General features: G+C 57.7%; 49 protein-coding genes and 4 pseudogenes. 33 read left to right on the top strand and 20 right to left on the bottom strand.

Annotation, left to right across the window (positions count from 1 at the left end; all coding sequences use genetic code 11):
* Positions 1-161: 161 nt before the first annotated feature.
* The 13 genes from FHT86_RS30680 (at position 162) to FHT86_RS30620 (ending at position 15,924) form a co-directional block, all read left to right on the top strand.
* The gene (locus FHT86_RS30680) at positions 162-551 is read left to right on the top strand and encodes a hypothetical protein (RefSeq protein WP_133710947.1); all 390 of its coding nucleotides are present in this window, start codon (positions 162-164) and stop codon (positions 549-551) included.
* A gap of 28 nt (positions 552-579) precedes the next feature.
* Positions 580-1,428 (top strand): alpha/beta fold hydrolase, encoded by an 849-nt coding sequence (locus tag FHT86_RS30675; RefSeq protein ID WP_183868970.1) that lies wholly within the window; start codon positions 580-582, stop codon positions 1,426-1,428.
* Positions 1,429-1,623: 195 nt separating this feature from the next.
* Positions 1,624-2,394, top strand: coding sequence for an N-acyl homoserine lactonase AttM (gene attM / locus FHT86_RS30670; protein WP_133710949.1), 771 nt, complete (start codon positions 1,624-1,626; stop codon positions 2,392-2,394).
* Between the two features lie 42 nt (positions 2,395-2,436).
* Positions 2,437-3,603, top strand: a complete 1,167-nt coding sequence (locus FHT86_RS30665; RefSeq protein ID WP_133710950.1) for an ABC transporter substrate-binding protein — start codon at positions 2,437-2,439, stop codon at positions 3,601-3,603.
* 82 nt (positions 3,604-3,685) lie between these two features.
* Positions 3,686-5,503, top strand: a complete 1,818-nt coding sequence (locus FHT86_RS30660; RefSeq protein ID WP_210298098.1) for a sugar ABC transporter ATP-binding protein — start codon at positions 3,686-3,688, stop codon at positions 5,501-5,503.
* A complete protein-coding gene (locus tag FHT86_RS30655; RefSeq protein WP_133710951.1) occupies positions 5,500-6,894 on the top strand; it encodes an ABC transporter permease in 1,395 nt (464 codons plus the stop codon). The genes FHT86_RS30660 and FHT86_RS30655 overlap by 4 nt, the downstream gene beginning before the upstream one ends.
* Entirely contained in the window at positions 6,894-8,258 is a 1,365-nt protein-coding gene (locus FHT86_RS30650; protein ID WP_133710952.1) for an ABC transporter permease, read from the top strand. The genes FHT86_RS30655 and FHT86_RS30650 overlap by 1 nt, the downstream gene beginning before the upstream one ends.
* 46 nt (positions 8,259-8,304) lie before the next feature.
* On the top strand, positions 8,305-9,006 hold the full coding sequence (locus FHT86_RS30645; RefSeq protein ID WP_133710953.1) for a bacteriorhodopsin: 702 nt from the start codon (positions 8,305-8,307) through the stop codon (positions 9,004-9,006).
* Between the two features lie 48 nt (positions 9,007-9,054).
* On the top strand, positions 9,055-10,728 hold the full coding sequence (locus FHT86_RS30640) for a flotillin family protein (protein WP_133710954.1): 1,674 nt from the start codon (positions 9,055-9,057) through the stop codon (positions 10,726-10,728).
* A 60-nt stretch (positions 10,729-10,788) separates the two neighbouring features.
* Positions 10,789-11,208 (top strand): hypothetical protein, encoded by a 420-nt coding sequence (locus tag FHT86_RS30635; protein WP_133710955.1) that lies wholly within the window; start codon positions 10,789-10,791, stop codon positions 11,206-11,208.
* 4 nt (positions 11,209-11,212) lie between these two features.
* Positions 11,213-13,126: a sodium:solute symporter family transporter gene (locus tag FHT86_RS30630; RefSeq protein WP_133710956.1), complete on the top strand. Its 1,914-nt coding sequence runs from the start codon at positions 11,213-11,215 to the stop codon at positions 13,124-13,126.
* An 81-nt stretch (positions 13,127-13,207) separates the two neighbouring features.
* A complete protein-coding gene (locus FHT86_RS30625; RefSeq protein ID WP_133710957.1) occupies positions 13,208-14,368 on the top strand; it encodes an iron-containing alcohol dehydrogenase in 1,161 nt (386 codons plus the stop codon).
* A gap of 98 nt (positions 14,369-14,466) precedes the next feature.
* Positions 14,467-15,924, top strand: coding sequence for an NAD-dependent succinate-semialdehyde dehydrogenase (locus FHT86_RS30620; protein WP_133710958.1), 1,458 nt, complete (start codon positions 14,467-14,469; stop codon positions 15,922-15,924).
* Between the two features lie 314 nt (positions 15,925-16,238).
* On the opposite strand, the pseudogene FHT86_RS38255 reads toward FHT86_RS30620, so the two are convergent.
* Both FHT86_RS38255 and FHT86_RS30610 read right to left on the bottom strand, forming a co-directional pair.
* A pseudogene (locus tag FHT86_RS38255) lies at positions 16,239-17,019 on the bottom strand (transposase); the annotation flags it as partial.
* A 151-nt stretch (positions 17,020-17,170) separates the two neighbouring features.
* Entirely contained in the window at positions 17,171-17,788 is a 618-nt protein-coding gene (locus FHT86_RS30610; RefSeq protein ID WP_133710960.1) for a TetR/AcrR family transcriptional regulator, read from the bottom strand.
* A 110-nt stretch (positions 17,789-17,898) separates the two neighbouring features.
* Between FHT86_RS30610 and FHT86_RS30605 the strand changes: the two genes are divergently transcribed.
* The 3 genes from FHT86_RS30605 (at position 17,899) to FHT86_RS30595 (ending at position 22,392) form a co-directional block, all read left to right on the top strand.
* A complete protein-coding gene (locus FHT86_RS30605) occupies positions 17,899-18,585 on the top strand; it encodes a PspA/IM30 family protein (RefSeq protein WP_133710961.1) in 687 nt (228 codons plus the stop codon).
* A 32-nt stretch (positions 18,586-18,617) separates the two neighbouring features.
* Positions 18,618-18,899 carry a YiaA/YiaB family inner membrane protein gene (locus FHT86_RS30600; RefSeq protein WP_133710962.1) on the top strand — a complete coding sequence of 94 codons (282 nt, stop codon included), beginning with the start codon at positions 18,618-18,620 and terminating at the stop codon, positions 18,897-18,899.
* 97 nt (positions 18,900-18,996) lie between these two features.
* Positions 18,997-22,392: an acyl-[ACP]--phospholipid O-acyltransferase gene (locus FHT86_RS30595; RefSeq protein WP_133710963.1), complete on the top strand. Its 3,396-nt coding sequence runs from the start codon at positions 18,997-18,999 to the stop codon at positions 22,390-22,392.
* A 232-nt stretch (positions 22,393-22,624) separates the two neighbouring features.
* On the opposite strand, the gene FHT86_RS30590 is transcribed toward FHT86_RS30595, so the two are convergent.
* The 8 genes from FHT86_RS30590 to FHT86_RS30555 all read right to left on the bottom strand — a co-directional run bounded on the left by FHT86_RS30590 (position 22,625) and on the right by FHT86_RS30555 (position 31,088).
* Entirely contained in the window at positions 22,625-23,848 is a 1,224-nt protein-coding gene (locus FHT86_RS30590) for an MFS transporter (RefSeq protein ID WP_133710964.1), read from the bottom strand.
* 97 nt (positions 23,849-23,945) lie between these two features.
* On the bottom strand, positions 23,946-24,668 hold the full coding sequence (locus FHT86_RS30585) for a cysteine hydrolase family protein (RefSeq protein ID WP_133710965.1): 723 nt from the start codon (positions 24,666-24,668) through the stop codon (positions 23,946-23,948).
* A 367-nt stretch (positions 24,669-25,035) separates the two neighbouring features.
* Positions 25,036-25,992 carry a LysR family transcriptional regulator gene (locus FHT86_RS30580; RefSeq protein ID WP_133710966.1) on the bottom strand — a complete coding sequence of 319 codons (957 nt, stop codon included), beginning with the start codon at positions 25,990-25,992 and terminating at the stop codon, positions 25,036-25,038.
* Between the two features lie 80 nt (positions 25,993-26,072).
* Entirely contained in the window at positions 26,073-27,323 is a 1,251-nt protein-coding gene (locus FHT86_RS30575) for an amidase (protein WP_166656987.1), read from the bottom strand.
* A 190-nt stretch (positions 27,324-27,513) separates the two neighbouring features.
* Positions 27,514-28,284 carry a cysteine hydrolase family protein gene (locus FHT86_RS30570; protein WP_133710968.1) on the bottom strand — a complete coding sequence of 257 codons (771 nt, stop codon included), beginning with the start codon at positions 28,282-28,284 and terminating at the stop codon, positions 27,514-27,516.
* A 105-nt stretch (positions 28,285-28,389) separates the two neighbouring features.
* Positions 28,390-29,382: an ABC transporter substrate-binding protein gene (locus FHT86_RS30565; protein ID WP_133710969.1), complete on the bottom strand. Its 993-nt coding sequence runs from the start codon at positions 29,380-29,382 to the stop codon at positions 28,390-28,392.
* A gap of 42 nt (positions 29,383-29,424) precedes the next feature.
* Positions 29,425-30,276 carry an ABC transporter permease gene (locus tag FHT86_RS30560; RefSeq protein ID WP_166656988.1) on the bottom strand — a complete coding sequence of 284 codons (852 nt, stop codon included), beginning with the start codon at positions 30,274-30,276 and terminating at the stop codon, positions 29,425-29,427.
* A gap of 17 nt (positions 30,277-30,293) precedes the next feature.
* Positions 30,294-31,088 (bottom strand): ABC transporter ATP-binding protein, encoded by a 795-nt coding sequence (locus FHT86_RS30555; RefSeq protein WP_133710971.1) that lies wholly within the window; start codon positions 31,086-31,088, stop codon positions 30,294-30,296.
* An 849-nt stretch (positions 31,089-31,937) separates the two neighbouring features.
* On the opposite strand from FHT86_RS30555, the gene FHT86_RS30550 reads away from it, so the two are divergent.
* The gene (locus FHT86_RS30550) at positions 31,938-32,249 is read left to right on the top strand and encodes an SRPBCC family protein (RefSeq protein ID WP_133710972.1); all 312 of its coding nucleotides are present in this window, start codon (positions 31,938-31,940) and stop codon (positions 32,247-32,249) included.
* Positions 32,250-32,630: 381 nt separating this feature from the next.
* Here FHT86_RS30550 and FHT86_RS30545 read toward each other — a convergent pair whose 3' ends face one another.
* The 3 genes from FHT86_RS30545 to FHT86_RS30535 all read right to left on the bottom strand — a co-directional run bounded on the left by FHT86_RS30545 (position 32,631) and on the right by FHT86_RS30535 (position 35,597).
* Complete coding sequence (locus tag FHT86_RS30545; protein WP_166656989.1) at positions 32,631-33,653, bottom strand: Gfo/Idh/MocA family protein; 1,023 nt, start codon at positions 33,651-33,653, stop codon at positions 32,631-32,633.
* A gap of 192 nt (positions 33,654-33,845) precedes the next feature.
* Positions 33,846-34,643: a FadR/GntR family transcriptional regulator gene (locus tag FHT86_RS30540; protein WP_133710974.1), complete on the bottom strand. Its 798-nt coding sequence runs from the start codon at positions 34,641-34,643 to the stop codon at positions 33,846-33,848.
* 78 nt (positions 34,644-34,721) lie between these two features.
* Positions 34,722-35,597 (bottom strand): aldo/keto reductase, encoded by an 876-nt coding sequence (locus FHT86_RS30535; RefSeq protein ID WP_166656990.1) that lies wholly within the window; start codon positions 35,595-35,597, stop codon positions 34,722-34,724.
* Between the two features lie 199 nt (positions 35,598-35,796).
* On the opposite strand from FHT86_RS30535, the gene FHT86_RS30530 reads away from it, so the two are divergent.
* From FHT86_RS30530 to FHT86_RS30505, 6 genes are all read left to right on the top strand, one after another.
* Positions 35,797-37,155, top strand: coding sequence for an ABC transporter substrate-binding protein (locus FHT86_RS30530; protein ID WP_133710976.1), 1,359 nt, complete (start codon positions 35,797-35,799; stop codon positions 37,153-37,155).
* A gap of 92 nt (positions 37,156-37,247) precedes the next feature.
* A complete protein-coding gene (locus tag FHT86_RS30525; RefSeq protein ID WP_133710977.1) occupies positions 37,248-38,207 on the top strand; it encodes a carbohydrate ABC transporter permease in 960 nt (319 codons plus the stop codon).
* Positions 38,204-39,046 carry a carbohydrate ABC transporter permease gene (locus tag FHT86_RS30520; RefSeq protein ID WP_133710978.1) on the top strand — a complete coding sequence of 281 codons (843 nt, stop codon included), beginning with the start codon at positions 38,204-38,206 and terminating at the stop codon, positions 39,044-39,046. Before FHT86_RS30525 ends, FHT86_RS30520 begins: the two co-directional genes overlap by 4 nt.
* A 13-nt stretch (positions 39,047-39,059) precedes the next feature.
* Positions 39,060-40,025 carry an amidohydrolase family protein gene (locus FHT86_RS30515; RefSeq protein WP_133710979.1) on the top strand — a complete coding sequence of 322 codons (966 nt, stop codon included), beginning with the start codon at positions 39,060-39,062 and terminating at the stop codon, positions 40,023-40,025.
* A 3-nt stretch (positions 40,026-40,028) separates the two neighbouring features.
* The gene (locus FHT86_RS30510) at positions 40,029-41,225 is read left to right on the top strand and encodes a mandelate racemase/muconate lactonizing enzyme family protein (protein WP_133710980.1); all 1,197 of its coding nucleotides are present in this window, start codon (positions 40,029-40,031) and stop codon (positions 41,223-41,225) included.
* A gap of 31 nt (positions 41,226-41,256) precedes the next feature.
* On the top strand, positions 41,257-42,324 hold the full coding sequence (locus FHT86_RS30505; RefSeq protein ID WP_133710981.1) for an ABC transporter ATP-binding protein: 1,068 nt from the start codon (positions 41,257-41,259) through the stop codon (positions 42,322-42,324).
* A gap of 436 nt (positions 42,325-42,760) precedes the next feature.
* On the opposite strand, the gene FHT86_RS38970 is transcribed toward FHT86_RS30505, so the two are convergent.
* Complete coding sequence (locus tag FHT86_RS38970; RefSeq protein ID WP_409527634.1) at positions 42,761-42,949, bottom strand: hypothetical protein; 189 nt, start codon at positions 42,947-42,949, stop codon at positions 42,761-42,763.
* A gap of 294 nt (positions 42,950-43,243) precedes the next feature.
* Complete coding sequence (locus tag FHT86_RS38250; RefSeq protein ID WP_246779736.1) at positions 43,244-43,795, bottom strand: hypothetical protein; 552 nt, start codon at positions 43,793-43,795, stop codon at positions 43,244-43,246.
* A gap of 1,234 nt (positions 43,796-45,029) precedes the next feature.
* Between FHT86_RS38250 and FHT86_RS30490 the strand changes: the two genes are divergently transcribed.
* The 3 genes from FHT86_RS30490 (at position 45,030) to FHT86_RS30480 (ending at position 47,451) form a co-directional block, all read left to right on the top strand.
* A complete protein-coding gene (locus tag FHT86_RS30490; RefSeq protein ID WP_133710983.1) occupies positions 45,030-45,299 on the top strand; it encodes a type II toxin-antitoxin system ParD family antitoxin in 270 nt (89 codons plus the stop codon).
* Positions 45,289-45,672: a type II toxin-antitoxin system RelE/ParE family toxin gene (locus tag FHT86_RS30485; RefSeq protein WP_133710984.1), complete on the top strand. Its 384-nt coding sequence runs from the start codon at positions 45,289-45,291 to the stop codon at positions 45,670-45,672. The genes FHT86_RS30490 and FHT86_RS30485 overlap by 11 nt, the downstream gene beginning before the upstream one ends.
* Before the next feature lie 276 nt (positions 45,673-45,948).
* Complete coding sequence (locus FHT86_RS30480) at positions 45,949-47,451, top strand: mechanosensitive ion channel family protein (protein WP_133710985.1); 1,503 nt, start codon at positions 45,949-45,951, stop codon at positions 47,449-47,451.
* Here the strand turns inward: FHT86_RS30480 and FHT86_RS38245 are convergent.
* Together FHT86_RS38245 and FHT86_RS30475 are read right to left on the bottom strand one after the other, a co-directional pair.
* Positions 47,448-47,567 (bottom strand): annotated as a pseudogene (locus FHT86_RS38245) (MBL fold metallo-hydrolase); the annotation flags it as partial. The gene FHT86_RS30480 and the pseudogene FHT86_RS38245 sit on opposite strands and share 4 nt — an antisense overlap.
* Before the next feature lie 53 nt (positions 47,568-47,620).
* A complete protein-coding gene (locus FHT86_RS30475; RefSeq protein WP_133710986.1) occupies positions 47,621-48,214 on the bottom strand; it encodes an NADPH-dependent FMN reductase in 594 nt (197 codons plus the stop codon).
* A gap of 78 nt (positions 48,215-48,292) precedes the next feature.
* On the opposite strand from FHT86_RS30475, the gene FHT86_RS30470 reads away from it, so the two are divergent.
* Entirely contained in the window at positions 48,293-48,667 is a 375-nt protein-coding gene (locus FHT86_RS30470) for a winged helix-turn-helix transcriptional regulator (RefSeq protein WP_133710987.1), read from the top strand.
* A 100-nt stretch (positions 48,668-48,767) separates the two neighbouring features.
* Positions 48,768-49,028: pseudogene (locus FHT86_RS38240) on the top strand (IS6 family transposase); the annotation flags it as partial.
* Between the two features lie 396 nt (positions 49,029-49,424).
* On the opposite strand, the gene FHT86_RS30465 reads toward FHT86_RS38240, so the two are convergent.
* Positions 49,425-50,453: a M12 family metallopeptidase gene (locus FHT86_RS30465; RefSeq protein WP_133710988.1), complete on the bottom strand. Its 1,029-nt coding sequence runs from the start codon at positions 50,451-50,453 to the stop codon at positions 49,425-49,427.
* A gap of 552 nt (positions 50,454-51,005) precedes the next feature.
* A complete protein-coding gene (locus FHT86_RS30460; protein WP_166656991.1) occupies positions 51,006-51,236 on the bottom strand; it encodes a hypothetical protein in 231 nt (76 codons plus the stop codon).
* Positions 51,237-51,356: 120 nt separating this feature from the next.
* On the opposite strand from FHT86_RS30460, the pseudogene FHT86_RS30455 reads away from it, so the two are divergent.
* Positions 51,357-51,533, top strand: a pseudogene (locus FHT86_RS30455) (nucleotidyltransferase domain-containing protein); the annotation flags it as partial.
* Here the strand turns inward: FHT86_RS30455 and FHT86_RS30450 are convergent.
* Positions 51,533-52,552: a LacI family DNA-binding transcriptional regulator gene (locus FHT86_RS30450; RefSeq protein ID WP_133710989.1), complete on the bottom strand. Its 1,020-nt coding sequence runs from the start codon at positions 52,550-52,552 to the stop codon at positions 51,533-51,535. The pseudogene FHT86_RS30455 and the gene FHT86_RS30450 overlap by 1 nt on opposite strands.
* A gap of 176 nt (positions 52,553-52,728) precedes the next feature.
* On the opposite strand from FHT86_RS30450, the gene FHT86_RS30445 reads away from it, so the two are divergent.
* From FHT86_RS30445 to FHT86_RS30430, 4 genes are read left to right on the top strand one after another with little or no spacing between them, the layout of a single operon-like run.
* Complete coding sequence (locus tag FHT86_RS30445; RefSeq protein ID WP_133710990.1) at positions 52,729-53,670, top strand: sugar ABC transporter substrate-binding protein; 942 nt, start codon at positions 52,729-52,731, stop codon at positions 53,668-53,670.
* Between the two features lie 32 nt (positions 53,671-53,702).
* The gene (locus tag FHT86_RS30440; RefSeq protein ID WP_133710991.1) at positions 53,703-55,250 is read left to right on the top strand and encodes a sugar ABC transporter ATP-binding protein; all 1,548 of its coding nucleotides are present in this window, start codon (positions 53,703-53,705) and stop codon (positions 55,248-55,250) included.
* 1 nt (position 55,251) lies between these two features.
* Positions 55,252-56,247 (top strand): ABC transporter permease, encoded by a 996-nt coding sequence (locus FHT86_RS30435; RefSeq protein WP_133710992.1) that lies wholly within the window; start codon positions 55,252-55,254, stop codon positions 56,245-56,247.
* A gap of 9 nt (positions 56,248-56,256) precedes the next feature.
* A complete protein-coding gene (locus FHT86_RS30430) occupies positions 56,257-57,087 on the top strand; it encodes an N-acyl homoserine lactonase family protein (RefSeq protein ID WP_133710993.1) in 831 nt (276 codons plus the stop codon).
* Positions 57,088-57,671 lie beyond the last annotated feature (584 nt).

The raw sequence follows: 57,671 nt of genomic DNA, 5'->3' as shown, positions 1-57,671 counted from the left end.
CCCCTTTCGATGCCGGCGCTGTTTTTCCCTTGACATTTATATAGCCCAGTGATTAGCGTCCTGTCTATTGAAATGTGTTCAGTATAATGAACACAGGGCAGCTATCGGAACAAGGCCGATTGCGGGCTCGCGATTGGATCGTGCTTCACTGGGAGGTTTGCATGGCATTGAACGTCCGCGACTGGGCCGTCAAGTTCGGGGAAGTGACCGATCGTGACCCGACCATAGGGGCGATGGCGCGCTACTATACCTGCACATTCCTGTGGGACATGGGCACCCAGAAAATCATCGTAGAAATGGTCGACGGCAAAACCTACAGGATCAATACCGACCCCCAACCTCTCGATGCCTACGATTTCGCGCTGCGCGCAAGTCCGGCGACCTGGAGAGAATTCGCCAAGCCGATTCCTGACCCGATGTATCACGGAATCTGGTCAGCCAGTTTCCGACGCGATCTCAAGATTGAGGGCAACATCCTCGTGATGATGCAGAACCTGCGCAACTTCACCGTCCAGTTTGAACTCCTGCGCAAGGTCGGCGTGCCCGTCTGACACAGCATCGTTCTGAAGGAATATTGGAATGGCAAAGCATTCTCCTGTCATTGGCCGCTACGTGACGATCAACGTGGATGGCTACGAATATAAGGTCTTTTATCTGCGCAACGGCAACGGCGTCCCGGTGATGTGTCAGCACACCGCAGGCTGCCACAACCACCAATGGCGTGGGCTTCTCGAAGACGATTCGATCACCAGAAACTACGACATCATCGCCTACGATCTTGCGCGGCACGGAAAGTCCGACCCGCCGCTCAATCGCGAATGGTGGAAAGAAGAGTATACGCTGACTGCCAGCCACTACATGAATTTCATCATTGCCCTGTCCGAGGCACTGGAATTGGATCGACCAATCTTCATGGGTTCCAGTTTCGGGGGCAACGTCGCGCTGCAACTGGCCCTGCATCACCCTGAGAAATTCCGCGCCGTTATTCCAGTCGAGGCGGCCGAACACGCACCAGGCTTTTACCTGGATTGGTGGCGACATCCCCACGCCAATGCGGCTCAGGTCTGCGCCAGCGGCGTCTGGGATTTGATGGCGCCGCAAAGCCCGGACATGGATCGCTGGTTGACGTGGCACTATTACAGCCAGGGTTCCGAGGCCTTCAAGGGCGACCTCTACTTTTATTCGATCGACCACGACCTTCGGGGCAAACTTGAGAACATCGATACGAAACGCTGCCCGGTGATCATGATGACTGGCACGTACGACTATCTTACGCCACCCGAGGCAACGGAAAACACAGCGCGGCAGATTCCCGGCGGCATCTACATCGAGATGGAAGACATCGGGCATTTCCCGATGTCGGAAAACTATCCCCTATTCGCAGTCTACCTGAAAGAAGCGCTTCGCATCATCGATGAGCGCACCTGATCGACGAACAAGGAAACCCGAGGCTGACATATGAAGATCATCGAGTTTGATGAACACGGGCGCCGCGTCGAGACAGATGGAAAATCGGCCTCGTCTTTGAGGAGCAGCTCTGCGCTGGCGCCGCGTCCAACCTTCTCCCCGGCCCCGAAGGAAGCGCCACGTTCTCGGCGAAAGTCTTCGGGGATCGAATTGCATATGTTCCAGACCGGAGTTCTCCGAACGAAGGTCAAGTACATCAAAATGAATCAGGGCGAAGGGGACATGGAAATTCCTGTTCCCTGGTTCCTGATAAAGCACCCGCAAGGAAACGTCGTGATCGACGGCGGAAACGCAATCGAGGCCGCAATCGACAAACACAGCCATTGGGGAAAGGTCGTTGAGACATATGATCCGATCATGGCGGTGTCCGAAAATTGCGTCGATCAGCTCAAAATGGTCGACGTTGCACCGCACGACATTCGCTACGTCCTGCAGTCCCATCTTCACCTGGACCACACCGGCGCAATTGGCCGCTTCCCCCGAGCCCAGCACATCGTTCAAAGAAGCGAATATGACTACGCTCTGAAGCCACACTGGTTTTCGGCCGGAGCCTATATCCGTTCCGACTTCGATCGCCCGGGCTTGAACTGGAAATTCCTTGGCGGCGAGGTCACGGACAATTTCGACCTGTTCGGCGACGGAACGATCCGGACGATCTTCACGCCAGGCCATTCGCCCGGACACCAGTCATTTCTGATCAATCTGCCGAAAAGTGGACCGATCCTGCTGACCATCGATGCCGCCTATACGATGGACCACTGGGAGAACCGCGCGCTGCCCGGACTGGTGGTTTCATCGGCGCAGGCAGCCGACTCCGTTTCCAAGCTTCATCGGATCGCGGCCGCAACGGGTGCGACCGTCTTGACCGGCCACGACCCGCAGGCCTGGGCAGGCATGCGAAAGGCGCCGCACGACTTCTACGACTGACGCATAACCCGCTACCGCAGCTAATCAACTGGAGGAGGTAATATGCTTAGGATAATCGCGTACGCAGCTGCAATTTTAGGTGTGCTCGTCACGAGCACGATGGCGCAGGGACTGGACGAACTCAATCCCGATGTTGTCAAACGCCTCTACAACAAGGAGATGCTCGACCCCGCGCAGCCGATCGGGGTCAGCAAGTGGAGGGATTTCAAGCCGAAGAAGGGGCCCCCCTGGAAGATCGGCTATGCCTCATCCTATGCTGGCAACACGTGGCGCGCCGCGGCAATGAACGAGCTGCAGAACCAAATCGTTCCTGAGTGGAAGAAGCTTGGTCTGATTTCCGATCTGGTTGTCACCCAATCCAATCTCAATGATTCAACCCAGATCCAGCAGATCCGCCAGCTCGTCGATCAGGGCGCGGATGCAATCATATTGTGCTGCTCGAACCCCACAGCGCTCAATGCATCGGTGAAATATGCGGCGGCCAAGGGCGTCCCTGTCTTTTCGATGACCGGCTACCTGACATCCGAGTACGCCATCAATTCCTCGGTCAACTACCAGGTCGGGGGCTACGAGATTGGCAAGGCGATGGTCGACCAGCTCGGCGGAAAGGGCAATGTCCTTGTCGTTGAGGGCATTCCCGGCACGTCGGGTTCGGACAGCCAGAACCGCGGCGTGCTTGCAGGTCTTGCTACCTCGAAGGACATCAAGGTGGTCGGTTCGGTCGCTGGCATGTGGACAGACCAGGTTGCGCAGGGGGAAGTTCAGAAATGGCTTGCCACCAATCCGGGGAAGCTCGACGGTATCGTCGTACAATCCGCAGCTGAAATGGGGGTCTTGCGCGCCGTGCAGCAGGCCGGCCGCGGCGAGATTCCTGTCGCCATCGGCGGCGAACTCGGCGCCCTCTGCTATTGGCGGAAGAACCCCAACTACATCAATACTTCGTATCAGCTGTGGCCGCCGGCGGACGACATGGAATTGATGTGGCATGTGATGATGCGCACGCTGGAGGGGCAGGGGCCGAAGGTCCAGTCGATCCTGGTTGATCCCGTGAAGCTTAGCTTCGACGATCTGAAAAAGGTCATGAACGAAGATTGCTCCGTCGACAGCGCGGAATGGTTGAAGGTCGGTGCGAAAGGTTGGGGCTACGATCCCTCCTACTTGGACCAGTTCTTCCTTCGTCCGGCCGACCCTAGAGCCTACAAGCGGTGAGTTAGCTTGGGCCGCGCAAGCGGCCCAATTCCCCAGACAACATTCGAATTTTGGTCGTCGCTTTACGCGGACGGGATGAGCCATGACGTCTTCCGCCATACAAACCACCGAAATCGCAGCGCGAGACACCATCGTCGTGCGTGGTGTCAAGAAGTACTTCGGACCGACGCGGGCGCTTGACGGTGCGTCCTTCTCCGCGCGGGCCGGAGAAATCCATGCGATCGTCGGCGGAAACGGCTGCGGCAAGAGCACGATGGCAAAGGTAGTATCGGGCGTTCTTCCGATCGACAGCGGAACGGTCTCCATTCTGGGTGAGACCCCTTCGACGCCGGCCGAGAGCCGCGCGCTCGGTATCTCGACGGTCTACCAGGAAGTCCTGGTCGCCGACGAAAGCTCAGTCGTCGACAATATCTTCATGGGCGCCGATCATCTGTTTACGAAAACGCTCTCACAGGAACGCAAGGTCGCGCGCGCCGCCGAGCTGATGGAGGAGCTCGCCGGGGAGCCAATCGATCCACACGCGCTCGTCGGAACCCTTCCCCTTGGGCTGAAGCAGTGGATCACGATCGCCCGAGCCCTGCTGTCGGAACCGAAGATCCTGATCCTGGACGAGAGTTCGGCGGCGCTCGACTTCGATTCGACCGAACGGCTCTTTGCCAAGATGCGAGCGCTCCGGGACCGGGGAACGACGGTCCTGATCGTTACACACCGTATTGCCGAGCTTGTCCGGATATCGGATCGTGCCACCGTCTTTCGTGATGGGCGCGACGTCGGCATTCTTGAAAAGACCGAGATCACGGAGAAGAACCTTCTCGCGTTGATGACCGGGGAAGACCGCAGCGGCCATAGCGCAACGACGGCTCCCGTACCGAAAACAAATGAACGGGCGCTGAAGGCGAGAAGACTCGCCGTCTGGCCGAACGGCACGACGTTCGACTTCGATTTGCGACGGGGCGAAATCGTTGGCGTTGCGGGCCTCGACGGCCAGGGCCAGGATGCCTTCGTCCGCGTTCTTGCAGGTGTGATGGCCGCCTCGAATGGATTGGTCCAGGTGGCCTCCCGCCATGGATCATGGTCTCCCGTCAGGAATCTGCCCGAGGCGGTCAAGGGCAGGATTGCCTACGTCTCCGGCGACCGAAAGCGCGAAGGCATCTTCGCGTCTCTCTCCATCTTCGAAAACATGGTCATGCCGCTCTATCGGGAAAAGAAGCGGGGTGGAATTCTTGGTTTCGTCGACCGCGTCATACTCGGCACAATCTTCAAGCGGGAGGCTGAAAATCTCCTCATCAAGTTTGGCGTCAAAGAAGACAGGATCACCTCGCTGTCGGGCGGCAACCAGCAAAAGGTGCTGATCGGTCGTGGCTTTGCGATGCGACCCGACGTGATCGTTCTGAATGATCCGGCGCGAGGAATCGACGCCGGTGCGAAGACCGAACTTTACAAGCACCTGCGCACCTTTGCCGACGAGGGACGTGCCGTCATCTACCTCTCGTCCGAAATTGAAGAATTCCTTGGATTTGCAACACGGGTCGTCGTGTTCCGGGACGGAGCTCCGTTCGACGCTTTCGACGGTAGAAATCTCGATCCTAAACGAGTTCTCGAGGCTATGTTCGGCCAAACGAACGGTGTGGGGCTTACCGGCCCGTTTGGCCTTTCGCCCCATCGCGCACCAGGGCAGAAACAGACCGTGGCAGCCGGTGACAATGTTCGCGTCACGGTCGAGGTTCCGCCGGAGATCAAGGCGGCGCTGAGGATCGGCGACACGCTTCCGCAACGCGGCGGGACACCAACGGAGCGCCTCGTTCCGTTCCCTGTCTCCGAAAACAAAGTCGCCTCGAAGTCAATCCGGATCGTCGAATTCGACGATCGGGGCGCCCAACGTCAAGGCAGCCGGACATGAGCGTTTCGCCCATCAATACCCCTTCCACGGCAAAGCAAGTGGTGGCCGAGGCACAGGGCGGGCGCTCCAATCCGTTCCTGTTGATGCCGATCACTCTTTTCTTCGCGCTTCTGTCGATTGCGGTGCTCAGGGCGCCGAGCCTGATGAGCGTCTCGGGCATCGGCGCAGCAATTATTGTCGTGACGCCCCTGATCCTTGCGACCTATACCTTGATGGCATCAACGATCGCGGGACGCGGCACCATCGATCTCTCCGTCGGTCCGCTGATCGGCTTTATCAACGTCACGATGATTCAGCTGCACGCGGCGGGGCTCCTGGAAAATCCCATCCCAGTATTCCTCTATTGCATGGGGGTGGGAGCGGCTTACCAGCTGATTTTCTCGCTGATCGTCATCTACGTCCGGGTTCAGCCGATCATCGTTTCGCTGTCCGGCTATCTTGCCTTGTCCGGTATCAACCTGGTCATTCTCCCGCGGCCCGGGGGAACATCCCCTGCTTTCATGGAGGAATGGGGGTTCGGAATCACGATATTTTCGCCCGTCCTCGTCATTCTGCTGCTCGCCACCGCCGCCTGGCTTCTCTTCACCGCCACGGCTTTTTACACCCATCTTCGTCTCATGGGATCTGACGAGCGCGCCGCCTACACGTCAGGCGTGCCGATCACCATCGTTCGGATCGGCGCGCATTTGATTTCGGGGTGCTTTGCCGGCCTCGCGTCGATCTGCTTCACCGCGCTCATTTCGTCTGGCGATCCCTCCCAAGGCACGACCTATACCCTGATCGCGGTCACGGCCCTCGTGCTTGGCGGCGCATCGCTCGGCGGCGGCAGAGGCGGTGTTTTCGGCTCGGCTCTGGGGGCGTTGAACCTCTACCTGATCACCTATGTACTTTCGTCGTTCAACTTTGGTTCGGTCCAGAGTTTCGTGACAAACCTCGCTTACGGCGTCATCCTGGTGGTCTCGTTGCTGCTGACGCTGCTCATACCCGTGATCCAGCGCTACATCCGCAACTTTTCGCCGCTTCTTTATTTTGTAGCGCTCTCTGTTGTCGTTCTCGGCATCATTCTTCACGCGACGTTCGACTATGGTTCTCTCGGCGCGACAGGTGCCTATGTCGGCGGTCCCTTCTCCGTGCAGGCCGCACTGACCGCACCGCTTGAGACTGCTTCGCTTTCCGCTGAAACCGAAGCGTTGCGCGTCGCCGCTGCTCCGCTCGTCTTCGCATCGATCATTCTGATCATCGTCGCCGCCTTCCTTCGCCTTGCGATTGGCCAGGCAAGCCGGCGGACGGTCGGGCCCGCCGTGGCGGTCGTCGTCGCCGCCCTCGCACTAGCCGGAGCCTACGTTATCACCCAAGGCGCTAGCGCGACCCAGACTGAGGTGACAAAATAATGGAACATTTGCCGCAACTCAGCCTGCCTGCCCGTATTCTCGGCCTCGTCGTTGGCATCATTCTGACGATCATCGGCATCGGCTTCGGCTTCGCCCAGGCGATATCCGTCCAGATCATCATCCTCTCGGCGATCGCCACGCTCGTGCTCTTCTATTGGGCATGGCGCTATCTTATCGGCCAATTCCTCGATGGCGCGACCGTGCCATCGACGGATGGGCCAGGGCCGCTTCGCCAGGCCTGGATAAAGTACCGTTGGCCGCTTTTCGGCCTGGGTGTCATCCTGCTCGCGTTCTTATTGCTGTCTCTGACGGTTCAAGCATTCTTCAACATCTGGAACGTGATCTCTCTGATCATCCTACTGGTGATCCTCGTTCTCACCAGGACGTTAGGGCGTCAGTTCCAGCAGAACCGCTCGGCTTTCATTGGCATCATGGTGCTGGCAGGCCTGTTTTCGGTCGGCTCGATGAACATCGATGGCTTCTCGTCAGGCAACAACATCAAGTCGATGCTGCTCTTTGCCTCGTTTCTGGGCATCGCCTCGGTGGGACAGACGCTCGTTGCGCTTCTGGGTGGCCTCGATCTGTCGATCCCGTTTATCATCGGCGCAGCCAATGTCGGTCTTCTCTATTTGATCGGCCTTGGCGTTCCGCCCTGGCTTGCCGTCATCATTGTCCTGACGACCGGGACTTTGCTCGGCGTGATCAACGGCCTTTTGAGCTATCGGCTTCAGGGGCAGGCGCTCATCGTCACTCTTGGAACCGGCTTTGCCATCTCGGGTGGCGTCCAGATCATCACCTCCATCGGGTCGGCATATTCGGGCAACGTGTTCGGCACCGTTCCGGCCTGGTTATCGAACTTTTCCGCCATGAATGGATCAACCTTCGGCCTCCCGTTCCCACCGGTCATTGCGATCTGGGCACTTATTGCACTCCTTATGATCATCGGTCTGCGGACCACGGTCCATGGCCGCTATCTATATGCGCTCGGTGTCAATCGTACCTCCGCCAGTCGCATCATGATCTCCGAGATGCGATTTTGGATCATCGTCTACGCCCTGTCCGGCTTCTTCGCCGCGCTCACCGGCGGACTTCTCCTCGGCTGGTCGGGCGGAGGCTTCATCGGCGTCGGCGACCAGTATCTGTTCCTCACTCTGGCTGCGGTGGTCGTCGGGGGGACCTCGCTGCTTGGCGGCGCAGGCGGCTACGGCTTTACGGTCATCGGCGTGCTCGTCCTGCAGGTGCTTTCAAGTTTCCTTGTCGGCATCGGCCTCGATTTCAAATGGCAACAGTTCATCTTCGGCCTGCTCATTCTGCCGATGGTAGCGCTCTACGCCCGTTCCCCACACATCCGCACGCAGATTTGAGGAGGTTTGAATGAATCACACGTATTTCCGGGAAGGGAGACACTAAATGGCCGTCTACCAGACAACCGACCTGACTGCGGCCAGCTATTCTGTTGCCCTGTTCGGTCTGGCCGCGACCACGGTCCTGCTCCTGCTGGGGACTAGCTGGGTGGGTCGCAATTGGCGCCTTCCGGTATCGCTCTGCGCAATCGCCGCGCTCGTCGGCATTCCGGCGGCATTCGAAGCGAGAAACGCCTGGCTTGCCGGCGGCGGCGTCCCGGTCGTCTACCACTATGTCGGATGGGCCGTCTCGATGCCGGTTCAGGTCATGGCGCTCTTTTTCCTGGCCAAGACGGCAGGCAAGCTCGGTGCCGGCCTCTTCTGGCGACTGATCGTCGTTGCTGAACTGATGGTTTTCGTCAGATATCTGGGCGAGGCGCAGTTCATGCATCCAACCCTTGCTTTCCTGATCGGGCTTGTCTTCTGGCTCTACATTCTTGGCGAGCTCTATTTCGGACGCATGGACGATGTGGTTCGTGCGTCCACGGGTGACTATCTGCGCCGCGGTTACTTCTGGCTGCGGTTAATCGTCACCATCGGCTGGGCGATCTATCCGCTTGGCAATTTCCTCACGGCCTTCGCGGGAATGACCGACGATGGCAGCCTGTCGGTGGCCTACAACGTCGCTGACATTCTCAATCGCATGGCCTTCGGCATTGCCATTCTCGCGACCGGCGTCCTCGCTTCAGAGGAGACCAACAATGCCTGAAGTCTATCGCTCGCCCGCAACCCCTGCTCATTCTGAAGGAAAACGTCCATGAAGGGTGCAGATGTCATTGCCATCATTATCCTGGCTGCGATCGTCATCGCAGTCGCCGCCTATCTTCTGCACTGGCTGTATCGCCGTTCCACCAAGGACGTGAGCTTTGTGCGAACCGGCTTCGGCGGTGAGAAGGTCGTCATGGGAGGAGGGGCTCTCGTGCTGCCGATCCTCCATGACTTGACGGAAGTTAATATGAATACGCTGCGGCTCGAGGTTACTCGCGCCCGTGAGAAGTCGCTGATCACCAAGGACCGCATGCGCGTCGAGCTGACCGTCGAATTCTACGTTCGCGTTTCGCCTGCGATCGACGCGGTGGCGACGGCTGCCCGCAGCCTGGGGAACCGCACGATGAATGCGGAACAGCTCAAGGATCTGATCCAGGGCCGCTTCGTCGACGCAATGGGTGGCGCTGCCGCAAAAATGACCTTGGAGCAGATCCACGAAAACCGTCAGGCCTTTGTCAGGGAAGTGAAGCAGGAGGTGACGGAGAGCCTGGCACTCGACGGTCTTGAGCTGGAAAGCGTCTCGCTCACCTCCCTCGACCAGACAGACATCAAGCTTTTCAATGCTTCGAATACGTTCGATGCGGAAGGTCTGACCTGGCTTACCGAGCAGATTGAATCCCGCAAGAAGAAGCGCAACGACATCGAAAAGGACACCGAAGTGGCCATTCGCGCCAAAAACCTCGAGGCCGAGAAGAAGAGCCTCGAGATCCAGCGCGATAGCGAATATGCGCGCCTTGCCCATGAGGCAGAGGTTTCGATCGAGCGCGCCACGAAGAAATCCGTGATTGCGGCGGAGAACGCCACGAGAGAAAGAGAGATTGAAGCGGTTAAGCTGCGCGAGCGTGAAGCTGTCGAACGTGCCCGCATCGACATGGAGCGCCAGGTGGAAATGCTCGAAATCAAGCGTCGCGAAGTGACGCAGATCGAAGAGCAGGCACGCGAGATCGCTGTGTCGATCAAGTCCAAGGAACGCTCCGAGGCCCAGGCCCAGGCCGAGGCTGCTCGCGCCACCGTGGTGGAGGCCCAGGAGCGCGTTCAGACGATCCGCGATACCGAAATCGCTAATCGCCAAAAGGCCATCGAGCTCATCGACGCGCAACGCGCGGCGGAGTCGGAGGCGGCGAAGGTACGTATCCTGGCCGAAGCCGAAAAGGCAGCCGCCCAGGACCGTGCCGACGCCGATCGTATCGCAGTAGCAGCCCTTGAAGAGCGCCTGCGTGTCGAAGCAGACGGCAAGGAGAAGCTCAATGCGGCCGAGAACCTTCGTTCCGATGCGGCTCGCCGCTCTGCGCTGCATAGGTCGCTTGTCGAGAACCTGCCGGCGATCATCCGCGAAAGCGTCAAGCCGATGGAGAAGATCGAAGGCATCAAGATCATCCATGTCGAGGGGCTTCCTGGTCTGTCGGGCGCCACTGGCACAAACGGCGTCGCCATGGCTGCCGATGGCCTTCCTCCACGCGAGGGCAATCTCGCCGAGCAAGTGGTGAGTTCCGCTCTGCGTTACCGGACGCAGGCTCCGTTCGTCGATACGCTGCTCGGAGAGATCGGTTTGAGCGGAGATACGGTCCATCGTGCGCACACGCTCAACGATCTCTCGAAGATCGTCTACACCGAGCCTTCCGCACCGGAACCGCGAGCGGCCGGCAAAGGCCGGACGAACTAAGCGAAAGGGACCGGGTCTGCCCGGTCCTTCCTTCCCCCGTCGTAACACAGGAAGTGAAAAATGATGTCGCCGGTTCCCATCGTTGAACGTTCCATCCTGGTCTTTGCGATTTGGGCGGTGCTAGGATTTCTTGGTCTAGGCATCTTCCTGGAAGGCCTGAAGCAGGCATCGTGGCTCCTCTCTTCTGTGGGAGTCCTGGTCATCGTGCTGGCGTTCATTGCCCATATCATCGTCAATGGGGTCTTCAATACCGGCTTCTCTCCGGGAGAAACCGTGCTTGGTATCGGAGCTTATGGGCTGTTGGGCCTGGTCTTCGTTGCTAGTGCGGCCGGCGGTTTCCTGACGATGACAGATTATTATTCGGGCCTTACCCTATTCGGGGTTCTGGCCGCGGGCTTCCTGGCCTATCTGCTCACACGACACGGGCTGCGGGGTGCTTTTTCGCGCTTCCACATCAAGCCAATGACCGAAAGGAGCTGAGCTGATGATGTGGTTGCCGCTTTATCTGCTGTTTTATGCCGCTGCCACACTGTACTGGGCACGCATAGCCGCGCGCGCCAACGGAGACTATCAGACATACTTCTCCGCCAGCCATTCCTTGCCCTCCTGGATATCGGCGCTTGTGCTTGCCGGCGCCAGCATTTCAGGCTGGGCCCTTCTGGTTGGTGCTGAAGAGATCGGTCGGAACGGCTTCGGGCTTGCTGCCATCTTGCAGGCCGGGATCGCGCTTGCGCTGCCGGGTGTCTTCTTTTTCAAGCGGCTGTGGCTGCTCGGCCAACGGCTTCGATTGTCATCGATGAGCGAGCTGTTGCGCGCTTATTGGGGTTCGGAATTTCTCGTCGCCTTTTCTGTTGTTGTGTCGGTTTTGTTCGCTGTCGCCTTTGCCGGCCTGCAAATGGCCGCGCTTGCCCGGTTCGTCGTCTTCTTGAGTGACCAGACCGTATCGATGCCGGCGGCAACCGCCGTTCTCTGCTTCATCCTCTTCGGCTACGTTGCTATCGGGGGAATGCGGGCGGTCGGTTATCTTGGAGCCGTCCAGACCGTTCTGGCAGGTGCCGCGATCGTCGGCTTCGCCGGCTTCGCCATCCTGCAGTTGGGTGGCTTCGGTGCCCTGAACGCCGGTCTCTTGAAGCTCGCGGCCGACCCGGCTGCAGCAGGCAAGTTCCTTGTCTCCGGAGTGGTTCAGTTCACGGCGGGAGCGGGGCGGGAGGCTGCCGCGATGCATGAAGGAACGGCCCTTGCGAGTTTAGGAGTGGCATTCGCGCTCATGGGCCTGCAAGCGAGTCCGATGGCGATCAAGGTCGTTCTCTCGACCAGCACCCCCAGGGCGATAGCAACAGGCCAGACCTGGGTCATGGCTGGGGCGTTCGGGGCGATGATCGCGCTCTGTATCGGTTGCCTGGGTGCCGCGGCGCTGATCGATCCCTCCAAAAATCTCGCCGGCCTGCTCGGTGAACTCTCCCCGTGGTTCTCCGCCTGGCTTTTCATCGGACTGCTTGCCGGGGTTCAACTCATGGCCGGTCTCGCGCTTCTTTCGGCAGGAGAGGCACTGGTTCGCACTCTCTACAAGCCATGGTTCCACAGCAGCTTGTCGAGGCGTGACACGGTAACCGTCACGCGGGTAATCATCGGGTTGCTGGTGCTTTCCTCGGGCCTGATGCAGATCCTGACGCCTGTCACGCTATCGATGTTGGCTTCACTGGCGCTGCCGCTCGCGTTTCAGATGTGGACGCCGCTTCTCGGGATGACCTGGCTGCGATGGATCACGCGTCCGGCCGTTGTTACGGGCGTCGGCTTCGGTATTGCCGGCGTCTTGATGACCGAGCCGTTCGGTATCGCGCTCCTGTCTGGATTCGGCCTCGACTTGCCATGGGGACGAGCTCCGTGGACGATCAATTCTGCAGCTTGGGGAATGGCTGCCAACCTGACCGTGACGATGTTAATTTCGGCATTCACCCAGCGGCGGGCCTTTGGAGAAGAAGCGCAGGAGGCACGTCGGTTCCTATATGGGATACTGCGTTCGACGTCGCGTGTCCGCTCCTTGCGCTCAACCGCGTGGTCGGTCTCCTTGGCCTGGCTGTTTTTCGCCATCGGACCGGGCCTCATCTTCGGCAACTATGCCTTCATCAAACCTGACGGCGGGTGGGCGCTTGGCATGCCTTCCCTCTGGGGCTGGGAGCTCATCTCCTGGGTCGCGGGTCTCGGCCTCGTCTGGTTCCTCTCCTACAAGATGGAAATGGCAAGCCCGCATGGTGAGACGATACCTCCCTATCAGCCGCCGCCGAGGCTTCGACCGGACCGGCGGCCACTCGAGCGCGAGCGTCTTCGCGCGCTGTTCGTCACCATAGCGATCAGTTTTGCCGTCGTGGTGCTGATAGTCCTGAGTTTCGGTCACTAGGCAGGCACGCTTCCGCCTGTGAATTCCGCGCGACGAGGATCGCCAATGGGCATTTGACATGACGCATTGAAGGAGAACGCCATGGATCCCTTTATCTTCAACACCACCGCCCAGATCATCTTCCGACCCGGAGCGGCTGCCGATCTTGGCCCGCTGGTCGGCGGCAGGGTCGGCGCCAACGTCGTTCTGGTGACCGATCCGGGGCTACGCAAATTAGCGCTCTGCGATCCGGCCCTCGCTTCGTTGAGATCGTCGGGCATCTCGGTCGCGATCTTCGACGAGGTTGAACCCGATCCATCGCTTGCGACGGTGATGTCGGCCGTCAAGGTCGGGCGGCAAAAGGCCATCACGGGCGTTATCGGATTTGGTGGTGGCTCGTCGCTCGATGTCGCGAAACTTGTCGCGCTGCTTTGCGGATCCGGCGAGGACATCGGGAACGCATGGGGCGTCGGGAATGCAAAAGGCCCGAGATTGCCCCTTGTGCTTGTCCCGACGACTGCTGGGACCGGTTCCGAAGTGACTCCGGTCTCGATCGTCACCGTCGACGGCGAGGAAAAGCGCGGTGTCTCCTCTTCCATCCTGCTCCCGGATATCGCGGTCCTCGACGCAGAGCTGACCTTGGGCCTGCCTCCGCACATCACTGCGGCGACGGGCATCGATGCGATGGTGCATGCCATAGAGGCTTATGCGTCGAAAAACGCAAACAACAACCCTCTGTCAAAAGTGCTTGCGAAGAGTGCCTTGCGGCTTCTCGGAGCGAACATCCGGCGCGCAGTTGAAGCGGGGCACGACCGCGATGCCCGGGGGGCTATGCTGCTCGGCTCGATGCTTGCCGGGCAGGCCTTTGCGAACTCGCCGGTCGCAGCCGTTCATGCGCTCGCCTATCCGATCGGAGGAACCTTCCATGTTCCCCATGGCCTGTCCAACGCTCTGGTTCTGCCGCATGTGCTCCGCTTCAACGCGCCAGTCGCGGCCGGGACCTACGCCGATATCGCTGCGGACGCGTTTCCGGACCTTGCTTTCGTTGATGACGAAGAAGAGCGCTGCGCGGCCTTCATCGATCATCTGGAAACGCTGTCGGCAAGGCTCGGTCTCAAACAGCGCCTGCGCGAGGTCGGGGTCCGGCCGGAAGATGTCGCCGGGCTCGCACGCGATGCGATGAAACAGACACGCCTCCTGGTGAACAATCCGCGCGACATGAACGAAAGGGAGGCATTGGCGATCTATCAGGCGGCCTTTTGAAATTGATCCTATGTTAGGCCTGCTCTCCATGCCGGCCATTCATATCCGATCGACCGCCGCTCGCTGACCTTTGACTTATCACAACGAGGGAAATCAACATGGCAGTTCCTGCATTGAAGGATCAATCGCTCCTGCGCTCAGAGTGCTATATCGGTGGCGAGTGGCAACGTGCGGACGATCAGGGCGTCATCGACGTTCATAATCCGGCTGACGACTCGCTCATCACGTCGGTTCCCAACATGGGAAGGGCGGAGACCAATCGGGCGATCGATGCTGCGGAAAAGGCACTTTCCGGCTGGAGGGCTTTAGCTGGCAAGGAGCGCGCAGCCATCTTACGCCGATGGTTTGAGCTTCTAATGCAAAATCAGGAGGATCTCGCGATCATCATGACCGCCGAACAGGGCAAGCCCCTGAACGAGGCCATGGGCGAGATCGCGTATGCCGCCTCCTATATCGAGTGGTTCGGAGAAGAAGCCAAGCGTATCTACGGCGATACGATTCCCGCCCCGAGTTCTGACAAACGCATTGTGATCTTGAAACAGCCGATCGGCGTTTGTGCTGCGATTACCCCGTGGAATTTTCCCGCGGCAATGATCACGAGGAAGGCCGGGCCGGCACTGGCGGCAGGCTGCACCATGGTCATCAAGCCTGCGAGTGAGACACCGCTGTCGGCACTTGCCCTATGTGTTCTTGCGGAGCGAGCCGGCGTGCCGAAGGGTGTGATTTCATGCGTGACGGGTTCGGCCAGGGAGATCGGGCTCGAGCTGACCACAAATCCGATCGTCAGGAAGCTGAGCTTTACCGGATCGACCGCGGTCGGCAAAATCCTGATTGCCCAGTGTGCCACGACCGTGAAGCGAACTTCGATGGAGCTCGGAGGAAATGCGCCCTTCATCGTCTTCGACGACGCCGATATTGATGCGGCCATAAAGGGCGCGTTGGCGTCGAAATATCGCAACGCCGGCCAAACATGTGTCTGCGCCAACCGCCTACTCGTTCAATCCGGAATTCACGATGCATTTGCTGAGCGATTGGCGAAGGCTGTCTCAGGTTTTTCCGTTGGAAACGGCTTTTCTCCCGGCGTGCAAATCGGGCCACTTATTGACCACAAGGCGGTCAATAAAGTCGATGCCCTAGTGTCCGATGCGGTTGCGCGGGGAGCTCGGACGATCACTGGTGGACGCCGACATGCGCTTGGCGGCACATTCTACGAGCCGACGGTGATCGTCGGCGTGCCACCGGAAGCGGACATCTTTGGCGAGGAAATTTTCGGGCCTGTCGCCCCGATTTTCCGATTCGACACCGAAGAGGAAGCCGTCCGTTTGGCGAACGATACCAGGTTTGGCTTGGCCGCCTATTTCTATGGACGTGATATTTCAAGGGTTTGGCGCGTCGCAGAGGCCCTCGAGTACGGCATTGTCGGTATCAATGAGGGGCTTATCTCGACCGAGGTCGCTCCTTTTGGCGGTCTGAAGGAAAGTGGAAACGGTCGAGAAGGGTCGAAGTACGGTATCGAAGACTATCTGGAGGTCAAGTACCTCTGCATGGGGATATGAACCGGCGTATTCACTCGAAACATGCGTTGAGTCGCCGGTCCGAAGTGGTCGGCGCGTGGATTCGTTATGTGCATGCGCTCCGCGTGTTGCGGCTATCACCCCGACGCTGCCACGGCGCGATCAATGATCGCGGCCACAGGTTCGGGTATTGCAAGGTGCAAGATACCCCCAGGCCGTCTTGGTCACGCAAGGCCGTCAATATCTTACCTCGACGACAGGCCCCTATCGCATACTGCGCCTGCGGCCCATCACCGTTTAGCTGGGGATCACTCCCCTTGCGGCTTCTGCGGCTTGGCACTTAAATGGGGTCTTCCTCAATTTGTGTGGAAATCGGCAATTTTGATGGGCATCATCCGCGCTCTGAGAAGCTCAGGGCCTGCCCTGCCATACATCGCGCGTTTAATCGTTTCCAGGCGATTGATCTGGCCCGCCGCCTGACCATTGCTCCAGGGCCGGTCGATGGCTTTGCAGATGGCGTCGATATCTCGGCGAAGAACGCGGGCAAAAACGGGCTAACGATGCGAGCCGGAATTAATGGCATCATCGATCCATTCTTCGAGTTTCCTGGAAGCTCGGCCACGGAATATACCGCGAAACATGGTAAAGCTACGCAAAACAGCTAACGCTTTTGATCCCTGCTTGAGGGCATCAACTTTACGCGCCTGATTTATGGTCAACTCACCGCGCGGCTTTATGCAACGGGCAGCGGCGATAACCGGTGAGATCAAATGGCCAGTTTGCGGATCACGCACACGCGCATTGTCATCGACCTGTTCAGCGAGAACGATCGGGGTGGGTACCGCATTATCCCTATCTTTTCTTGGCGTCTCGGCGCGGCGCCAGGCTACAAGCAGTCGCTGAAGATTCGAAAAACTACCGGTGTATCCGCGGTGCCTGATATCGTGGAGAAGATGCCGTCCGCAGCGATTGCCATCTTTCGAAAATGGGTAAGAAGCGCTTCGAAGTGTAGAGGAGATGTCGGCTGCAGCGTAGCCCTGCGTCGATCGGGTGACGCGTCGAAAGTCAGCCATTTCGCGATGCTGCGTCGGCTATCTCAGAGCACGACAGGCCTTCCTTGTTCAAGGCGTGGACCAAGGCGGACTAGATTAGCATTCTTTAGCGTGCAATTTCATCAAGACGCAATCTTTCCATGTGGGATAGCAAGATGAATTGTTGAAGGACTTGCCATGATGATGATCGGATCGACTGCATGGCACCCAAAACCGGGCTCGACGATCAACCCCGGCTATCGGCGATGTCCTTGTCTTGACGAAGCACCGGCCGCAATGGTCAGGACGAACTCGTCAAGTTCGCGCTCCAGGCGTTCCGCCGGCAAACCCACGAAGCGTGCCTCCAAGCTGATGCTGATCACACCGTGTACGGCACCGAACAAAGTGCGTGCACGAATAGCCCTGTCGCCGGCAGACAGATCAGGTTGTAGTTCAGCAAGAGGTTCGGCAATCACGCTCATCAGGAACAGGTGCTCTTCGAGATGCCACTCGGGCGTCAGACTGCCGTCTGGGGGATAATGCTCGAAGAGCGCCTTCCATAGATTCCGGTTGGCAACAGCGAATCTGAGATATCCTCGCGCCAGATTTCGCAGCCGCTCGGTTGGCGTGCGGTCCTTGACTTCGGAAAGAGCCAGCGATTCCTCCAGAGCTTTAAGCGTTGAAGAGTTCACATGAATGACGAGTTCGCTGAGGTCAGCAAAGATCGTGTAAAGCCCCCCGAGCGCACAGCCGGCATCCTGCGTGATGTCGCGCGCCCGCAAGTTTGCCAGCCCGTGGTCGGCTATCCGGTTGCGTGCCGCATCGATCAGTCGTGCCTTCAAGTCCTCGCGTTTTTCTTCTCTACGACCGGCCATTAACCATTCCATCTCGATTCATGAACAGCGTTCAAAAAAATTCTTGAACGACGTTCATTGTTGTGTCAGAAATCAGTTCGTGAACAACGTTCATAAACCGGAGACGCAAAATGTTCAACCTGATACTCACACTGCTGCGGGGCAGGGCGCACGAAGCCGAGCAGGCCTTCGCCGAACGCCACGCGATGCCATTGCTTAGTCAACAGATCCGCGATGCAGCTCATGCGATCCAATCCGCCCGCCAAGCGGTGGCAGTGGCAATTGCACAGAATGAGCAAGAGAAGAGGCAACACGCCGCGATCCTTTCCAGAATCGCTGATCTGGAGACACGCACGCTCGCCGCACTGGAAAATGGCAAGGAGGGCCTTGCTCGTGAGGCGGCGGACGCAATTGCTTATCTCGAAGCCGAGCGGGACGCGTCGGAACAGGCTCAAGCCCAATTCACGACGGCGATTGCCAAGCTGAGAGGAATCGTCCGCGCTGCCGAAGCGCGATTGCAGGCACTCCAGCGCGGCGAGCGGTTGGCCCGCGCTACGGAAGAAGCCCAAAAGCTCGACGTGGCCGCTCCCGGCTTCGGTTTTGCCACGCTTGACGACGCTGAGGAGACGCTTGCACGCCTCCGCGCTCGCCAAAGCCAGAATGAGACGATTGCTTCCGCGCTCAAGGAGATGGAGAGCACACCTCGCTCGGCCGGGATCATCGAGAAGCTCGCCAATGCTGGCTGCGGCGCACCGTTGCGCTCATCCGCCGATGATGTTCTCGCCCGCCTCCGCGCTCGCATGAATAACGCCGCCTGAACCGCATTTCATCCAACGAAGGAACCACGACAATGAACGACAGCTTCCTGAAGCACTCCTCCAGCTGGGTCAGCTTTTCCTACATCTCCTTCGGGACGGCCGCTTTCATGCTGACAGCCGGCCTTTACATGATGCCGCTCGACCTGTGGGGCAAAGGCTATCTCGCCATGGGCATATTGATGCTGGTGCAGACGACGGTGAACATCACCAAGACACTGCGCGACAACGCCGAGTCCGACAAATTGATCCGCAAGATCGAGGACGCAAAGACCGAAAAGCTCCTCGTTAATTTCAATCGCGGCAATGAAAGTTAAGACTTCTTAACCACACCACTGAGTTGTTCGCCTCTTTACAACTTTTGCGTAACAACTCTGTGGCTTTTCTCTTCTGATCTCAAAACGGGGAACCGCCATGCAAGGCAATCTGATGACATCGAGGAAGTTTGCGCCATTGTTTTGGACGCAGTTTCTCTCGGCCTTCAATGATAATTTCCTGAAGCAGACCCTCGTCTTCCTGATCCTCGCTGAGATGGCTGCAAAGGGGGCTTCGCTCGTCACGCTCGCCGGCGGAATTTTTATCGTTCCCTTCTTGTTGCTCTCCGCGGTTGGCGGCGAGCTTGCCGACAAATACGACAAAGCGCGCATGGCTGAGATCCTCAAGCGCGCTGAGATCGCGGTCGCAGCGATCTCCGTCATGGGCATCGCTTTATCTTCGATCTGGGTGCTGATGCTGGCGCTGCTGGGCTTCGGCATTATCTCGTCGCTCTTCGGCCCAATCAAATACGGCATTCTTCCCGACCATCTCGAACGCAAGGACTTACCGAAGGCCAACGCCTGGATCGAGGGTGGCACCTTCATCGCCATTCTCACCGGTACGATCGTTGCAGCGCTCGCCTTCACGAAGGGCGACAATGCGTGGGTATTCGGACCGATGATGATGGGGCTTTCGGTGCTTTGCTGGTTCTGCGCTCGTATGATCCCACCGACGGGTTCAAAAGCGTCCGATCTGGTCATTGACAGAAATGTCATTCGGTCGAGTGTAACCCTCGTCAATGAACTGCGGGAGGATAAGCGGATCTGGCGCTCAGCGCTGATGAATTGCTGGTTTTGGTTCGTTGGCGCCTTTGTGATGTCGATGCTTCCGATCATCGTTACGGAAATCCTCGGCGGTTCGGAAATCATTGTCCCTGCCTATCTTGCAACCTTCGCCATCTCGATTGCGGTCGGTTCGGCTATTGCCGGCTGGATGTCGGCGGGCCGTATCGTGCTGTTGCCGGCGCCTGTCGGTACGGTCATTGTTGCGCTCTTCGGCATTGACCTCGCCTGGAACCTCTGGGGCTTGCAGTCGACCTACCACGCGGAAACGCTCCTATCCTTTTTTGCCGGCGCAAAAACCATCCGTGTCGCGATCGATCTTGCAGGCATGGCAATCGGAGGAGCATTCTTGGCGGTTCCAACCTTTGCCGCGATGCAGACCTGGGCTGATGAAGCCCGGCGTGCTCGTGTGATTGGTGCGGCAAACGTTCTGTCGGCGCTGTTCATCGCGACCGGTCTTGCGCTTGTAGGAGGTCTCCAGGCCATTGGCGTCTCCGCTCCGGCGATCATTCTCGGCCTTTCCGTGATCAACATTGGCGTCGCTTGGCTAATGCTGAAGACGATGCCGACCAATCCATTCCGGGATTTCATCTCCATATTGTTCCGCGCTTTCATGCGTCTCGAGGTCGAAGGATTGGAGAACATCAAGAAGGCGGGCAGAGCACCGATCATCGCGCTTAATCATGTAAGCTTTCTGGATGGCGCTCTTGCGCTTGCGATCACCGAAGAAGAGCCGGTCTTTGCGGTCGACTACAAGATTGCCCAGGCCTGGTGGGTTCGCCCTTTCCTCAAGATGTGCAAATTCCTGCCGCTTGATCCGACAAAACCCATGGCGACACGCTCGCTGATCAAGATCGTCAATGAGGGCAATGCGATCGGCATCTTCCCGGAAGGCCGTTTGACGGTCACGGGTACGTTGATGAAGGTTTACGATGGCGCGGCCATGGTTGCCGACAAGACAGGATCGATGATTGTTCCCGTGCGCATCGGCGGACTCGAGAGGAGTTATTTCTCCCGTCTTTCCGGTGGCCAGGTGCGCCGGCGTCTATTTCCCAAAGTCAAAGTGACCATCCTCGAACCGGTCAAGCTCGCAGTCCCTACAGACCTCAAAGGCCGCAAACGCCGTATCGCAGCAGGTGCAGCACTTTATCAGGTAATGTCCATGCTGATGTTCCGCACGACAAACACCAGCCTCACAGTGCTTGAACGCATCATCGAGACGGCTTCCAAAAGCGGCGGTCGCAAACTTGCAGTCGAGGATCCAATAAGCGGGCAGTTGTCCTATGCGAAGCTGCTGACCGGCGCTGCCGTGCTTGGTGCCAAGTTCAAACACCTTTTTCCCAACGAAAAGACACTGGGCGTCATGCTGCCGAACGCCAATGGCACCGCCGCGACCCTTCTTGGCGTCATGTCGGCGGGCAAGGTCCCAGCCATGCTGAATTTTACCGCTGGCGCTGCCAATATTCTGTCAGCCTGCAAGGCGGCGCAGGTGAAGCATGTTCTCAGCTCACGCGCCTTCGTGGAACAGGGCAAGCTTGGCCCTATCATCGCTGAGCTCGAAACAACTGTTAACATCGTCTGGCTCGATGAACTACGCAAGACGGTCACGACCTTCGAGAAGGTTCGCGGTCTGCTCCACAAGTATCGGCCCGTGGTCAGGCGTTCGGCAGACGACACAGCGGTGATCCTGTTCACTTCGGGGTCAGAGGGGGCACCGAAGGGCGTCGTTTTGACCCACCGAAACATTCTCTCCAATGCCGCACAGGCAGCCTCGCGCATCGATTTTCATTCCGGCGACAAGGTGTTCAATATTCTGCCGGTCTTCCATTCCTTCGGTTTGACCGCGGGCACCGTCCTGCCGTTGGTCGCGGGCGTGCCGGTGTATTTCTATCCGTCGCCGTTGCACTATCGCATCGTCCCGGAGCTGATCTACACCTCCAACGCGACCATCATTTTCGGCACCGATACGTTCCTGAACGGCTATGCCCGGACGGCGCATCCCTATGACTTCCGATCGATCCGTTACATCTTCTCAGGCGCCGAGCCCGTGAAGCCCTCGACGCGTGAAACATACATGGAAAAGTTCGGCCTTCGAATCCTCGAGGGTTATGGCGTCACCGAGACTGCACCTGTCATCTCGCTTAATACGCCGATGTTCAATCGGTCTGGCACCGTCGGCAAGATCATGCCGGGTATGGAGTGGAGGCTCGAACCGGTGCCCGGTATCGACGAAGGTGGCCGTCTCTTTATCCGTGGCGCCAATGTGATGGCTGGCTATCTCCGTGCCGAGAATCCAGGCGTTGTCGAACCCCTCGTGGACGGCTGGCATGACACAGGCGACATCGTCACCATCGATGATGATGGGTTCGTTCGGATCCGCGGCCGCGCCAAGCGTTTCGCCAAGATCGGTGGCGAGATGGTTTCGCTTGCGGCCGTCGAGGCGCTGGCCGGCCAGATCTGGCCCGGCGCCCTGTCCGTGGTCTCCTCGCTACCCGATGCGAAGAAGGGCGAGCGGCTTATCCTTCTGACGGATGCACCGAATGCCACGCGAGCCGAATTCCTCGCCTTTGCGAAATCCAAGGGTGCAATGGATATGATGGTTCCTGCAGAGGTGAGGATCGGAGTCGTCCCGGTGCTCGGGTCTGGAAAAGTGGATTTCGTCGCGGCAATCAAGATTGCTCGAAATTCAGAACCTTCCCTGGATGCTGCTTGAAATCAACGCAGAGCACCGAGAAATCACGAACGGTGAGGCTGTGGCGCTCATCCTTCGTGCCAAGGTATGAAGCACCTGCTGGTCCAGTGGTAAGTCTGCTCCCGGTGGAGTCGCCTTAGGCGACGCCACCGGGAGCAGACTTAGAAGCTTACAGCAGTTCGTCGTGTCCGCCACCGATATCTGAACGCTCACTTATTTCGCCAGACGGGTCGGTTTTCTATTACACGTTATATTATGATGCGGGTTTGTAATCGATATCTTTGGGAAGCACTCTTGAAGCCCAAAGAAAATTGGCTGCAAAAAGCAGCGCCGTAATCACGAAAACCCACCGAATACCAATAAGCGCCGCCACGGAACCACCGGTAAATGGTCCCAGAAAACTTCCGAAAAATGCTGCGGATGCCGTAATGCCATAGGCAAGGCCGCGCTGTTCGTAAGGAACGAGCTGACCAACCAAAGCGTTTGCCGTTGGTAAAATTCCCCCGACGAATATCCCAACCAAAAAGCGCAGTGCAACAAATTGCCAATACTCGGATACTACGCTCTGCGGCAAGCTCGAGATTGCTGCCCCAAGTAGGCAAATCAGCAATACGCGCCGATAGCCAAGCTGATCGCTACGCTTTCCCAGAAAAGGGGACGCGATAACATCTGCAATTCCCGTGACTGAGAAGGCAAATCCCGCAAGCGTGGCGATTCCGGTTCTGGTTGAAATCAGTTCCTGAATGAATGGCGTGATGATGGGTTGCACGGACCGCACGCCAAATTGGGCAAGTAACAGCACGAGGAAGATCGGCAATAGACCCCGAATTTTGGCCAGACTGGATATAGCGCGGAAAATGGTCTGCTCCTTATCCTTTGGCGGTTGTTTAGGGCTGTCGCTAACTGCAAAATACGTCATCAGAACCGCCGTGGCGGCTATTGTCGAGGTCAAAAAAAAGGTCAGACGATAATCGCCTGTCAAATCCGCCAATGCACCGCCAAATAGAGGTCCGGTCAAGGTGCCTACGAGTTGCCCAGTTGACAGCCAACCGAGAGCATAACCCAATTTGCGTTCCGGGGTTTGTGTTGCGACAAGAGCGATCGCGGAAGCGGAAAACCCGCTAAATGCGCCCATTAATGTCCTTAGACCCACGAGCTGCCAAAGATGATGGCTCAAGCCCATCAATGCAGTAAAGATGCAGATGGCGAGGCTGGAACGCAACACCATCATTTTTCGCCCATATTTGTCGGCAATCAAACCCCATATTGGCGAAACCAGGGCTGCGATGAGGAAATTAAGCGAGTTCAAAACACCGGACCAAAAATTAATTGCGCCGGGACTTGTTACCCCTAGCTCAGGGAGAAAGAGCGGTAGAATTGGACTGACCACCGAAAGCGCGACGCTCATTGTAAACTGTATGCCAACCATGAGCCAAAGAGTTCGAATCCAGTTTTCCTGATAGGTATCAACCAACATTTTCAGCTCGATAAACTGCAATTTTGCTAAAGGAGATTGGAGACGCGATGAGAACTCACCGCATCCTCACTCTTTCGGTAAGAACCTAGGCTCACCTTTAGGCGGCTGACGTGCGGAGCAGCCCTGCCAGCCCGTCGAGATGAGCAATCACCTCGGCAACATGCATCACGTCGACATACTTGTGATGGAGATCGAACAGGTTGACTTTATGGCTGAGTTCCACTCGGTCAAAGCAGCATTCTTCGACGATCGACACATGAAAGCCATTTGAGTAAGCGTCGACGGCGCTCGCTCTGACGCAACCAGAAGTGCTTTCCCCACATATGATCAGGCTTTGAATGCCCAGAAGATTCAAGTGAGAGAGAAACGGTGTTCCTTGAAATATGCTGGCGCGCTGCTTGTAGATGACAACATCCTCGGGCAAGGGGGCAAATTCGCTGTAAATGCCATGATCGTCCGGATTTGCTGGCTTGAGCCGGCGACGTTTAGTCGAAACCGCGCCTTCTGGACGATTGTTCGGGCGTACATCTTGTGTGCAGTAGAAGACCGGCAAGCCAGCAGCACGAGCCGCAGAGAATAATTTCTTGGTCGGTTCGATAGCGTTGTGAGCATAGATGCCGCAGCTGTTCGGATATTCCTGATCAAGATCATAAGGTGCTTTGGGACCGCCACGATATACGACGTTGTAAAGATCGATGGCGACCAAGGCGGCCTTTTGACCGACAAAGGTTTGGCGGGCATATGGCCTGTACAGCTGCATGTCCGCTTCGGGTATGACATCTTTCCAGCAATGATCTTCAAATGCTTCCATCGACGCCATGGTAATCTCCTTTTGCTTAGCGAAATTTTTGGCCGAGAAAGCCAGCCATCAGTTTTACCGCTGCCTCAGCCGGCTCGATGAAATCACAAGCAAAGGGCATGCCATTTAGAAATAATAGTAAAATTTCAATGACTTAAGTAATATCGCGGAAGCAGACGAATTGTCGTCTACGGCATCTGCGCCGATGGAGGGTATGATCGCCGGATATAAAGTTTGATTACACGATCGGTTGCCTGCCATTCAAGCAATGCTTTCTCGACGGCCGACCTATTTAGTCGTTATAAAACAGGATATTAGCACCATCATTAGCGTGGCTAATATAACTTCCCACCCTGTTCTAAACGCGGTGGCATTGCAAATAGACAATTCAATCAGGAATTCGCGGCAGAATATCCGCAGGGAAGATGGGAGCCAGTCGCAGCGATACCTCACGGCGAAGTCGATGGCGGCAATTGAAAGCCAAACGCATTGGCAGGTCACCATATTTGCCCGGTAGTGCCACGAGGCGAATTTCCCGTCGCGGAACGGGAGGGGGCAGTGGCCTCAGTTCTATTTCGATAGCGTCGAAGTTGGGGTCAAAAAGCGTGAATGGCGAAGTAATTGCCCATCCGCCTGTACCTTTCACAGTATCGATCACAGATGTTGTCTGATCAATTTCAATCGTCCGATGACAGGTTAACCTATGTTTGTCGAGATATTGATCCGTCAGACGTCCGATCTTGCGCTGATGGGCAAAGCGGATCAGAGGTAAAGTGCTGGCGAGTTTTTCCAGATCGACGTTTTCACCTTCGGGGATCGTCCCTTTTGTGACAAGCAGGACAAGGGGCTCGTTGACGACCGAGTGAACCTCGAACTCATCCTCATCGAAGTTTTGGGCTGTAATGACGAGATCGAGTTTGCCACTCAAGAGATCTTCGCGGTGGCGATATGTGACCGAGGCGTTGACCTGAATCTGTTCAGCGAGCGGCTCCAGCGTTTCAACGACCGGCCCTACGAGAGTTCGACCCAGGGTATCAAGGATCCCGATCGACAAATTGTGAAACCGCAATCGATTGAAATTGCGCATTGCTCGTTCGCAATCACGTAACTCCTCGATGACGCGCCGCGCATGATAGCGCAGATTCAATCCGGCGGGTAAAAGCCGAAGCCGGCGATTCTCTCTAGCAATCAATTCGAGTTTCAGGAGCGCCTCAAGCCGGCTGATTTGTTGGGACACAGCGCCCTGTGTTATCCCGAGACGTCGGGCCGCGACGGTCATGCTCTCCGCATCCGCAACGGCCAGAAACACTTCCAGAAGACGTGAGTCCAGACCGCTAGCCGTCATTCTTTTTCAGATTGTCCGCAAATGACATTCATTTGCTTACCTTATCAATCTATTTTGCCATGTCATCAGCGGGTTGCAGATTATCGCGATGTTTCCCTCAAACCTTTGCTGAGGAACCAGTGCGCAAGCCCTATGAGCTCTGCGTCCCTATTGGCCTTTCCGATCAATTGCAGTCCCAAGGGCAATCCGCCGTCGGACAGGACGGGAAGCGAAATGGCAGGAACCCCCAACACGGAGGCCGGAATATTGAAATCGGCATCGCCTGTGCTTTCAAGGCCCAACGGCGCAGCTCCGGTTGCAGCCAAGGTGATCACCGCGTCGAACTCCTTGGTGAGTTCGGCGTAGGTCTCGCGGATTGCGTTGCGCCGCTCTAGGGCTGCGACATAATCCTTCTGTTTCAGATCCTTACCGTCGCAAAACCGCTGCCGGGCGGTGGCGCTCACTTTGGTCTCATCTGTCTTGATATAGCCGCCGAGCGGCCAGCGCCCTTCGAAGGACAAGATCGTGGAGGAGAGGGTGCGGATGCCAGTAATCATCTGCTCAAAATCTTCGAGCATCACCTCGTGATCGCGGCCTACAAATTCAACCTCGGCGACGCCCTTGAGGAACTGGTCGAAGGCGGCTGCCGCGCCGACCGTGCGTTTCGACCATCCGTCTGTCTCAAGAACGAGCACGCGCTTTGCCGCAATCGCAGATGGAAGAGTTTCAGGTCCGATGAGACCGACATAGCCCGGATCGCCGCCGACGCGATTTACGATGGCTTTGGCCGTCAGCCAAAGATCATCCAGGGATGCGCCGATGACGCCAACGCAACTATGGCTGAGATAATCATATGAGCCGCCGCGATTGATCGCACCGACACTCGGCTTAAAGCCAATACAGCCGCAATAGCTGGAAGGTCGTAAGGTCGAGCCGACAACCTGGCTGCCAAGAGCAACAGGTATGAAGCCCGCGCCTACCGCCGCCGTCGAGCCGCTGCTCGATCCACCGGGTGTCCGGCGCGGGTCATGCGGGTTCACCGTCTTGCCAAGCGGTGTCGATGCTGCAAATTCTGTCGTGACAGTCTTTCCAAGAATGATGGCGCCCGCCTCGCGTAATGCTTGGACGGTTGCGGAGTCGCGTTTGCTTTCATGCCCGTCCCAAAGTGGCGAACCTTGCCCCGTCGGCATGTCATAGGTTTCGATAATATCCTTGATGCCTATCGGCATGCCGTCTATCGGCGATAACTCTTGTCCCGATCGCCAACGTGTTTCCGATGCCTTCGCCTCGATCCTCGCCGTCTCGCAATCGTAAACCGTAAAAGCGCGAACTTTCGCCTCGTGCTTCTCCATTCGGGCCAAACCCATTTCAAGGAAATTAAGCGGGGAATCCTTTCCGCTTCTAAAATCGGGACCATGCGAGGCGTACGATTGATCCCGCGGGACGGTTTTCATTGGCGCACTCCAACATTTTCAGTTCGGTGATGATGGACCAGGAGAATTCTGCATCCGCAACGACCTCTGGCGGATGCAGTTGAATGACTCAGGCTGTTTCCAGAACAGGCGACAGCTTCGGAACCTCGATTCTTGATCCGCGTGGCAGATTGAAGCTGTCTTTTTCGATTGTCTCGAAGAATGCCAGAATTTCGTCCGTTTTAATGACGTCAGCATATTTGGCGTTCATATCGCAAAGATTGATCGCATGGCTTGCCTGGCTCCGGTCAAAGCAGGCTTCTTCAGCCACAGCCACCCGGTAATTCAAACTGAATGCATCCAGAACCGTTGCACGTACACATCCTGATGTTGTCGTGCCGGTGACGATGACGCTGTCGCACCCAAGCAGCGTCAAATAAGAGGCCATGTTGGTGCCAAAGAAGCCAGAGGGCTTTTGCTTGTAAATGACGAGATCCTGAGGCGCAGGGACGATGTCGGACACGATCTCATTGCCGTCGAGGTTCGATGGCCTGGTTCTATCCTCGCTCGATCGGTTATTTTTCCAACTCCAAGAGCCGGAGTCCCAATTGTCTTCGCGTCGGATACCTGTCGTATAAATTACCGGGATACCCCTCCCTCTGGCTTTGGAGATCAAGGCTTTGAGGTATGGCATGGCTTGCCAAGCATCTTCGCCGCAGGAATTACGCCATCTTGTGATTGTTTCAAGAATAGGTTCCGGCCCTTCGCTGCAGAAGGCCCAATTGACATCGATGATCAAAAGGGCCGGGCGTTTACCGAAGCCACCGCGAGCGCCGTATCCCGATGCGGCAAAAACCGCCTTGTCACGTTCGGTCAGAAATTTGTCCCAGATTCGTTCCATAATTTACTCCTTGGGTTCAACACAAATCCCGCTGGCAAACGGATCGTCTGCCAATTTTGGTGAGCACTTCGAGTGAGGGATGCCGTTTGATACGAGCTCGTTCGACTAAAGGGAGTCACGAATACTGTTGAAAAAGCTCATGTCGATGATGTCATCGTATGGAACGTCAGTTTTGAGGATGCCGGCATCCATCACAACGGCTTTTCCGGTATCCCAAGAGGCGCGTGTGATCGATCCGTCCTCGCTCCATATATTGTCGGCGAAAGCCCGGTCGAGCGTTGCCCTGACATCTTCGAGCTTCATCGTTGGAAACTCAGAGTGGGCGATCTCGGCAGCTTCCTCGTGATGATCATGGGTGTACTTCAGTCCCTTCGCCACAGCTTTGACGAAGCCACGCACAAGCTCCGGATCTTTCTTGATCGATTCCTCGCGAACATTCAGCGTACTATAGGCGTAGGGACCAAGTTCTTTCGGAACATTAAAAAAGGGTTCATTCCAAATACCCTCCTTGATGCCGCTCGTCAGTATCGGCTCGGTCAGGACGCCGATATCTGCTTGCCCGGTTTTCAATGCCGCCAGAATCGCCGCGTTCGACAACTCTTGCACCGTCACATCGGTCTTGAAGTCCAGTCCATTTTTCTTGAGGATGTAGCGCGTTATCGAATTCGGGGTGCCGCCATAGGAGCCTGATGCAATGGTCTTGCCCTTGAGATAGCTCTTCAAATCGCCTGTCGGTGCTGGAACACCCTTCCGGGTCACCAAGTAAACGTTTCCGCGATTGACGATGTTGACCACGGCTCGCAGCTCGCCGCCTTTTGCCTTGGCAAAGGCATCGTGTTCCGGGCCGCCTATAAAGGCGAAAGCCTGGCCTGCGAGAACGGCGTTGGTATGCGCACCGCCCCCATCAACCGTCAAGATCGACGCATTGATACCTTCCTCCTCGAAGAAGCCTTTCTTGATCGCGACGTAGAGCGGCAGATAACCAATACCATGCTGAGGTTCGGCTATAACAACATCCTTCGACGCCGCCGAACTAGGCTGGGACATCGAAAGGATGAGCACGCCTAATGCGGCGGCGGCAGCAATATATTTCTTCATGGAATACTCCCGAGAGACGAATTGCGATTGACAAGATTTTGATTAATGGATGGCGCCTTTTCTCAGGCGTTGTTCAATCCAGGAAACGAGAAGATACATAGCGACCGAGAGCGCCGAGAGCACGGCGACGGCGACCCAAACGAGAGCGATATCGTAAGTTTGGCCAGCATAGAGAATGGTTCTTCCCAGCCCGTATTGCGATGCAATGAATTCGCCTACGATCGACCCTGTCAACGCAAGGCCGATGTTCACACGAAGCACCGAGATGATCCATGGCAGGCAGGAAGGCACAACGAATTTGGTAAATACCTGCCAGCGGTTGGCGCCCAACGAATAGAACAGCCGTTCGGAGTCGCGATCGATCGAACGGACCCCTGAATAGGTAGTCAGTGTCGAAACAACGAGCGTGAGCGCGACAGCGATGGCAACTTTTGAGGCCAGTCCCATCCCAAATACCAAAACAATTAGTGGTGCCAGCGCGAGCTTCGGCAGCGACTCGAAGCAAATGATGTAGGGCTGTATTATGGCGGCGTAGTTGCGGGACCACCAGAATGACAATCCAAGCGCCGATCCGATCAGCGTGCCTAGGAAAAAGCCTATCAATGTTGAACGGAACGTGAAGGCAATATCGGTATAGGCACTTCCCGACAGGAAGAACGTCTGCGCTGTTTGCCATATCGCGGAAGGTTGCGACCAGAAGAAGGCGTTGACGTATCCCGCCCGAGCACCCAATTCCCAACCTGAGAGAATGACGATGATAATGCCGATCTGTATAGCGGCGATAAGCCAAGCGGGCCACTGCCTCGCGACAGGTAGATGGCGAACGCGGCGCTTCGGTTTCGTGACTGTCCGGACTGCTCTTTCGGTGTAGCTATGCGAGGCGATCTCGGTCATGATTTTTCCCCTTGCGATCATTCAGCCGCTACGCGCGGCGGCTCATGATGTGGTTCGTTGAGAAGGTCCATGCATCGTTGTTTGAGTTCAACGAAGCTAGTTTGCGTGACCACGGATCGGGGGCGAGGTCTCGCCATAGGAACCGATATACGTTCGATGAGCCGCCCCGGGCGCGTTCCCATAACGCAGATTTCATCTGATAGATAAATCGATTCCTCGATGTCATGAGTGACGAAGACCACCGTCTTTCCAAAGTCTTCCCAGATGTTTAGGAGCCATTCCTGCATTTGCGCCTTGGTTTGCGCATCTAGGGCTCCGAAGGGCTCGTCGAGCAAGATGACGTCGTTATCAAGAAGGAGCGTTCGCAACAGAGCCGCTCTTTGGCGCATGCCTCCGGAAAGAGCGCTTGGAAACTGGGTCTCGAAATCACCAAGGCCATATCGTTTCAAGTATGGACGCGCCTTGTCGCGCGCGTCTTTTCTAGACATGCCCTGAATTTCCATGCCCAGAACGATATTATCAATGACCGTGCGCCATGGCAGGAGAAGGTCTTTCTGGAGCATATAACCAACCCGGCCGATAAGCCCGGTGAGGTTCTCACCGTCGATTTCGATGCGGCCAGTGCTTGGCGTTTCCAGTCCTGCAATGATGTTGAACAGCGTGCTTTTGCCGCAACCGGAGGGGCCGATAAGGCTAACAAAGCGACCAGGACTGACATCCATCGATAACGACGATAGCGCCGTGAACCCGCCGTTTACGGTCGAGAACGTCTTGGAAACGTCGACCAACCTTAGTTTGGAATTGGGGTACATAAGGCATTCCCTTCTCGTTCTAAAAAACGACCGGCAGGCCATCGGTTTGTTCACCTTTACGGTGACAATCCCAATGCTCATTATAATTTCAGTAACGTCGATCAATTTGTAAATAGAGAAGCACATTCCGTGCCAGTTTCATTTTTATCAATAAAAACAATTGATTGATCAATTCTCGGGCAGAGATCTTTGTAAGGAGCGCTTCCAAAATTTCAGATCTGCAATGCATTTAGGAATGCTGCAATCCTCCAAGCGCTGCCTGCAACCGGATTGGATCACCGCCGACGAACGCTCGCGGTAAAAAAAGCAAGTATTTCAATGACTAAATTATCTATTAGAAACACTAATGCCTGAATGCTAGGCAGTGCTAAAATTAGGCGCAGTTGTTCTCGGAGCTCGTGAAAAGGCATATGCATCGGCAGAAATCAACGCAATTCTTGACAACGCTGAAAGGCGTTGTGGCCTGGTCACGAAGGATCGGTTTTGATCGTAACCAATAACATCATTTGAATTTTTCCTTCGATCCGCGCCCAATCTCTATCAGGCATTCGAACAATCCAAGGCGCTGGCGATGAAGCGCATGCGCAATCCGCGTCTTGCTCCACTTGCATGGTATCAGGAAGCCTGGGAAGAGCAGGAACAGGTTCTCGGAACGAGACCCTTGGCAATACGGCCTTGGAGAGCAGAACCGAAAGAATCTCGAGACGCTTATCGGTTACTCCCATGCGCACGGTCTGATCAGCCGCAATATTCCGGTCGACGAACTGTTTCTGGATGTCTCGCAGGGACGCAAACGCGGTTCTTTCAGAACCTGAGCGCTATCTCAACCCACCCCCTTGAGGATACGACATGGAAATCAGAAACACTTTCGAAGTTCCCCTCCCGCCGGATGATGCCTGGAAAATGCTGATGGATATTCCGCGGATCGTGCCCTGCATGCCGGGAGCCGAACTTGTCGAAATGGTTGACGATCGTACCTTCAAGGGAAAGGTTGCGGTCAAGCTGGGTCCCCTTGCGCTGGTCATCAACGGGACGGCGCAATTCGAGGATATTGACGATCAGGCGCATACAGCACGAGCGAAGGCGCAAGGCTCGGACACAAAAGGCCGCGGCGGCGCAAACGCCACGCCGGGATTATTCAGGGTGTGGCGACGCAACTGATCAATCAGTTCGCCGCATCATTGCGCAGCATGTTGGAACAGGAGATATCTGTGCCGGCATCGGTACCCACAAGCCAATTGCCTTCACAAGTTCAAGAAAAAGAAGCACCGACACGTGGTCCACAAAGTGTCGTGCCCCCGAAGCGCCGGGCACCGACAGCGGCAAGGCCGATATCCGGTTTTTCATTGATGACGGGTGTCTTCTGGAATTTGATCGCCGGATTATTCAAGAGGAAGACAGAAGAGTGCCGACCAGACGCTCGCTCCCATCCCGAACACCGCGGAGATATCCCCGCAGCCGGCTCTGCGCCGCCATCGACTATCTATTCGACTTTCGACCGAATTGCGCGGCTCTTCGTCTTGGGAGGCACGGATCGAGATATCAGGACGGAGAAAAGGCCGTCGGCGATTTGTTTTCTCCGATCTTCTGATTGAGCTGATCGATCAGTTCCATGGTCCGTACGGAATCGTGGATGTCCGGCTGGGGCAGCTTGCCTGCTTGCAGACAATCGAAGAAATAGCGGAGCCCGTTCTCGTAGCCGTGATGGCTGTAGCGCGGATAATAGCCGTGGCTTGGATTCCAGACCAGCGCGTCGCCGGCGTCATCGATCGCAAAGGGTTCGTAATTCTGCTTCGAGTTCAGCGGCGGGCGGTTGTAGATGAAGTTTTTGATGTTATCGACCACGATGTTGCGTCGATCGCCGACGATCTCGAGCCGTTCCATCGGATATATCTCGTCCAACATCGATGCCGACTGAATGATGCCGATCGCGCCCGTCTGCGACCGAAATGATATATTGTAGCCGATGCGCCGATCGTCGATCTGAAGCTTGTCGACATGCGTGATGGTGAGCTCGCCCATCAGAAACCTGGCGAGGTCGAGATGATGGATGATGTGGTTGACCTTAAGGAATTCGTCGCTGCGGTAGGGCGTGGCGTGAAACTGCGAATGATACATGCGGATACCGCCGAATTCCGGTCGCTGCGAGACTTCGCGCGCCATGGCATAGCCGGTCATGAAGCGGCGGTTGAAGCCGACCATCAGCGCCTTGCCGCTCTTTCTCTGCAATTCGGCCAGCGCCTTCGCCTCGGCCGTATCGTTGCAGGGCGTCTTCTCGACGAACACATTGACGCCGGCTTCCAGCGCGGCCCTCAGCAGTGGGAAATTCTGCTGGTGTCCGGCTGCGACAACCACCGCATCCAGGCGTTCCTTTGCAAGCATGTCGCCAATGTCCGTGTATAGGCGCGGGACATTGTAGACGCGGGCAAGCTGATCGAGCTTCGCCCGATCGATGTCGCAGGCAGCCACCACCGCTGCCGCCGGGGTCCATTTGAGGCTTCCGAACAGGAACTCGAACATGTGCTTGCCGCATCCGATGACGCCCACCCGAAAAGTCTGAGTCATGGTCCCCTCCATTGTACAAAGGAGTACCGATTATCATAATTTGATATTATCAATCAACCGCAAGATCAATGAAGCGATAAAAATAATATCTCTTATTTTCAATAGGATGGGAGGTGTCGATCGCCATTTGCAATCGTGAGATGGCGCAATAGTATTATGATAAATAGGGGTTAAATGCGAATTGGGACGGGATCAGAAATCGTAGCGATTGATCCGCCAGGAATCGAGCAGGCGATGCGAGGCGCGCAAGGCCGCCTCGGAATCGCGCGCGACGATCGCGTCGAGTACGTCCTGGTGATAGGGCAGGGAGCGTTTCTGGCCTTCGACGACCTCGTCGTGGTCCGATATGACGCGGTTGGCGTAAATGGCGACGGCAATCAGATCGATAAGCTGCGCATAGACCATGTTCTTGGTCGCCGAAAAAATCGCAGCATGAAAGCGCAGGTCGGCGTCGCAGTGGGCGTTGACGTCGCCGATCGATGCCACCATGTCGTTGTAGGCGGCGGCAATGCTCGCAAGATCGGCCTCGGTGCCACGGGCGGCTGCTCTTGCGGTCGCCTCGGGCTCGAGCACGCGCCGAAGGTCCTTGATCGAGCGCATGATCTCCATCGACGGACCGGTCTCGTAGTACCAGACCATCACGTCCGTATCGAGATGATGCCAGTAGGACCGTTCCCTGACGCGCGTTCCCACCCGCGTCTTGATCTCCACGAGCCCCTTGCCGGCGAGGCACTTCATGGCTTCTCTAACGACGGTGCGGCTGATGGCGAACTGCTCCACCAGCTCCGGCTCGTTCGGCAGGTTCGAGCCGACCGGATAATCGCCGCGGACGATGCGGCGGCCCAGATCGTGGACGAAATAGCCGAAGACGCCGCGCCGCGGAATGGTGCCGTATTTGCGCACATATCCGTCGAACGGTGACTGTGTGGTGATCAATCGAACTTCGGCGTTGGCCGGAGCTATATTCATTGCGTCAAGGCTGTAATTCATAGTCCATGACTTTCATTCTCGATTGAAAAACCGATCCGGGTGAAATCGCCAGCTCATGACGCCAGTGTTTCGCATGCTTCACGTTGTTATCTGCAGCCGCTCGTAACGGTTCCATAGTTGGTCGATGTCGATTCGGCCATTGTCATCCCGCCATATGTCTAAGGAAGACTGCACCATTTCTTGCGTGCGCATGCCTACCAAGGCAATATCGACCAGCCGATTGGACAAGACGAACTGGATAAGACTTGGGGTGTAGTCGAAGGTGTTGCCCGGATTGACCATCTGGACCCACCGCTGGAAGATCCCCGATGTCGCACTGCGCATGGTCACCGTCAGCATGCCGCGCTTCTTGGCTTCGTAGAGACTGCCGAAAGGCCGAGTCGGCTCGTAGGGGTGCTGCAGCATGATGTTGTAGGCAAGCTGGATGGCGTCGAACGCATCGGACTCGATCAAGGCATAGGTGCCGGCGTTGTTATCTTCCGTGGTGAAGCCGATGTAGTCGAACAATCCCTCGTCGCGCATTTTGCGCAACGTATCGACCGCTCCCCCGGGCTTCAGGATTTCGTGCACCTGCTCAGCGCTATAGCTCGATCCGTGCAGCTGGATGAGGTCGATTCGGCTGCGGCGCAGGCGCTTCAGGCTCTTTTCGACGGAGGCGCGCAATTGTGCCGGCGCGGCGAGATGCAGCTTGCTGGCGAGGAAGTGCGGCGTCCTTACCGCTTCCAGAGCCTCGCCCATCAGTTCCTCGGAAAGCCCATTGCCGTAGCCGGGGGCGGTATCGAAATAATTGACCCCCATCGTCGCGGCCTTGCGCACCGTGGCGATGGCCTCTTCGCGGCTTTCGGGTGATTGGGCATCGTACAGCCCGATATAATTGGTGAGGCCGATGGCTGCTCCCCCGAAACCCAATTTGACCAACGGCATCGGCGTTTGAATTCGCGAAATCGCGTCCAATCTCCCCTCCAAAGGCAATATCCACATTCAAATTATACATGTTAATTCATAATACCATAACATGTATAATGGAAGTGCGATGACGCCAGTTTTTCCAATAAGTTCAAATTTAAGGCAAAAAGCGTGAAAAACGGACTGAAAAGTCCATTGTCAGCTGCCATGAATGATAGTATGAAAAGATTATTGGGGAGGAACTGATATGATTAAGACCAATTATCTCTATGACAGCCTCGTTTCACGGCGCAGCATGCTGACATGGGCCGGCCGCTCGGCGGCCTTTGCCGCTTTCCTGAGTGCTGCCCGTTCCCTTCCGGCAGTTGCCGCGAATGCGCCAACGCTGCGCATATGGATGGGTGAGGACTATGTGCCTGCTTGGAACGCCTATCTGCCGGTCATGATTAAGAAGGTTGCGGCGGAACTGGGCGTAAACGCCCAGGTCGAGTTGACGCCCGACAACGATACCGGCCGGGCACGCCGCCAGACGGCGCTTGAATCGGACACACTGCCGGATATCATTCACGGCACCACGGCAGACATGGCGAAATACTACGACCTTGGCAAGCTGCACCCGATCGCGGCCGAGGTTTTCGAGCGGATGCAGGCAACCAACGGCGGCTGGCTCGACAACATCAAGCCTTTCGTGACTGCGTCGGATGGCAAGGTCTATGGCGTGCCGTTCTTTACGCGCCCCTGGCTGGTTCACTATCGGCAGGACATATTTGACAAGGCGGGGATCAAGATTCCGCCTGCCACCATGGATGATTTCAAGGCCGCCGCAAAGGAAGTCAACAATCCCGGCGATGGTCTCTTCGGGGTCGGTATGCCCTACAATCAGGCCGACATGGATGGGCACATGGTTGCCTTCCCGTGGCTCTACAACAGCTCGTGGCAGGACGAACACGGTAATCTCACGGTCGATACGGCCGCCAACCTGGAAGCGTTGAAATCTTACCTCTGGTTCTTCCAGCAGGGCCTAACGCCGCAGGATTCGCTGAACTGGGGCGGCTCCGGCAACAACAACGCCTATCTGACCGGGCTTGCCGCGATAGTGAACAACACCGGTTCGTTGTTTGCGGCGCTGCAGCGCGACCGTCCCGATCTTGCGGAAGTGACCGCGCTCGGGCCCTGGCCGCAGGCGCTGCCGGACGGCAAGCCCGCGGCGACGACGATCGGTTTCTGCCTGAACGTCGCCCATAATTCTGCGAATGCCGAACTTGCGGGTAGGTTCATCGAAAGAATGCTTGCCGTCGAAAATATGGGACCGTTGCTGGAAGCGGGCAGCGGGCAGGCGATGCCGGTGCGCACGGAACTCACCCAGATCGAGTATTTCCAGAAGGATCCGATCGTCGGCCGCATCGTGCGCGACGTGGTTCCATATTCGCGGCCTCTGACCTATCCTGGCCCGAACAATGCCAAGTTCGGCGATCTGGTATCCAACAATTCCCCCTACTTCAAGGACTTGCTCCACCGTGTGCTTGTCGACGGCGTCTCGCCGGAGGAGTCGCTCAAGCAGTTTGCTGCGGCAGGCGCGGAACTCCAGAAAAAATATGACAACTGAGGGAACCGTTATCGCCGCATGAGGAAGGGCGGGCCTGGCGTCCCGCTGTCGTGCGGCGGCCTCGATTGCGGATTAAGTGGAGGAAGTTGGCTGTGAGCAACATCGCGGAGACCGATGGCCGTACGGCATCGTCTCGAACAGACGGCCGGCAAATCGGTAGGTATCGTTCACTAGAACGGCGGGACATATATACAGGGTATTCCTTTCTGGCGCCCGCCATCCTCGTGCTCGCCTTCGTTCTACTGATCCCCCTCGTGCAGGCTGTGATCCTCAGCTTCTACAACAAGCCGATCGGGGCGGCAGCGACCTTCACCTGGCTGCAGAACTACACCGACACGCTCATGGATCCCTCCTTCTGGAGGGCGGCCTACAACACCCTGATTTTCGTTGTCTTCTCGATCATCATAAAATTGATCCTCGGGTTGGCAATCGCGCTCGCGCTCAACCAATCCTTTCCGGGCCGAGGCTTTGCGCGCGTCGCAGTGCTGATACCGTGGGCCTTGCCGGAAATTACCGCCTGCATGGGGTTCATCTGGCTCCTTGATGGCAATGTCGGCGCACTGAACGCGATCCTCAAGGGCTTCGGCCTGATCGAGCAGAACGTCTATTTCCTGTCCGATCCGAAACTCGCCATGCCGACGGTGATCGCGGTCAACATCTGGCGCGGCTTCCCGTTCTTCACCCTGACGCTGATGGCGGCGCTGCAGACAATCGACAAGGACCTGTACGAGGCCGCGGATCTCGATGGCGCCAACAGCTGGCACAAATTCTGGTTCATCACACTTCCGTCGATCATGCCGGTGCTGACCGTCACCACCCTGCTGTCGACCATCTGGACGACGAACAGCTTTACCACGATCTTCGTGCTGACCGGCGGCGGACCTTCGGACATGACGACGACGCTGCCGATTTACACCTACGATCAGGCATTCCAGGGCTATGCCAATCTTGGCCGCGCTGCCGCGATCGCGGTGATCATCCTGCCGTTGATCGTACTGATGATTGCAATGCTGATGCGCGTCATGCGCAAGCGCGAGGAGATCGAGGCATGAGGCGCGGCAAGGGTTTGCAGCAGTTCGGGCGGTTCCTGTTTCTGGCAATCGTGATGGTCCTGATCATCTTCCCGGTCTACTGGATGATCAACACTTCGTTCAAGTCGAACGCCGAGGTATTCCAGCGTCATCCGACGTTCTGGCCGCACTCTCCGACGCTTGCCGCCTACAGCGCGCTGATGCAGCCGACCGGGACCCGGGCGCCGTTCCTGCAGACGATGCTCAACAGCCTGATCGCCGCTGCGGGCGCGACCGTCCTTTCGGTCGCTATCGGGATTTGCGCCGCCTATGCGCTGACGCGATTGCGTTTTCCGGGTAGGGACACGTTTTCCGCGCTGGTGTTCGGCTGCTACGTGTTCCCCGGCATCCTTCTGTTCATCCCGATCTACATCCAGTTCCAGCAGCTCGGGCTTCTCGATACCTTTCCCGGGCTGATCCTGGCCTACCAGATCTTCGGCATTCCGTTCGCGACATGGATGCTCCGCTCATATTTCGTGACCATTCCCTCTGCGCTCGAAGAGGCGGCCCGCATCGACGGGTGCAACAGGTTGCAATCGATCTTCTATATCGTCATCCCGCTCGCCGCGCCGGGTATCGCGGCCTCGACGATCTTCACCTTCACCACGTCGTGGAACGAATTCCTCTTCGCGCAGGTGCTGATGCAGACACCGGAGAAGCAGACGGCCCAGGTGGCGATCTACAGCCTGATGAACGGCGACACGCTGCCGTGGAACCAGCTGATGGCTGCCTCCGTACTGGTCGGGGTGCCGGTGCTGATCCTTTATTTCGGAGCGCAACGCTTCGTGGGCGGCGGTCTGACGGCAGGCGCGGTGAAGTAGAAGGATAGTTATCGTGCAGCAACGAATGAATGACGGTTACTCCCATATCGGTCTGCCGCGATTCCAGACAGCGGAAAATGCGCTGGCGGCAATGGATGCAAACGGTGTCGGCAAGGCGCTCGTGTGTCCCTTCGAGACCTGCCCGGACCTGAAGGAGGTCCATCGCGCCTATACGATCGCGCCCGATCGCTTCCGGATCTTCGGTCTGGCGCTTGGCCAGGACAGGAGCGAGATCGAAACGGGGCTGCACGCGCAATTCGACGCCGGTTTCGAAGGCATGCGCCTGACGCTCGAAAAGATCGCCGAAGCTCCCTACGTGCTGGATGTCATCGCCGAGCGAAAGGGCATCCCATTGATCGTCGGGCACCAGGGGGGGCTCGCCCCCGAGGCCGAACGGCTGATCACCTTCCTCGACGCGCATCCGGACAGCATCATCGTCAGTCCGCATATGGCCGCACCGACATCTCCCGAGATTTTCAAGACCGCGCCCGCGGTGAAGGCTTTGTTCGGCCATCCGCGTTTCCATGTCGTCATGTCGCGCCAGACGCTGTTCGAGGCGCCGATCATGACGGCCTGGGGCCGTGCGCTGATTGAGCATGTCGGCTGGAGCCGGCTGATGTGGGGCAGTGAGGCACCCGTTCTCTATTGGCGCGACGAGACGCTCGAGGCAGCCGGCGCCTGGATCGAACAGTTCGCCCCGACGCGGGAGCAGCTTGCCGATTTCCGCTGGCGCAACGCCGAACGCATCGTCTTCGGGCGCCCAGCGCGGACACCGGCGCCGCTACAGCTTCCTTACGAGCCATTCGATTTCGAACTCGATCGGCCGGCGCCGATGTGGCCGCTCGGGTTCAATGCGGATACCCGCCTGCCGGCGCGCCTCGTTGCGGCCTGGATGGCCGAAGGCGGTCCCTCGGTCCAGCCACTCAGCGCCTATGCCAGCAAGTTGCTGATGGCGGCAACCGGTGGACTTGGTGGTTAGGCCATGAAGATCAACGACCTCAAATGCGCAATGATAGGTCGGAATCTGATCGTGCGCGTGGTTTCGGACGAGGGCCTGTCCGGTTACGGGGCCGTCGAGTCGTTCAAGGCCTCGCTGAAGCCGCAGGTCATGGCTCTGCGGGATGTGCTGATCGGCATGGACCCGTCGACAGTCGAGCGCTGCGTTCGCAAGATTCGCGCCCGCGGCAGCTTCAAGCCGAATGGCGCAGCCGTCAGCGCGGTCGAGGTGGCGCTCTGGGATCTCGCGGGGCGGGCGGCGGGCCTGCCCGTCCATAAACTCCTCGGCGGCAAGGTGCGCGACACGGTGCGCGTCTACAACGGCGCCATGCGGGCGCCGATGACCGGTTTTGGCGTCGAGGATTTTCGCGCAGCGGCGCTCTACATGCGGGACCAGCCTGAGGGTTTCACTATCGTCAAGCAGGGGATCGCCTTTCACGGTTCGATGAAAAACCGTACCGGCCTGCACTATGGCGCGGCGCAGCCTGGGCGGTCCTTTCCGGGGACCATCGTCAGCGGCATGCTGACGGAGAAGGGTCTGGACCATCTGGTTGCCTGCGTCGCGGCGACCAAGGAGGTTCTCGGCAAGGATATCGGATTGGCGCTCGATTGCGGGCCGGGCTTCACGCCGGTCGACGCGCTGAAATTCGCAAGGGCGCTGGAGCCCTACAATATTCTCTGGCTCGAGGACCTGATTGCCGGCGACTACACGCCCTATGTGCAGGCGGATATCTATCGCGACATCAGCACCCGTTCGCTGGTGCCGATCCATACCGGCGAGCAGATCTATCTGCGGCAGAATTTCAAGGAACTGATCGATCGCAGAGCCGTACATGTCATCGGGCCGGATCCCTTCGATGTCGGCGGCCTCGCCGAGCTGAAGTGGATCGCCGAATATGCCGATCTCTATGGCATCCAGGTCGCGCCGCACGGTATCGGCAACGGCCTGATCGGCCTCGCGGCGCTGACCCAGCTCTGCGCAACCTTGCCCGACAATTTCATCGCCTTCGAATATCCGGCCGGCGAGCCTTCCTGGTGGTACGAGATCCTGGAGGGACTGCCGGACCCGATCGTAACAGATGGCTTCGTCTCGGTTTCGGACCGGCCGGGGCTTGGCATCGATTTCAACGTGGAACGCACCCTGCCGCACCTTGGGGAGGAAGATCGAGACTTCTTCCAGTGATTGGCAGGCAACGAAATAGAGGGAGAGAGAAATGGCCACGGTAGAAATTCGCAATCTGCGTAAGAACTATGGAGTGTTGGAGGTGATCCACGGTGTCTCGATCGACATCGAGGACGGTGAGTTCGTGGCGCTGGTCGGCCCGTCCGGTTGCGGAAAATCCACGCTGCTGCGCATGATTGCCGGCCTGGAACACGTCACCAAGGGAGAGATCGCCATCGGCTCCCGGGTAGTCAACGACATCGAGCCGAAGAACAGGGACATCGCCATGGTGTTCCAAAATTATGCGCTCTATCCCCACATGACGGTCGCCAAGAACATGGCCTTTTCGCTGTGGCTGAACGGGGTTTCGAGGGGGGAGATCCAGAAACGGGTCGAGCGTGCTTCGCAGATTCTCGGGCTGGAAAGCCTGCTCGAGCGATATCCCCGCCAGCTCTCGGGCGGTCAGCGGCAGCGTGTCGCCATGGGACGGGCGATCGTCCGCGACCCCATGGTGTTCCTGTTCGACGAGCCGCTCTCCAACCTGGATGCCAAGCTGCGCGTGCAGATGCGCGCCGAGATCAAGGAGCTGCACCAGCGCCTAAAGACGACCACCGTCTACGTGACCCACGATCAAGTTGAGGCAATGACGTTGGCGGACCGCATCGTGGTCATGCAGGGCGGCGTCATAGAGCAGATTGGCTCGCCGATCGAACTCTATGACCATCCGAACTCGCTGTTCGTCGCTGGATTCATCGGCTCGCCGCCGATGAATTTCCTGAAGGGCACCGTGCAGGGCGGTGACCTGCCGAGTCTCATGACCAACGAGGGACTCGCGCTGAGGCTGCCTGACCATGTCAAGGGACTGGCACCCGGACGGGAGGTCGTCTTCGGCTTCCGGCCGCAGAATTTGACGCTCGATCCGGCGGGGATGCCCTGCGAGGTGATCATCGTCGAGCCCACCGGTTCCGAGACGCAGCTCAATGCGCGCGTCGGATCGTCGTCAATATCGGTATTGTTCCACGACCGGGTGCAGATCCGTCCCGGCGAGACGGTCAATCTCCTTCCGGATCTTGCCCGTGCCCATGTCTTCGACGGCAAAACGGGGCGCCGGATCGAATAGCGCCAACGCGGACGCGGGCCCATGTATCGCCATCAAATGGTTACGCATGTTCTTAAGTTCCCGATAGCCATGCTTTTGATTTGGATTTTAGCCTTCCTATCGAACATCGGCGCCAGATTGCAGCGTGCAATACTGACGGCCGTCAGGTCGCGTTCGGGCAGGGAGACGAAAACTGCGGCGACGGAGGTATTTGATAGGCTTCTGACGATGCTGGCGGTCGAGTCCAGGACAGCAAGGAAGCGCGTGGTGAGACTATGGTCGCGCTGGCGACGATGGTTGGCGCCATGACGCTTGCCCGTATGCGGCGGACCCGGACCTATCGGCGGAAATCCTGACCCGCGCGAAGAATCATCCGCATCGTGACGGCGAGGCCACCGACCAAACTTCCGCGCACTGATGTGTGGTCCATAAGGATGTCATGAGCTTATACCGTCCTTTATAGCGCATCATTACTGGACACATCCGCAGCCGTCTGATTCCTTCTCGCAGGTGGCCTGTCGCGTGCGACGGCGATCACGGCAATTGCCGGTTCGGCCCCGAGCCTTCGCATCTGATGGGCAATGTGTGCGGGAAAATATGCACAGTCGCCATTCTCCAAGATGGAGCTGCGATCCGGTGTCCGCATCTCCACCGTTCCAGTGATGACTAGGAACATTTCCTCACCGTCATGCTGCTGCCCGTTTTCCGATAGGTTCGGCGCCGACATGGAAGATGAACGCTTCCATAAGGCCGCCCTTCGGGGTCAACAGCTCGAAGCTGTGGGCATCGGGATCTTCCAACGAGTGGCTTCCGCCGGTGGCGCGGCTTACCCGCACGGTGTCGTCGGTCGTTGCGCGATCGTTTCTAAGAGCAAATCAATCGCGCCATTTGGCGTCCGCGCGGACGATCCTGCGGCAGAGTACTCCGATAGCGCCAACGACTATTCCGCGGGCTTTTCTTCCTCTGTCACGCGGTCAGTCTTCTTCAGCAAAACAAGGTCATCAGATGTCGTCTGATTGTCCGTCGCGACGCTCGCTGTGGTCATCTTTTTGTCGACGGCCGCGTTGTTCTTGGCGTGGTAGGCGCATTCGGCAAACGCCATTGGAGCGGATAGGCCAATGGCCGCCGCCATTATTAGAAGCATCCTCATGGTCTTCTCCTTCTGGCTCGCGGCAAATCCTAACCTACAATCCCCTAAGCTCGAAATCACAATTCCGTTCGGGGTGGCCGCTGCCGATGGCCGCCGGCAATCGTTTGCAGCCATCAGGTCGACGAGGGCGTCGCCCGTGTTAGGGGCCGTCTCCGGAAACTTCGGCGCGCGCGCCAAATCGTTGCCGGGTCCTATGAGCAACACTCGCGACCAATTCTGCACGATGCCGTAGTTACGCGTGTCCAAGCGCCCAATCACGGTCTCGTAGCCGGCGAATAGCTTTCGGACATCCGGCTTCGACGGCGTGTATGGCTCGGAATGCGGGCCGTTCGCGAACACCATCGCGGCCTTTAGTCATGTGTTTTCCAGAAAAAGATAAAGGCGCGCTGGCGGGCTGTAAGGTGGGGAGATTGGGGGGTGGATGGCGCTGAGAGAGTTTGTTACGCGCCGAAAACATCCTTGATGAGACAAGCCTAAAATGCGGGCTGTGCTGGTCGCCTAACGGGGGGAAGACAGCATGAAACCAGCGAACGACAACGAAAATCAACCGCCTATCGAAAGCCAATGGGCGAGTGCCGTGCTAGTGCTCACATGGCCGCTAGGCATTTTCGCCGTTGCACTCGGGTGCACATTTTTCGTGTAGCGGCTAGGCGGCAAGGTTCACGACGGTGTGGCGCGATCCAAGCGGATCGATCTTCTCGTCGATTTTGTCGTCTAGGCTCAAAGCCGCGTGATCCCTTTATCATCCAACCAATATCGCCACAGAGCCGTCCCGCAGGTGCGAGCGGAAACGCTGGGTCGGTGGATTTGGAATTCAAAAAGCTCGATCACGACGCTACGATAGACGTTGAGAGCTTGAGCGTTCGTGGCAAAGCAGGTGGCTTGGGCGGCCCAGGAGGACGCCGCGGACCGGCAGGCGCCGAAGGGTCGACTAGCAGGCTGTGTGGCGGCGCTGGCCGAAGTGGCTCACCGGGGCAGGAGGGCAGACAAGGAGCGTCGGGATCATTTGGGGCCAGTGGTTTAGCCGCTGGCATACAAGTGAAGACTTCCACGGAAAATTTTCTGGCAAACGGCAGATTTCAATTCCCCGTTCAACCCTGACCCGGCGCATGGCGCCGGTGTTGCCCTGCTGTGATGAGGCATCGTGAAATGATCCCAGTTACGTCGGCACGCTTATGCGATCTCGCTGATGACCGAGCTGGTGCAGCGGAACCTTCTGCGGACGTGCTCCGGTGGGTGATCGACACGAGCGGGGTGACAGGCAGACTGATGACATCGGGCCGGCCCATCATGATGAGCAACGAGATAGTTCATTACGCCGGTTGTTTCGACTTGCCGATCAGCCCTACGAGGCTTTTCCTAGCTTCTACCGCTGTGGGCTTTGCCAATGAGTTCTGCACGATGCCCACGGCCAAGATCGTACGTGAGATAGACAACCTCGTGGCCGGACAGGGCCGCATTCTCACGATTTGCTGCCAAACGACACTGTGATCTTCTCCGACCAAAGCTTGCGCCATGCCTGTTGATCGACTTGCTACTCAGTAGTATCGTATTGCCGATAAAGGAGCCAGACCTGATGTCCGTGAAAGCATCTGTATCCATTTCCGATCAACAGGACTCTTTTGCCCGCAAGCTTGTGGAAGACGGACGGTTTGCAAGCCTGAGTGCTGTTGTACAGCGTGGCCTTGAACTTGTTCGAGAAGAGACGGAGCTCAAGGACGCGGAACTCGCTGTGCTTAGGGCCTTGCTCGCTGATCGTCGCGCAGGTGAGTTTCTAACAATCAAGGAAAGCCAAAGCCGCATCGAAGAAATGCTTTCTGCAAAGAAAGCTGGCTATGGCCTATGAGATCGTGCGCTCCGCCGCGAGCGACCGCGATCTCGGCCTGATCCTCGATCATTTGGTCAATTCCTACGTCGCACTTGAAGATCCTTTGCCGGATGCTTTCGAACGTGCTGCACAACGCATCCGATCCATCGAAGCAGACATGCACGCCCTGGGGCGGGCACCGCATCAGGGAACCCTTCGGCCTGAACTCGGCCCAGGCTTGCGCCATGTCACAAAGAATCAGGCCGTGTTTTATTTCGACGTCGATGATAGCGACCGGCTCGTGCGCATCCTGGCGATCTTCTTCGGGGGGCAGGACCACACGCGTCATATGCTAATGCGTATGTCCTCACACGCCCCAGACACGACTAACGAGGTCGACCCGCCGCAGTGAGAGAAATCGACGCTGGGCTGGCCCTGATGGGGCGTCGCCTGTAGACCCCAGCGATTTCGCGCTGAGATCCGGCAATATAGACTGCGAGACCGCGTATTTGCCCGCCAGAATTGTTAAGGTCAAACAGTCTACCACTTTTGTTATCCTTGGAGGTGCGACTGCGGCGGTGGAATGGACGATCACGATCGCCTCGGATACATTTAGCGCGCTTGTGACGAAGCTGGCAATAATTTTAGATCCGCTCTTTCGCGGGCTCCCCATAGTGATGGAATTTCTATGACCGAAGAGGCAGCCCTGATCAGTGCGACGTTGTTATTGTTTGCGGCTGTGATCGTTCCATGGATCACCCGACGGTGGCCGCTCTGGGCAAGGGCGTCATGGCGTCTGGCCATCTTCATCATCCTGACATATCTGGTTTTTCGAGCCGTTGGCTCGCCGTTTGCTCCTGCGTTCGACCCTCAACGGCCGGGCGAGCGAATATGGCAGCAATTGATCGAGATCGGCTGGTGGCTCATGGCGGCCCAATGTGCGATCGGCCTTGCTCGCCTGTTCGTGGTGTTCGAGACAAAGCCGCGCGAGTCCCGCATCGTGTCCGATCTGCTGGCTGGGCTCATCCATCTGCTGACGTTGTTTGCCGTTATCAACTTCGTTTTTGCGGTGCCGATCGGTGGCCTTCTCGCCACATCCGGCGTCATCGCGATCGTACTGGGATTGGCACTTCAGAGTAGCCTTTCTGACGTCTTCTCAGGCATCGCTGTCGGCATCGAGCGTCCCTATAGTCCGGGTGACCTGGTCTGGGTGGAAGGCGGGATCGAGGGCCGGGTCATCCAGGTCAACTGGCGTTCCACGCACATCGCCACCATGAACCGGGACGTTGCCATCGTGCCGAACAGCGTCATGGCGAAAGCACGCCTCGTCAATCACAGCATGCCGACGACCGTTCGCGGGGTCTCGATCACCGTCCGGCTTGCTGCAAACGAGCTGCCGGATCGTTGCATGGCGGTGCTGACGGCGGCGGTCAAGACATGCATGTTGATGTCAGATACACCCCCGCCAAGCGTCGCCCGCACGGAATTACTGGGCGACGGGGTTGCCTATGACATCAGCTTCTCCATTCCCAGTGTTGAAGTGCTTGTTGCGGCCCGAACGGAACTGCTTGGACACGTCCAAACCCATTTGCGGCACGCAGGCATAGCGCTTGCCGTGCCCGGTGTGCCGATCCAGTCACGCTTGGAGATACCGAATGCCGCAACCCTTCTGAGGGAGTCGGACTGGTTCGGAGTACTCGCCGAGGCCGATCGAAATCTCTTGGCAGAGCATTTGATCGAGGTGTGGTTTGCGGCGGGTGACAAGCTGATGAAACAGGGCGATGACCCGCAGGTGCTCTTTGTTCTCGCCTCGGGTGCGGTCGAGATTTCCAGCGATACTCCTTCGTTGAGCAGAGTAATCTTCCGATTGGGTCCTGGAGGCAGCCTAGGCGCGATAGGCATGATCACGGGAACACCCTATGCCGCGACCGCGACCGCTCTGACGCCGGTGACCGCTTACTGCCTTGATAGGAAGGGCGTGAGTGATGCCATCGCTTCACGGCCGGATCTTGTAAAGAGCCTCGAGGTGCTGGCCCGTAGGGGACAGGAGATGCAGCGCAGAGATGTGGTTGCGCATCAAAGCGATCACCCTGACACGCCCGAACTGTTTCTGTCGAAGCTGCGTAGTTTCTTACGGAAGATATCGGAGAGTTCCGACAACGAAGACCATCGGCGAAATCACCGGCGCTAGCTCGCCGGGACGAACTGGAACACCGCGCCCTTGCGTTCGGCGAACCCGACACCGGGATAAGCCCAGTGATAGCCAAGCAGCTTCAGCTTTTCGGACGCAGCCCGTCCCAGAAACAACTATTAGAGATACGAGACGGTAAGCGGGCGAACAGGCCCGCTTGCCTGACAGGTCAGGCTTCGGCTGCCTTAGCCGCCATTGTCGCCTTGGCCCACCAGACTAGTTCGTCGAGCGCTGCTTTGGCCGTTGGCAGAAGGTTCGCTTCGATATCCGTTATCGGCTTCTTGCCGAAGGCCGGATGTATGGCCATGAAATCGCCGCCGCCGATATGGACGGCAGCACGCGTGGAAACCATCTGCAGTTCCACGCCGATTCCGCGCAGATGTTCGACCGCGCGCGTCGCACCGGTACCGCCATAGCCGATGACGGTGAATGGTTTGCGGATCCATTCCTTATAGGCCTGATCGAGCGCGTTCTTCAGAACGCCGGTGATCGAGTGATTATATTCCGCGACGACGAAGATATAGCCGTCATAGCGGGCGACAGTTTCCTGCCAGCGAATTGCTTCAACATTCTGGCTCGGCATCCACATGTTCGATGCCATCTCGTCGAAGAAGGGGAGCGGGTGATCGCGCAGGTCGATCAGCTCCACGTCGATATCATCACGTGCTTGGGCCTGTTTCAAAATCCATTGTGCCGGCGTGTCGGCAAATCTGGTCGGCCGAGTTGAGCCGATGATTACGGCGATGCGGGGTTTCAAACTCAAAGTGATCTCCTGTATGCTGGGTTTCCCACGGTAACCAGATTACGAAAGGTGCGCGTGGGCGCACAAGGAGGCACTTTGTTGAAACCAGATAACCACGAGGATACCGCCACCTGCGATCACATCAGCCGGATGCTGGCGCGGATCAGCGACAAGTGGAGCCTGCTGGTGGTGCGGGTGCTCGGACACGGGCCTCTTCGCTTCAACGCGCTGCGCCGCGAAGTCGGCGAGATCAGTCAGAAGGTGCTGGCATCGACGCTCAGGGAGCTTGAGGAGAATGGTTTCGTCTCGCGAACCGTGACGCCCGTCAATCCGCCGCAGGTCGAATATGCGCTGACAGATCTCGGTCGGGAGTTCCTGGACCCGGTTCGGGGGCTTGCGGAGTGGGTCGTCGCAAACTCGGCGCGCATGGATGCGGCGCGTGCGGCATACGCGCAGCGTCGCGCGCATGATTGACAAAGCGTCGAAGCGGCGGAGATTCGCAAACGGCATTTCGATGCGTGTAGGAGACAGCGAGACAACAACTAAAAGTAGCAGGCTTCCACGGTCCCCCCGATTGACCAGACTAGCTCGTGATCCTCTTTATCGTCGTCACCGATTTCCAGCTGACGTAATCGCCGATGAGGTTTGGCCCTATTTCCGGTTTCCGTTGAGCCTGCGTATGGTCGAAGATCTGTTGGGCGAACGCGGCATCATGGTGTCTCACCAGACCGTGAGACTTTGGGCGGAGAAATTCGCCAGGCATTTCGCCAATCAAATAAGGAGGCGATCAACCGGTAGGCTCGGCGACAAATGGCATCTCGACGAGGTCGTCATTGTTGCCCCAACCCCTAATCCGCCAACTGCGTCTGTCGTCATCCCGAAGTGATGGCCAGCATCCTTCGATTTATCATGTCACGGTGACTGAGATAGTTCCCGTGTCGCGGGATCCCCATGCTGAACCAAACACGATGTCGAGTTCTAACGCCCCAGGCTTGCGTGCAACAATTAAGAGGACGTTTGGCCCTCCGGCAGGAAGTAATGGTACCGAGGAGGACAGCACGCCAAGCGTAAGGGGCCCCACAACCTCGACCACCTCAACATCGCCACGCGCGAAGACTCCCGTGGCTTCTATACGAAGCACATCGCCGACGCGAAGGGTTGCTTCTCTTGGAAGCTCTTCAAGGGAAGCAATCTCAAAAAGAGCTCTGGGACGCGGCATGGACACCCTTATTCAGACAGGCACTAAGACATCTTCGTCCACCGACCAATCGTCGGTTTCCGTCACGGTGGGCGCGGGCATGTCTCGCGGTGCGCGCGGATAGATAAGACCACAGAATTCGTAGTCCGTTTCATCGATGTCGGTTCCCCCGACAATCGGCTCGCCATCGGTCGTAACGGATCCTGGCAGCTGATAGCACATAATTGAAAGCTGGTCAGCGCGCGTGCTTCCGGGAATCAGGCTCCTTTCGTCAATCGGCGTCAATATCTGTTCGTCGACAGTTTGTCGGTCCCAACCAAAGGTCCGGCTTGCATATGCATAGATTTTATCCCGATCAATCCTGGCGATGATGTCCCCACGCATATGCTCATGGGGGAAGCCAAGGGTATGGCCGGTCTCATGGCGAACCACCCGCTTATATTCGGTTTCTGGTGTGTTCATGGTGAAACCTTGCAGATTCATCGTCGGGCGATTTCTTGGAATGTGCAGTATGTCTGTGCCAAGATAGGACCAGTAGCCGCCTTGCCCACGGGATATCCTGACCTCTCCAACTCCTGTCGTTTCGACAAAAGAAATACAGCCGGTTCGAGTCCAGGCGTTCATGTGTGACAATATACGCCGTCTAAGATCGGGCGCCGCCGTCTCCATGAAGCTTACAGTCAATCGCCTCGGTCGAGGGCCCCAGTATTTGGATGTTAGCGCGGATATGTTTTCAGGCTTGGGATCAAATCCGAGCTCATGGGCAGATTTGCGCCAGTACGCTGGCGCGTTAACCGGATTGATAGTGCTTGCGGTCTTGGCTGCCTGATTGAGCAGTCTTCGCGGCAAACCCCTAGGCCCACCGCAAATAGGGCAGCCTTCTGCGGATTCCTGCTCATTGTGCTCGTGATGGTTCGTTGGGAATCCTTTGGTTACTTCAAGGGCAATCCTGCCAATTCCTTCAAGAGCCTCCAGAAGCTCCTGTTGTCGGGAATTGAGCGCCGCATCTTGTTCCTCGGTGGCTGCGCCCGTCAAAAACTTGGCTCTCGGGCGATCAAACATTGACCCGCGTTCGCTAGGCTCCTCAGGTCTCTTCCTCATCTCGAATCCTCCTCCAAAAGCATCGCTGACGCGACTGCGCCAACGCAGTCAATCGTTGCTTAGATTGCCGGTTGGAAACCGGCCGACGATTCAACTCTGATGTTATATGAGATGTTGCTAATGCCATTTAAATTTGCATCAAATCGCGGCAATTCGCAAGTGAAAATCCTATTTCCAGAACCATGGAACGGACGCGGGTCGGGGCGAAAGGGCTTATCCCGTTTGCGCAGGTGTTGATCACATCTCGTGTTCAGTCATGACAGGTTCCGCTGATGGCGACAGCTTGTTTCCAAGACACTGGGAGACGGATCGTCTGCCATCGGAATTGATCGTGTGGGCGCAGGCTCTGCACAAGGCGTTTCCCGATATCAAAGGCCTTATTTGGACATCGCGCCAGTGCGGTCCGGAGAGCTGCCTTGTCCTTTTTGGAGATCGTGTCCGAGAGAGCGACTTCGATGTTTTGGATTGTATCGATGTTGCCACAAATCCCAATCTTCTTTTGGAGTTGAGAGGCTATGGTAAGCGCGCGGGAATCACGATTATCTGAGCATCGCTTTCGAGCCGGCGGCCTTCAATCTTTTTCCGAAGGTCCGGCAACTGCGCGGAAGCGGCGGCACTGATATATGGGTGTGAATCAGCATCGACCGCTGACCCCTGAACCGACTGCCATTTCGTACATGAGCTTGCTGGCAAATTCATAACATGGGTGTGGTCATCATCGGCGCCAATCTTGATGTCACCCAATTACCATTTTCTGGTATGTACATCAAAGCCTTACGCTCTTGTCACGAGGTATCAGCCTTCGGTGCCGGTTCACAGCCGGCCATACCGGACTGGAAAGGTAGTTGATGTTTGGAGAGCAAGATGAGCGTATTTGAAACGGCGGTAGAGGCAACCAGCTCTGTTCTGACAAGCCGCTTTCCTGGCTATTCGTTTGCTTTTGCCTCCGGGTCGATCATACGTGGGGAGGGGACGAAAGGCTCTGACATCGACCTTGTCACGGTCTTTGACCGGCTTGAAACGGCTTGGCGCGAGACATTCTATTCCACCCGAACCTTATAGGGGGCGCAGCTTTCTCCGACGACGAGTGAAGGCTGGAAGACCACGTTGCGTGCCTCGATGCTCGGACCGCGATTGATCCGGTCTACCAGCAAGCGCAGAGCTTCATTGGTCATATCGATTACTGGATGCTCCGTGCGCGTAAGGCGCGGACGCAATCCTCCGATGCCCGGGATCGTGTCGGTTGAAGCAATCGAGACGTCATCGGGACATTTGAGCCCTAGATCGACCAGAGCCCGCATGACGCCGAGCGCCATGACCCCATTGGCAATGTAAATTGCGGTTGGCGGCTCGGGTTGGGTCAGGAGTTCGCGAGCGACGGAATAGGCGGTATCCTCGCGGAACTCACCTGCGCGGACATGATTGGCCGCAGGTGCAAGCCCGCGCGCCCGCATCGCCTCCAGCATGCCATCGAGACGGCCGCGACCTGTCGTCAGGTGGAGGGGACCCGTAATGGTGCCGATGCGGGTATGCCCAAGATCCATCAGATAGTTGGTCACCTGCCGGGCGGCCGAGACATTGTCTATGGTGATCGTATCGGTCTTCTGCCCCTCGACGGTGCGGCCAAACAGAACGGTCGGGATCGGCTCGCCTTCGCTGCCGCGCTGCGGCTGTGTGGAGATGACGTCGACGGGAACAAGAATGATCCCGTCACAGGAGAGCGCACGAATCCGGGCAAGGATGCGGCGTTCGTTCTCCGGCTTCTCGTCGCTGTTGAATAGCACAAGCGAATAACCCCAGGCGGCAACCGCCGCTTCCGCCGCCCAGACCAACCGGGCAAAGAAGGGATTGGCAAGGTCGGCGACCACAAGCGCGATGAGCTGGCTGCGCCCACGCTTCAGGCTGCGCGCTGCTTGCGAGGGCGCATAGTTAAGCTCATTGATCGCAGCGAGCACCCGGGCGCGCAGCTCCGGGCTGACATAGGCGGAATCGTTGACGACGGCAGAGACCGTCGCTGTCGAAACCTGCGCGTGGTTTGCCACATCCCTAATAGTCGCCATTCGCCACCCGAAGCATTGTAACTAATCGTTTCGCTAACAACGCTGTGGCAATTTGACGTATTTGTCCAGACGAAATTGAGAAAATGCTTGCACCGTCAACGGAAATCGAGAATGCTAGCAAAACGGTTAGCTGGTGTTTGGCAAACAAAAGCCGGCTGAATGGGAGGGAGAACACTATGAAATTCGTTGGTTTTGGTCTTCTGATCGCCGCCGCGGCGATGGCCGGATTGCCGGCGCATGCAGCGGACAAGCCGCTGATCGGTCTCGTTTCGATCGCCGCGACCGAAGCGAACAATGTTCGCTATATCAATGGCGCCAAGAAGGCGGCCGAAGAGCTTGGCTATGACGTTTCCGTTGTGGATGCCGCCGGCAGTGCCGACCAGGCAAACGCCGCGATCCAGAATTTTGCGCAGCGCGGCGCCTTCGCGATCGCCGATCTCGTCTTTCCTGCCTCGTCGATCGGCGCCGGTCTCGACGCCGCGAAGCAGGCGAATATCCCCGTCGTTACCTGGGGCGGCGGCCTGGGCCTGAGCGTGGCTGCGACCAACGGCTCCGGCGCCCCCATCGCCGAGCCTGTCATCCAGAAGATGATCGACGACATGGGTGGCAAGGGCGAGCTTCTGGCGCTGACCTATCGCACCGGCGAGGTCTGCCGCAATCGCGAAGCGCTTATGGACCAGGTGCTGCAGAAATATCCCGATATCAAGGTTACGAAGAATGAAGTGCGCATCCCTGGATATTTCGAGGATGGTGCGCAATATGCGAACGCCTGGCTGGCATCGCATCCGCCCGGCGACGGCAAGCTCGCGATCTGGGGCTGCTGGGACGATCCCGCGATTGGCGCGATCGGCTCGCTTCGCTCGCAGAGCCGCGACGACGTGGCCGTCTACGGCGTCAACGGCAATGCGCAGGCGATCGAGAACATCAAGAACGGTCACATGACCGCGACCGCCTGGGAAGACAGCTACACCGAAGGCTACAATATGATTAAGCTGCTGGCAGACATCAAAAAGGCCGGCGCGGACTGGAAGCCGAAGGCTGTGGAAGTGCCTGCCGTTCTGATCACCAAGGATACGGTTGCGGACTTCCTCAAGCAGCATCCGGATGCGGTTCAGTAATCCGGCTTGCAACAGGGATCGGAAGAGAAGCGATGCTTGCGTCCAATCCGGAGAAGGGGGCGTCCTTAACGCCTCCGTTTCTCGTTGCCCGTGGCGTCCGGAAAGCCTACGGCGGCGCTCAGGCGTTGAAGGGCGTGTCACTGACGCTTCGTGCCGGCGAGATACACGGGCTGGTCGGCGCCAATGGCGCCGGCAAATCGACCCTGATCAAGGTGCTGGCGGGTCTGACCCACCCCGACGCTGGCGAAGTCCTGATCGACGGCAATCCGGTGACGATCGCCAATCCCGCGACTGCGACCGATCTCGGCATGAACTTCATCCATCAGGAACTCGCCTTCATTCCCGGCATGACCGTTCTGGAGAACATCATGCTGGGGCTGCCAAAGAAGACGCGATTCGGCTTTGTTGACTGGAAACAGATAGCCCGCGATGTCGAGCCGGTCGCCCGGCGCGTCGGCATCACCGCGCCACTGAATGCAGAAGTGAAGGATCTCTCGACGGCGGAGAATTGGCTGATCAACATCTGCCGGGCGCTGATGCGCAAGGCCCGGCTGATCGTCATGGACGAGCCGACGGCCTCGCTTTCGGCGGCCGAAAGCGAAAAGCTCTTCAAGATCATCGAGGACCTTCGCGATTCGGGTGTGGCAATCCTCTACGTCTCGCACCGGCTTGATGAGATTCTCAGGCTCTGCGCCAGCGTAACGGTTTTTCGCGACGGCAATTTCGTCGCCGTCATCGACAAGCCGGATCTCACACGCGCGAGCCTTGTCGAGGCGATTGTCGGCGGCGCGGTCGAAAAGCTCAGCCACGACAAGGACTATGTGCGGAGGGAAGCGGTTCTGTCCGTCGCGGGACTGACCCGCCTGCCGAAAGTGGCCGATGTGTCCTTCGACCTGCATCGCGGCGAGGTGCTCGGCATCGGTGGCCTCGTCGGCGCCGGCCGCACGGAGCTCATCCGCCTGATCTATGGTGCCGACCGCGCCGATTCCGGCGTGATGACGCTGGAGGGAAAAGCCTTTCTTCCGAAGACGCCGGCACAAGCGGTCAAGGCTGGGCTGGGGCTGGTGCCGGAAGAGCGCCGCGCCGACGGCTTGCTCTTGACCAAGAGCGTTGCCTTTAATCTGCAACTCGCGAACCTGGTGAACATCATCCGCAGCCCCGCGCTGCCGTTGATCGACTATCACCGCCGCGAGAATCTTTCGGCGCAGATCGTGCGCGATCTCTCCGTCAAGACGCAGTCGATCGAAACGCCCGTCGGCCTGCTCTCCGGCGGCAACCAGCAAAAGGTGGTGATCGGCCGCTGGCTGCTGCGCCAGCCGAAGATCCTTGTTCTCGACGAACCGACGCGCGGCGTCGACATCGGCGCGCGCGCCGACATCCATCGGTTGATCCGCAATCTTGCCGCACGCGGTATGGCGGTCATCGTCGTCTCGTCCGAGCCCGACGAACTGCCGGACCTCTGCGACCGCGTCCTTGTCATGGCGGAGGGCCAGATCGTCCGCGAACTTATTGGCGCGGGCATCACGCGCAATGCGATCGTTGAGGCGAGCTATGCCTTCGGCGATACGGAAAGGAACTGACATGAGCGACGTCGCGGTTTCGACACGCAGTCTTTCGCCGGGCGCAAGGCGCGCCCTTGGCGCTTTTGCGCGCTATGCGACGATCATCGGTCTGGTGGCGATGATCGTCGCCTTCTCCATTCTGTCGCCGCGGGCCTTTCCAACACTCTACAACTTCACCAATGTCCTCAACCAGACATCGCTCGCGATGATCATCGCCGGTGGACTGACGCTCGCCGTCATCGTCGGCGAACTCGACCTGTCCATCGGTTTCGGCGCCTCGCTGCACGGCGTCCTGGTGACGGGCCTGATCGTTTCAAACAAGCTGCCGATTGCCGTGGCGATCCTGATCGTGGTGCTGCTCGGCGGTCTGATCGGCCTCGTTAACGGCCTGATCGTCACCAAGGTCAAGGTCAACTCTGTCATCGCGACGCTCGGTGTCGGCACGATCCTGACGGGCCTTTCCTTCGCCTATTCGGCGGGCGTGCCGATCACCGCCGGCGTGCCGGAGTCATTTCTGCAGGTCTCGCTCGGCCGTTGGCTGTTAGGCATTCCCAACAACATCGTCATCATGATCGTGGTGCTCGGTGCGCTCTGGATTTTAGTGGAACGGACCGCGCTTGGGCAGGAGATCCAGGCCGTGGGCGGCAACCCTTCGGCGGCGCGGCTCGCCGGCATCAATGTCGACCGCATCAAAATCCTCGGCTTCGTCATCTCGGGCATGTGCGCGGCGCTGACCGGCATCCTGCTTGCCTCGCGGCTCGGCAGCGGCACGACGAGCGCCGCCGACCCCTATCTTCTGACGGCCTTCGCCGCCGTCTTCCTCGGATCGGCGACACTGCGCGACGGCGAGTTCCATGTCTTCGGAACCTTCATCGGGGCGCTGATCATCGCCTTCGGCTTTAACGGCCTCAATATCTTCGGCGCGCCGACCTATTCGCAATATATCTTCCAGGGCGCCATTCTCATCATCGCCGTCGGGCTTTCGAGCCTCGGCCGCATCCTGTCACAGCGTTAGGAGACTGCTATGTCGAACAACTGGGAGGTCCATGTCATCGAATTCGCGCGGTCAAAGGACCAGCCGCTGATCGACCTCGTCAACGGCGCGTCGCCATCAAAAGTGCTCGACCTGCCTTTTGGCTTCGTGCTCGCCCAAAACGGCGAGAAGAACGTGCTGATCGATACCGGCTTTCTCAACGAAGGCACCGGCGCGGAGTTTTCGAAGAAATTCGGAATTCCGTACTGGATCTCGCCGGTGCGGATGCTTGAGGAACTGGGCGTCAAGGCCGACGACGTCACCGACATCGTCCTCAGCCACGCCCATTTCGACCATATGGGCTCGATTTCAGCCTTCACCAAGGCGCGGATCTTCATTCAAAAGCGTGAATGGCTTTCCTGGAATGAGGCGATGGCGTTGCCGCCACAATACGGCTTCCTGACGGCCATTATCAATCCAGACAACATGCGCTCGGCCTTTGACGCGGCTGTCGAACACCGCTTGATGCTGGTCGATGGCGACAAGGACAACGTCCTGCCGGGGATCCATGTCCGCCTCGGCGAAGGCCACACGCTCGGCCAGCAATTCGTGATCGTCGAAACCGCGCGCGGACGATTGCTGGCAGCGGGGGATTGCATCTATTCGAAGCTCAACCTGACTGGCCACAAACACGATGGGGTCTTCGCCCCGCTCAACAATGGGATCGGCAGTATCTGGAAGCAGTTGGAGACGATGGACCGCATCAACGAGGAGATTGATGGCGATATGTCCCGATTGATCATGATGCACGATAATGATCGCTGGGCGCATCTGCCGCTCGTCAAGGAAATCGAAGGCTTCAGGATCGTCAAGGCGTCCTAACCCTCGACGGGCGGTTCCGCGATGCGGTGACAGCTGCAACTTACGCATATCACCCGGCCGGCGGTTCATATGGTTGGTTCGCGGCGGCCGTCCACAGGATGTCGATCACACAAGTGCGGCGATGCGCGAACACATGGGCGGAAGAAGTCGCACAAAACGTTGCGGCGTTATCGATTGCAAACAGTCACCAGGACATCGCGGTGAATCCAATCATGTCCGAGCCGAGTATGGGGCCGTAGCTGAAGTCGGCGCTTCCCCCAAACCACAGCATCTCAGCTCTCCCCGCGAGGCGACCAAAGCTTTGGCGAACGCAATTGACGGGGCCAAGGACAGTATTGCCATCGTTATCTTGAGGCCCGCTCTATCCGATTGCTGTGCTCATTGAGCCGGCGCCGGCGATGCATCCGCAAGCTAGATATTCGCAAAGACCTCAGAAATGACGGAAAATTTCACGGCCTGCCACCGTCTATAGTCGAGCACCAGCTTCGTCGAAATCCAGCAGTCTCCGCTCTTTTTGGCGGCCTCCCATCCCAGTAGCCCCTTAGACTGCGCAGCCGTCAGCAATCTGCCGGCATGGCTGCGGG

This window comes from Rhizobium sp. BK313 (assembly GCF_014193655.1).
Classification (GTDB): Bacteria; Pseudomonadota; Alphaproteobacteria; order Rhizobiales; family Rhizobiaceae; genus Rhizobium.
Note: the sequence above shows the minus strand (reverse complement) of the source record. Positions and strands in the feature narration are given on the sequence as shown.

Excerpts from the sequence above, each read along its gene's own strand:
- FHT86_RS30680 (WP_133710947.1), top strand. The coding sequence starts at position 162 with ATGGCATTGAACGTCCGCGACTGGGCCGTCAAGTTCGGGGAAGTGACC.
- FHT86_RS30675 (WP_183868970.1), top strand. The coding sequence starts at position 580 with ATGGCAAAGCATTCTCCTGTCATTGGCCGCTACGTGACGATCAACGTG.
- attM (WP_133710949.1), top strand. The coding sequence starts at position 1,624 with ATGTTCCAGACCGGAGTTCTCCGAACGAAGGTCAAGTACATCAAAATG.
- FHT86_RS30665 (WP_133710950.1), top strand. The coding sequence starts at position 2,437 with ATGCTTAGGATAATCGCGTACGCAGCTGCAATTTTAGGTGTGCTCGTC.
- FHT86_RS30660 (WP_210298098.1), top strand. The coding sequence starts at position 3,686 with ATGACGTCTTCCGCCATACAAACCACCGAAATCGCAGCGCGAGACACC.
- FHT86_RS30655 (WP_133710951.1), top strand. The coding sequence starts at position 5,500 with ATGAGCGTTTCGCCCATCAATACCCCTTCCACGGCAAAGCAAGTGGTG.
- FHT86_RS30650 (WP_133710952.1), top strand. The coding sequence starts at position 6,894 with ATGGAACATTTGCCGCAACTCAGCCTGCCTGCCCGTATTCTCGGCCTC.
- FHT86_RS30645 (WP_133710953.1), top strand. The coding sequence starts at position 8,305 with ATGGCCGTCTACCAGACAACCGACCTGACTGCGGCCAGCTATTCTGTT.
- FHT86_RS30640 (WP_133710954.1), top strand. The coding sequence starts at position 9,055 with ATGAAGGGTGCAGATGTCATTGCCATCATTATCCTGGCTGCGATCGTC.
- FHT86_RS30635 (WP_133710955.1), top strand. The coding sequence starts at position 10,789 with ATGATGTCGCCGGTTCCCATCGTTGAACGTTCCATCCTGGTCTTTGCG.
- FHT86_RS30630 (WP_133710956.1), top strand. The coding sequence starts at position 11,213 with ATGATGTGGTTGCCGCTTTATCTGCTGTTTTATGCCGCTGCCACACTG.
- FHT86_RS30625 (WP_133710957.1), top strand. The coding sequence starts at position 13,208 with ATGGATCCCTTTATCTTCAACACCACCGCCCAGATCATCTTCCGACCC.
- FHT86_RS30620 (WP_133710958.1), top strand. The coding sequence starts at position 14,467 with ATGGCAGTTCCTGCATTGAAGGATCAATCGCTCCTGCGCTCAGAGTGC.
- FHT86_RS30610 (WP_133710960.1), bottom strand. The coding sequence starts at position 17,788 with ATGGCCGGTCGTAGAGAAGAAAAACGCGAGGACTTGAAGGCACGACTG.
- FHT86_RS30605 (WP_133710961.1), top strand. The coding sequence starts at position 17,899 with ATGTTCAACCTGATACTCACACTGCTGCGGGGCAGGGCGCACGAAGCC.
- FHT86_RS30600 (WP_133710962.1), top strand. The coding sequence starts at position 18,618 with ATGAACGACAGCTTCCTGAAGCACTCCTCCAGCTGGGTCAGCTTTTCC.
- FHT86_RS30595 (WP_133710963.1), top strand. The coding sequence starts at position 18,997 with ATGCAAGGCAATCTGATGACATCGAGGAAGTTTGCGCCATTGTTTTGG.
- FHT86_RS30590 (WP_133710964.1), bottom strand. The coding sequence starts at position 23,848 with ATGTTGGTTGATACCTATCAGGAAAACTGGATTCGAACTCTTTGGCTC.
- FHT86_RS30585 (WP_133710965.1), bottom strand. The coding sequence starts at position 24,668 with ATGGCGTCGATGGAAGCATTTGAAGATCATTGCTGGAAAGATGTCATA.
- FHT86_RS30580 (WP_133710966.1), bottom strand. The coding sequence starts at position 25,992 with ATGACGGCTAGCGGTCTGGACTCACGTCTTCTGGAAGTGTTTCTGGCC.
- FHT86_RS30575 (WP_166656987.1), bottom strand. The coding sequence starts at position 27,323 with ATGGAGAAGCACGAGGCGAAAGTTCGCGCTTTTACGGTTTACGATTGC.
- FHT86_RS30570 (WP_133710968.1), bottom strand. The coding sequence starts at position 28,284 with ATGGAACGAATCTGGGACAAATTTCTGACCGAACGTGACAAGGCGGTT.
- FHT86_RS30565 (WP_133710969.1), bottom strand. The coding sequence starts at position 29,382 with ATGAAGAAATATATTGCTGCCGCCGCCGCATTAGGCGTGCTCATCCTT.
- FHT86_RS30560 (WP_166656988.1), bottom strand. The coding sequence starts at position 30,276 with ATGACCGAGATCGCCTCGCATAGCTACACCGAAAGAGCAGTCCGGACA.
- FHT86_RS30555 (WP_133710971.1), bottom strand. The coding sequence starts at position 31,088 with ATGTACCCCAATTCCAAACTAAGGTTGGTCGACGTTTCCAAGACGTTC.
- FHT86_RS30550 (WP_133710972.1), top strand. The coding sequence starts at position 31,938 with ATGGAAATCAGAAACACTTTCGAAGTTCCCCTCCCGCCGGATGATGCC.
- FHT86_RS30545 (WP_166656989.1), bottom strand. The coding sequence starts at position 33,653 with ATGACTCAGACTTTTCGGGTGGGCGTCATCGGATGCGGCAAGCACATG.
- FHT86_RS30540 (WP_133710974.1), bottom strand. The coding sequence starts at position 34,643 with ATGAATTACAGCCTTGACGCAATGAATATAGCTCCGGCCAACGCCGAA.
- FHT86_RS30530 (WP_133710976.1), top strand. The coding sequence starts at position 35,797 with ATGATTAAGACCAATTATCTCTATGACAGCCTCGTTTCACGGCGCAGC.
- FHT86_RS30520 (WP_133710978.1), top strand. The coding sequence starts at position 38,204 with ATGAGGCGCGGCAAGGGTTTGCAGCAGTTCGGGCGGTTCCTGTTTCTG.
- FHT86_RS30510 (WP_133710980.1), top strand. The coding sequence starts at position 40,029 with ATGAAGATCAACGACCTCAAATGCGCAATGATAGGTCGGAATCTGATC.
- FHT86_RS30505 (WP_133710981.1), top strand. The coding sequence starts at position 41,257 with ATGGCCACGGTAGAAATTCGCAATCTGCGTAAGAACTATGGAGTGTTG.
- FHT86_RS38970 (WP_409527634.1), bottom strand. The coding sequence starts at position 42,949 with ATGCGGACACCGGATCGCAGCTCCATCTTGGAGAATGGCGACTGTGCA.
- FHT86_RS38250 (WP_246779736.1), bottom strand. The coding sequence starts at position 43,795 with ATGGTGTTCGCGAACGGCCCGCATTCCGAGCCATACACGCCGTCGAAG.
- FHT86_RS30490 (WP_133710983.1), top strand. The coding sequence starts at position 45,030 with ATGTCCGTGAAAGCATCTGTATCCATTTCCGATCAACAGGACTCTTTT.
- FHT86_RS30485 (WP_133710984.1), top strand. The coding sequence starts at position 45,289 with ATGGCCTATGAGATCGTGCGCTCCGCCGCGAGCGACCGCGATCTCGGC.
- FHT86_RS30480 (WP_133710985.1), top strand. The coding sequence starts at position 45,949 with ATGACCGAAGAGGCAGCCCTGATCAGTGCGACGTTGTTATTGTTTGCG.
- FHT86_RS30465 (WP_133710988.1), bottom strand. The coding sequence starts at position 50,453 with ATGTTTGATCGCCCGAGAGCCAAGTTTTTGACGGGCGCAGCCACCGAG.
- FHT86_RS30450 (WP_133710989.1), bottom strand. The coding sequence starts at position 52,552 with ATGGCGACTATTAGGGATGTGGCAAACCACGCGCAGGTTTCGACAGCG.
- FHT86_RS30445 (WP_133710990.1), top strand. The coding sequence starts at position 52,729 with ATGAAATTCGTTGGTTTTGGTCTTCTGATCGCCGCCGCGGCGATGGCC.
- FHT86_RS30440 (WP_133710991.1), top strand. The coding sequence starts at position 53,703 with ATGCTTGCGTCCAATCCGGAGAAGGGGGCGTCCTTAACGCCTCCGTTT.
- FHT86_RS30435 (WP_133710992.1), top strand. The coding sequence starts at position 55,252 with ATGAGCGACGTCGCGGTTTCGACACGCAGTCTTTCGCCGGGCGCAAGG.
- FHT86_RS30430 (WP_133710993.1), top strand. The coding sequence starts at position 56,257 with ATGTCGAACAACTGGGAGGTCCATGTCATCGAATTCGCGCGGTCAAAG.